We start from the raw sequence: 57,671 nt of genomic DNA, 5'->3' as shown, positions 1-57,671 counted from the left end.
GCATGCTCTTAGTCTTGCCCATGTGCTGGGTACAGGGCAACCTTGCGTGCCAAGTTGAGGTTGCTGTGCTCGGCGCTGGTGGGGTCATCGAAAAGCGCAAGTGCGGCGTGTACCTGCATCTCTATTGCCTCTAGGCGTGCGCGAGCAGGATCCCCGAGTGCAACAAGCGCGCGGATTAAGCTGCGCTGGGTCTCCGTATCTCCGCGGCCTAGCTCTTGGATGAGTTCTGTGACCAAGGTATTTACTTCCGTCTCGGGCACTGCGGCAACAGCCGCCCGCCATGCGGTGGTGCGGATGGCAACATCGGCATCGTGAAGCATCTCTGTGCGCAACACCGACCAGGTATCGGGGTGGTTTATTTTGCTCAACGTGTGCAGCACCTGCGCGCATGCGTGTGGATCATCTAAGGCTGCGACTAACAGCGGAAAGCTCTCATCGTGGGGATGGCGAGTAATAGCCCAGGTGAGCATATCGCGGACGAAAAAGTCCGGCTCTTTCCCCAGCTGTTGAATTAGTACTGGTAAATCGCCGGACTGTGGGTTTGAGCCCATCATCAGTGCACGGCGCAGGCGTGTAGAAGAATTCATATCTTCATCTCACAGCCTGACACCGTGTCAAGGTCAATAAAGAACCTTAGTTTTTAGCCACCTTCGCGGTAACACTGGAGAGCACCTCATGGGTCTCACCCTCGAGATCATCAGTGGTGACCTCAAAGGAGGTTGCCAAAGTCTCTGCTGCGATGTGGTCTGCGTGACGGGTTGCCCATTCCTTCTTATCTGCTGGGACAGAAAGGACCACGCTGATGCGGTCGGAAACCTCAAAGCCAGATGCCTTACGTGCATCCTGCAGGCCACGGATAACATCCGCTGCCCAACCTTCTGCCTCAAGTTCCTCGGTGACCTCGGTGTTGAGAACAACTAGGCCATCAAGACCATCGATGCGTGCAGTGGACTTTGGATCCGCTGCCTGCAAGCGCTCGGTGTATTCCTCAGGGCTTAAGGTGATATCACCATCAACAACAACGTTTTCGCCCTCGCGGGTGTAGTTGCCGGCCTTGAGGTTCTTGATCGCGCGCTGTACATCCTTGCCCAAACGAGGACCTGCCACCTTAGCGTTGCAGACAACTTCGAAGGTGCCGACGGAGTCGACGTCGTCGGTCAAGATAACTTCCTTGACGTTGACCTCATCGCGGATGATGTCCTTGAAGCCTTCAAGCTGGCCAGAATCTGCCACGGCAACAGTCAGAGCTGGAAGTGGCAGACGGTTACGCAGCTTGTTGGACTTGCGCACAGAGCTTGCAGCAGATGCCACCGCGCGGGTGGTATCCATTGCTTCAACCAGTGCGGCATTCGCTGGGTAGTCTTCTGCCTTCGGGAACGCCGTCAAGTGCACGGAGCGCTCGCCGGTCAGACCCCGGTAGATGACCTCCGAGATGTGCGGCAACAGTGGTGCGACTGCGCGAGACACAGTGTGCAGCACGGTGTAGAGGGTGTTGAATGCCTCTGGGTGTGCTTCCTGGCCTTCCCAGAAACGACCACGGGAACGACGTACGTACCAGTTGGTCAACGCATCAGCGAACTGGCGTACCTCATTGGTTGCGGTGGAAATATCCGTGTTTGCCAGGGCCTCATCAACGTTCTTGACCAGGTCATGAGTCTTTGCCAGGATGTAGCGATCCAGCACATTCTCAGAGCTAGTATCGAACTTCGCATCCTCGGAGGCGTACAGGTTCAAGAAGGTGTACGCATTCCAGATTGGCAGCAGTGCCTGGCGCACGCCGTCACGAATGCCCTGCTCGGTGACGATCAGGTTGCCGCCGCGCAGAATTGGTGAAGACATCAGGAACCAACGCATGGCATCGGAGCCATCGCGGTCAAAGACCTCATTGACGTTCGGGTAGTTGCCCTTAGACTTGGACATCTTCAGGCCATCATCACCAAGCACGATGCCGTGGGCGACAACCTTCTTAAATGCTGGGCGGTCAAAGAGAGCGGTGGACAAAACGTGCAGCAGGTAGAACCAGCCACGGGTCTGACCGATGTACTCCACGATGAAGTCTGATGGCGAGTGGGTATCGAACCATTCTTTGTTCTCGAATGGGTAATGCACCTGCGCAAATGGCATGGAACCAGAGTCGAACCATACGTCCAGAACGTCTGGGACACGGCGCATCATGGACTTACCGGTTGGGTCATCTGGGTTTGGACGCACTAGCTCGTCGATGTGTGGACGGTGCAAAGACTTTGGACGCTGGCCGAAGTCGCGCTCCAGCTCATCCAAGGAACCGTAAACATCGATGCGTGGGTACTTGTCATCATCAGACATCCACACTGGGATTGGGGAACCCCAGAAACGCGAACGGGAGATGTTCCAGTCACGCGCGCCTTCGAGCCACTTACCGAACTGGCCATCGCGCACGTGCTCTGGCATCCACTCAATCTCATTGTGGTTGAGCTCCACCATGCGGTCGCGGAAAGCAGAAACCTTCACGAACCATGCTGGCATGGCCTTGTAGATCAAAGGCTCGCCGGAACGCCAGGAGTGTGGGTAGGAGTGCTCAATGGTGACGTGGCGGATGACGCGGCCCTTGGCCTTCAGGTCACGGATGATGTCCTTGTTGGCATCGAATACCAACTGGCCTTCGTACTCAGGGGTCAGCGAGGTGAACTTGCCGTCATCATCGACTGGCATGACCAGCTCAATGCCGTACTTCGCGGTGGTTGCCATATCGTCTTCACCAAAGCCCGGTGCCTGGTGAACAATACCGGTGCCGTCTTCGGTGGTGACGTAATCAGCCAACAGGATCTTGAAGGAATTTGCGTGATCCTTGAAGTAATCAAAGATTGGCTCATAAGTAATACCTTCGAGTTCCGCACCCTTGAAGGTCTTGAGCACCTCATGGCCTTCACCCAGCTCCTTAGCGTAGGAACCAACCAGAGCCTCTGCCAAAACAAACTTCTGGCCAGTAAACTCGGAGTCTCCGCCCACGCGCACCAGCGCGTAGTCAACCTCTGGGTGGACAGCCAAGGCCAGGTTAGAAGGCAAGGTCCATGGCGTGGTCGTCCAGGCCAGGAATGCGGCATCGGCAAGCTCTTCTGGCGCATTACCAGTAACCGGGAAAGTCACCGTCAGGGTTGGGTCCTGGCGCATCTTGTAGGAGTCATCCAGACGGGTTTCCTGATTCGACAATGGAGTGTGCTCAGCCCAGGAATATGGCAGGACGCGGAAGCCCTGGTAGATAAGACCCTTGTCATAAAGGGTCTTAAACGCCCAGATGACAGATTCCATGTAGTTCGGATCCATCGTCTTGTATCCGTTTTCGAAATCGACCCAACGAGCCTGGCGGGTAACGTATTCTTCCCACTCATCGGTGTAGCGCAGAACAGAAGAAGCACAGTACTCATTGAACTTCTCCAGACCCATATCGTGGATCTGCGCCTTATCGGTAATGCCCAGCTGCTTTTCTGCTTCTAGCTCTGCTGGCAGACCGTGGCAGTCCCATCCGAAGACGCGTGGCACGTGGTTGCCTGCCATGGTGCGGTAACGCGGAACGATGTCCTTGACGTAACCAGTCAGCAAGTGACCATAGTGTGGCAAACCGTTCGCGAAAGGAGGGCCGTCATAAAAGACATACTCTGGGTTGCCTTTGCTTTGTTCTAATGAAGCCTGGAAGGTGTCATCTTCTTTCCAGAACTTCTGGACCTCGGTTTCCATTTCTGGAAACTTCGACGATCCACCGGTCATATCAACCTTGGGATAAACGTGTCCTACGTCCATTAATTAATCCTTCACTTCGTCAATGTGTTTATTCAACAGGGACGCACTGTGCGTGCGCGGTACCACCCTGCTTGGGCATTTAATGCCCCACTTCATTGGTAGTGAAGGATATTTCGGTCCCACCCGTCCGGTTCTAATCAGCACGCAAGCTGTGCTTTTCTTCCGAAATACTCCCCGGTGATAGCCGGATCAATGCATACGCTGCTTAGTTTACACCTAACGTCAAATTCTTCGATGCTAACGCTTGGACTTTTTATACCAATCCAGGAAAAAGAGCACCAACCCCGCACCGGCAGCCACAAAGACTACGATCAGCGACCACGTTGCCGCGGACAGGATGTAGTTTACAAACGCTATGAACGCGATGAGCGCTAAAACCAATGCTGCAATGAGCACATTAATCTCCTATTAACGAAAACACCCCCGGTGCCACAGCATTTAAACTGCAGCGCCGGGGGCGTCATTGAGCCTTTTAGTTAGCGTCCTTGGAAACGTCACCGTTTGGTGCCGCAGAGCCGCGGGACTCAAGCTCTTCCAGCTGGGACTGCAACAGCGTCTTCAGACGAGTGCGGTATTCGCGCTCGTAGGTACGCAGTTCCGCAATGCGGTTTTCAAGAGCAGTCTGCTGGGTCTTGATCGTGGTCATGACCTCGTTGTGTTTCTTGGTTGCCTCTGCCTCGAGTGCAGCGGCCTTGTCCTCAGCCTGACGGATCTGAGCCTCAGCGCGGGAGTTCGCTTCAGACTCAGTCTGCTTTGCCTTAGCCTCAGCATCAGCAACCAGCTTCTTAGAACGAGCCTCTGCCTCAGACAGCTGGGTGGAGGAACGAGACTCAGCTTCAGCCAACTGCTTCTCAGCAGCTTCGCGTGCCTCAGTCAGCATGGAATCAGATTCCGCACGTGCCTCGTTGGAGAGACGGTCCGCCATGTCCTGAGCCATGCCCAAGATGCGGGCTGCCTGCATGTGGGTCTCTGGCGTCGCTGCACCGGTGGTGCCAGCGGCAGCGCCGGTTGCGGCAGCAGCTGCTGGTGCAGCAGCGGAGGAAGACTTCGACGCCTTCAGCGTGGAGTTTTCCTTCTTCGCAGCTTCCAGTTCCTTCTTAGCTGCTTCCAGCTCCTGACGAACCTTAGCGGTCTCATCCTGAGCTGCCTTAACCTCAGCAGTGTTATCAGCTGCAGCTGGAGCAGCAGCTGCTGCAGGCTTGGCGGACTTAGCCTTTTCAGCTTCAGCCTTTGCCTTGGACGCTTCATCCTTGGCCTTGTTAGCTTCTGCCTTAGCGTCAGCCAGTTTCTTTTCGTATTCTGCGCGAAGTTCGGACTCTACGGACTTGCGTACAGCAGCTTCATCTACAGCAGGTGCGGCAGCAGCGGCCTTAGTAGAACCAGAACCGTCTTCGAGCTGCTTTTGCAGTTCGTAGTTCTCATCCTGGAGCTGGGCTAAAGCATCCTCAACGAGATCGAGGAACTGATCAACCTCGTCTTCGTTGTAGCCACGCTTGCCAATCGGCGGCTTGCTGAATGCGACATTGTGTACGTCAGCGGGTGACAGTGGCATGGACTTCTCTTCCCCTTCAAGTCGGTCGAACTCCGGTGACCCGAAGTACTTCGTTCTCTTTCACCTTAATGGACATTATCCCTTAGGACATTGTCATCACGGCCAAAAAGTTCAATTAATGTACGTTTTCTCTAAATCTAAACTACTAGGTTACCTAAATCTAGTTAAAACATCTGTGTTTCTACGCATTTCTTCAGGTTTAGGGCACCAATTGTGCCACTACCCGATGAAAACACCGCGCACAATAAGTTGCAAAACCTGCAAAATAATAAACAAAACTAACACAGATAAGTCGAGTGCGACACCACCCATCTGCATGGGAGGCACAATCCTTCGTAACGCCTTGACCGGCGGATCTGTTATCACAAAGAGTGGTTCTGCAATAACCATAAACCAGCGCGGTGGATTAAATTGGCGCGAGAAGGACTGGATCATCTCGATAATGATGCGGACGATCAGCACTAAGGTATAAAGCCTTAGTAGCGCGAGCAGAATAATTCCGAATGCAGTCACGCATTAACCCTATCAGCAGTAGTTAAAACCCACACAACCCCACCTTTTGGGGTGGGGTTGGCATCTCTATCAAGGTCTTAGTTCGGTTTTAGCGAAGACCAGCGACGTCTTCGAGCTCTACCGTCGGGATAACTGCGCCCTCAGGAACAATCGCGAACACGCGACGGTCAGTATCCATATCGCGGGTTAGATTCAGCATCTTGCCACGCAGACCAAAGCACAGGCCAGCTGCGAAGTCGATGAAGCGCTTCGCTACATCGAAGTCAGCGTCAGTTACTTCAAAGACAACTGCGTCGCCATCGCGGAATGGTTCACCAATCTTCTGTGCCTGGTTGAAGGCAACAACGGTGACAGCAACGATGGTTGGTTCGTACTCAGGCTCAGCAATGGTGTGAGCATATGCCGATGGACGAGGTGCGTATGCAGCAGAACCCTGGGTTTCGTAGCGTGGCTCATCGACGTAGTAAGCGTCGTCTACGCCAGCCTCAGGCTCAGCGAGGCCAAAAAATTCTTTGGTCTTTACCAGAAAAGACATTCATTACTCCCTTTGAGATGCCGGGTATTTATCGTTGCCATTTAACCTAATGGCCGTGCCCCCATTATTCCGGTTCCGACACGCACGATATCTGTACCGGATGCAATTGCATCGGCTAAATCCGCGCTCATTCCCGCGGATAGTAACAATGGGCGTTTAAGCTGCTCACCCAGCTTGTCGGTGAGCTCACGGACCGAGGTAAATACTTGCTTAGCATCCGATTCTAGCGGCGGAACGACCATCAATCCACGAAGTTCTAAGTTTGGCAAATCTTCAATGATTTGCGCTAATTCCTCTACCCCTTCAGGGGCTACTCCCCCACGTGCGGTATCGCCGTCATGAGAGACCTGGATAAAAACCGGGAGGATATCGCGCTGCGCGTTGTCTACCCCACGGTTGAGAGCCACTGCAAGCTTTTCTGTATCTACAGAGTGTACGGAGTGAGCCCAGCGGGCCACGTGGTTCGCCTTTTTCGTCTGTACCTGGCCAATCATGTGGAAGCGTATATCGGAAAGCTCTTCTGCCTTCGCGCGTGCTTCCTGCTCACGGTTTTCTGCAACGTCCGTGATCCCTAATTCGGCGAGCAATGCAATATCTGCCGCTGGGTGAAACTTCGTCACCGGGAGCAATTCCGGTACATCACTGCGTCCAGCCTCGTGGGCCAGTTTTTCAATCAGCGCGCGGGTCTCTTTCAAACCTGCGGCTAGCTCTTCACGGCGGTTATCAGCATTGTGCACGTCGCTGGAGCTGGTGGTCATTTATTTTTCCTCCTCGAGCCAGATTAGGCCCGCTTGTCGCCCGGTTTTTCCTTCGCGGCGGTATGAAAAGAAGTCTTTGTCTTCAATGGTGCACCGGGGATCCGCTTCAATTGCGGTAACGCCTTTGCTCATCAGTTGGCGAATCAGGCCTGCGCGGACGTCTACTCCCCAGGTTCCTTTGGTAGTACGGGTCTTTGAACCCGGTAGATGGGCTTCTACATCATTAGCCATATCCTCTGGAACTTCATAATTACGTCCCGAGGCTGCAGGTCCCAAAAGGACCTGGATATTTGCAGGGGTAGCACCAAGTTCCACCATTGCATCAATCGTATTGGCGATAATCCCATTGCGGGCACCCATGCGACCTGCGTGCGCTGCTGCAACTACTTTGGCTTTGGAATCAGCAAGAAGTACCGGGACACAGTCTGCAACGAGCACTCCGAGTCCGAGTCGTGGTGTCGTAGTCACTATGGCATCAGTGGCCTCGACGGGGACCGGGGTATCTTTATCCACCACTGTCACCGTGTTGGTGTGGAGCTGTTCCATCCACACGATGTCATCAACTCCGGTGACGGTGGCTAAGCGCTGACGGTTTGCGGCTACGGCTTCGGGGTCATCACCAACATGATCGCCTAGGTTAAAAGACTGATATGGCGATGCCGAAGCCCCGCCGGCACGGGTGGTAAACACCATGCGGACGGGGCGGAAGATTTCCTCATTAACTGGCATGTAACCAGACTAGCGCGTTCTTAGCGCATGAAGTCAGGCACATCCAGATCATCGCCACCAGCGCGACGACGATCACGTTCTGGCTCACGCTCGCGACCGTAGTCACGGTCACGGCCGCGCTCATCCTCGCGGCTGGTGAACAGACCAGAACCAGATGGGCGGGAGTGGCGTGGTTCGTAGCGTGGCTCCTCGCGCACAGGCTCAGCCTGTGGCTCTGGGATATCGCGATTATCGAACAAAGAGCCCGGACGAGATTCCAGCTTTGGCTCTTCCTTTTCCTGAACAGCGGCCTTCTTGTTATTTACGCCCTGCAGGTTCGCCTCAGCGTCGAAGCCCGTAGCAATGATGGTCACGCGGACTTCATCGCCCAAGTTGTCGTCGATGATGGTACCGAAGATGAGGTTGACGTCTTCGTCAGCCTTTTCTTGGACCATGATCGCTGCCTGGTTAACTTCCTGCAGACCCAAGTCGGAACCGCCAGCAACAGAAAGCAGAACGCCCTTGGCGCCTTCCATGCTGGATTCCAGCAGTGGAGAATTAATAGCTTGTTCTGCAGACTGCATCACGCGGTCATCACCACGTGCCGAGCCCACGCCCATCAATGCAGAACCCGCATCGGACATAACCGAGCGCACGTCGGCAAAGTCGACGTTGATCATGCCTGGGATAAGAATCAAGTCGGAAATACCCTGGACACCATTGTGCAGCACCTCATCGGCGGCACGGAAGGCTTCCATCATCGACAAGTTTTCATCACCAAGCTGCAGCAGGCGATCATTAGGAATAACAATGAGGGTGTCACATACCTCACGCAAAGCCTCGATACCCTCGAGTGCCTGGCGGGTACGGCGGTTACCTTCAAAGCGGAAAGGCTTGGTAACAACACCGACGGTCAAAGAGCCCTGCTTCTTGGCAATCGATGCAACTACCGGAGCCGCACCAGTACCGGTGCCGCCGCCCTCACCCGCGGTAACGAAGACGAGGTCTGCGCCGGCGAGTGCATCTTCGATTTCGGACTTGTGATCTTCAGCAGAGGTACGACCGACCTCTGGGTTTGCTCCTGCGCCTAGGCCGCGGGTCAGCTCGCGTCCAATGTCGAGCTTTACATCAGCATCAGAAAAGAGCAGAGCCTGGGAGTCAGTGTTGATAGCAATGAACTGAACGCCCTTCAGGCCCTCTTCAATCATGCGGTTAACGGCGTTTACTCCGCCACCACCGACACCGACAACCTTGATGTCCGCGAGATTATTACTTGGAGTGGTCATTAGAGGCGCTAGCACCTTTCGTTCGTGGAATTTCTGGTCCGTCAATGAGGAAATCGACGCGTTGTTTCCATCATTGACGAGACCGCTGTAATTTTCGGGTTCATTTCGCCGCGTGTCGCTACCCTCAACCTTGGGTTTAGAGTTGTTGACATGCGGTTTTGCTCGCCTCCTAGCATACGGGGATATCAGGGTCGGCTGACAAGTGAGGGGTTAGTAATATTCCAATTATCGCCCTCCATCTGCAAAACCGTAGCTAGTGCGCGTGCCTTATTTTCATTGTCTTCGTTCGCGCCCCAGGTAATCGTTCGTCCATCATCCATGTGCACCCGCATCACATAAGGTTCAACGACATCTAAACGTTCAATTTGAGTACGCAGTTCCGTGGGGATTGCCGCAAGAACTTCGACCGGGTCCGACAAAGTTTCAGAGTCCCATTCGCCGGTGATCTCTACTGCTTCTGCCGGTGGCTGGTCGATGATAAATTCGCGACCTTTGGTATCGATGAGATGCGGACCATCATCAGCATTGACATAGGCTGCAACGACTCGCTCTTCTACTTCGACGACCAAAGTATTGGGCAGACTGCGACCCACGGTAGCTTTATCTACCCACGGCAAGTCCGAGACTTTCAAAGCTGTGTCGTGTGCATTCACGCGCAGCAAATTAGCCCCGTCGGGTACACCTGCAGCTTCTTCAATCTGCTCTACGGTCGAGTGCTCATTACCAGTTATCTCAACATTGGTGACACGAAAGATCGGCAGAAAATACACCGCCAGTCCGATAACAACGCTAAGTGCAACTAGACCGCCGATGATGGCGGCAATGAGCTTGGAGGAAATTTTCATCTAACCCTGGATCTCCTCCAAGATTTCGGCTGCGAGCAAGGTTACTGATCCAGCACCCATGGTCAGCACAAGGTCATTGCTATTGGTCATCTCTGCCACAGTATGGCGGGCAGATGAGAAATCTGGCTCATAAGTGACGTCGACATCATCGGCCATTTCATCGCTAATGATTCGCGAGGAAATCCCTTCGACCGGCTTTTCTCGGGCACCGAAGATATCCAACAACACCACTGCATCGGCAAGCGAAAGTGCTTGGCCAAACTCTTTAGCGAACTCAATCGTGCGGGAGTAAAGATGTGGCTGGAAGCACACTACAACCTTGCCGCCTAGGCCCTCTGCTGAAACCTTATCGCGCGCTGCCTTGAGCACTGCTGCCACCTCAGTCGGATGGTGCGCATAATCGTCATAGACGCGGATATTGTCACCACCGGTGCCACGGTACTCAAAGCGCCGGCGCACACCCGTGAAATCGCTTAAGCCCTCGGCCAAAAGCTGCACCTCAGCTCCTGCGATCTCGCCCGCAACTAAAGCGGCAGCGGAATTGAGCACCATGTGGTGTCCAGGAATCTGTAATTCATAGGTCACCTGGGCTTCGGAAGAGTTCTTAAACGGAAGTTTGACGGTAACCGTCGTTGCCTTTTGCCCTACTTCTTCAGCCAAAATTTCCGCACCAACGGGAATCTTGGCATACTTCTGCACCGCTGCCGAGCCACCGTAGCCTAAGACGCGTACGCCGCGCTCAAGAGCACGAAGGCCCAATTCCGCTGCATGATCATCTTCAAGGCACACAATAAGAGTGCCCGTATCCGTAATGCGTCCAACGAAATCATCGAAGACCTGGAAATAGGCCTCTGCGGAGCCAAAGTAGTCCAAGTGATCCGGTTCAATATTGGTAATGACCGCGATATCTGGGGAATAGCGCAACAGCGAAGCATCAGATTCATCCGCTTCAGCCACGAAGATGGCATCTTTACCGTGATGCGCATTCGTACCCGCGCGGTTGAGCTGACCACCAATGGCAAAGGAAGCATCCTTGCCCGCCGCCTGCAATGCTGAAACCACCATCGAGGTAGTCGATGTCTTACCGTGGGTACCGGCAAGGAGTACCTGGGTGCGCTCCTGCATCAATTCTGCGAGCAAGTCCGAACGGCGAATCACTGGAATCTGTGCTTCGTGTGCTGCGACCAGCTCTGGATTGTCCTTCGGAATCGCAGCAAATGATGTCACCACGACAGTCGGCTTTTCCGCCAGCTGTGAAAGATTTTCTCTCTTGTGCCCAATGGCAATCTTGGCGCCCATGGTGCGCAGTACTTCCACCGGGGTGGAGTCTTTGACATCGGAACCAGAAACTTCCATGCCGCGGGAGAGCAAAATACGAGCAAGCCCAGACATGCCGGAGCCGCCGATGCCGACCATGTGAACACGTGAGAGATCAATTGGGGTAGTCACCTAGTTGGATTCCTTTTCTTGTTCTTTTCTAACATCAGCAGCAATACGATCCGCAAGCATTTTGGATACATCTCCGGCGCCACTGTCTTGTGCAGCAGCGACCATCTCCTCGCGCCGTTGAGGGTTATCTGCGATAGCTGCTACTTCTTCAACCAACCTTTGCCCGGTCAGATCAGAATCTTTAATCATAACGGCGCCGCCTGCTTCAACCACATGTTGGGAGTTAAGCGCCTGTTCCCCATTGCCGTGCGGCAGCGGAACATAGATTGCGGGTAATCCGGCAGCGGTAATCTCCGCTACCGTCATCGCACCGGAGCGGCACACAGTCAAGTCAGCAACAGCTAAGGCCGCAGCCATATCGTCGATATACGGAACCGGCACATAGCCATCTTGGGCTTGTGGTGCTTCATTGCGGGGGCCATAAGCGTGGAGAACCTGAACATGCTCAACAAGTTTGGGCAATGCTTCTTTCACCGCTGCGTTAATTGAAGCAGCACCCTGGGAGCCACCGGTAATCAGCAGCACTGGTTTGGAGTCATCAAAACCCCACTGTTGCCGGCCGCGGGCGGCGGCTGCACCGTCTGGGTCTTTTCCGATTTCGGCGCGAATAGGAACGCCGACGACATCACCCGGCATGCCGGAATTAGCCGCAGCGTTAAAACCAACGCCACCTAGTTTGACGCCTAATTTATTTGCCATGCCTGCTAGTGCATTGGTTTCGTGGATATAGAATGGCAATCCCTTGGTCTTTGCCGCGATATAAGCAGGCGCTGCAACGTAACCACCAGTGCCAAATACTGCTTGCGCGTTGACATCTTTTAACACCGCGCGGGTTTGCAGCACGGCTTTGATAAGACGATATGGCAGTTTTACTAAGTCCACGCTGGGCTTGCGTGGAATTGGCACTGGCAAGATCATGCGCAGATCAACACCACGGGCGGGGACGATCTCCCCTTCTAGCCCCTTCTTAGTTCCCAGAGCAGTAATTCGTGCACCATGGTAGGTCTTTAATGCTTCGCCTACTGCAAGGGCTGGTTCAATGTGGCCAGCAGTGCCCCCACCTGCAATAACGACCGATAAGTCAGCGTTGTTCATAGGTTTAGCCTACCTTTTCTCACGTGGGCGGCGGTTATCGGTCACTGCTTGTCCAAAGCGCTTTTCCCGCTCAGCATCACGTGCCCTGCGGGTATCTCCACGTCGGCCCTCCGTGTAGCGAACACTATCGCGATTGTATCCGGCGCGTCGGCCATCTACCCGACGCTGCTCGGTGCCACCGGCTGCTGCTCGGCGGTTGTGGCTACGTTGTAGAACTTCGCGTTCGGTGTTGCGTCCTGCCCCAGTTTCACTGGCGCGCTCTGCTGTTAATTGCGCCGTGGTTCGGCTCGCCGCGCGACGGCTTGCAGCACCGTGGCGTCCTGGCTTTGCGGCCCCATCAATGGGATCCGGTTCAGGGATATTAAAGATGCGGTCAAAAAGTGGCCGGCCATAGTTTTGCATCGCCGAGATTTGCATCGGCTCATGCCTAGCCACATTTGCCAACAGGCCCATCGATGCAATGGTGATGATCGCTGAGGTACCACCTGCAGAAATCATCGGCAGCTGCACACCGGTCATCGGCAGTAGCCCAACAACATAGCCAATATTAAAGAAGGCTTGGCCAACAACACCTGCCGTCAGCGTTGCGGCCATGAGTGCCTGGAATTGGCTCTGTGCTCGTAGTGCCGTCCGAATTCCGAAGAAGCCCAGCAAAGCGAAAAGCAAGATGACTAACGCGCCACCCAACAGGCCGAGCTCTTCGCCCACGATGGCGAAGATGTAGTCATTTTTAGCTTCGGGAAGGTAGAACCATTTCGCACGCGATTGGCCAATACCGACGCCTGTTAAGCCACCGTCTGCCAAGGAGAGATAACCCTGGTAGGACTGAAAACCGGTGCCTTGGGTGTCAAGAAAGTTTCCGCGTAGGGCATCAAAGTATGTGTGGAAACGGTGCGAGCGGAAGCCGCCACCAACAAATAGTGCAATGGTGGCTACAACGCCAAGAGCACCAATTAAAGCGATGGCGATCCAGTTAACGCCGGCGAAAAAGAGCGTGAAAATAACCACGACGGCAAATGATGCTGCCATACCGACGTCACCTTGGGCCATGATGAGACCCATCATGGCCGCTGCGATCAGCGAGTACATGGTGAAAGGGTCTTTAAGGCCAAAGCCTTTATGCACCTTATCGGCCAAAGCTGTCGCGCCGTAAAGGCCAATAGCTACGCGGGCAAGCTCTGAAGGCTGGATACTAGCTGGACCAATGATGATCCAGGACTGCGAACCGACTTCTTCACGTCCGGTACCAATGCCAGGAATCAGCACGGCAATGAGCAAGATTAAGGATAAGAGCAATACCCACGGCACCAGCTTGCGCACCAACGATGGGCGCAGGCGCAGTGCAAGCCAAAACATGAACAGACCCAGGCACACCATCAAAGTTTGGCGGATTGCATCAGCCCACACGCCTGTGGACTGGACATAAGAGGTCGCCATCGAGGAAGAAAATACCATGATGACGCCGATGCCAATGAGCAGGAAGATGATGATGCGCAGCATCAAATAATCTAAGCCCGCGCGCGAGTCAAGATACTCTTTAATGCCAGCTATCCAGCCCTGTTTCGCTTTCGGCCGCGGGGCATTTCCCATGGGTGCAACTGGCTTGGTGGCCGTCATGGTTAAAGCTCCTCGCCTTGAGAAAGGATTTTTGCAAAGTGGGCAAAAAGGTCGCCACGTTCGCTCATTCCGGAATACATATCCAACGATGCCGCAGCTGGTGCCAAAAGCACGGTATCTCCGGCCCCGGCGTGTTGGATAGCAGCTGCCACAACCTGGCGCATGGCTTCTTCGCCATCGGTAGCTTCAATGACCTCAACGGCAATTTCTGGCGCGTGTTCTTTCAAAGCGCGGGCTAGGATGTCGCGGTCTTGGCCAAGCAGCACCACGGCTTTCATTTGCTTATGATGCGCGGTGATAAGCTCATCAACTTCAGCGCCTTTAAGTTGCCCGCCGGCTACCCAAATGACATTGGCTAGCCCTGCTAAAGCTGCATCGGCAGCATGCGGGTTGGTGGCTTTGGAATTATCAATAAACTTAATGCCAGCTGCTTCGTGCACTACTTCCCCGCGGTGGGCATCCACGCGATAAGAAGCTAGGCCAGCGCTAATCGCCTGCGCACTAGCGCCAGCTGCATGGGCAACTGCCGCAGCCGCACACGCGTCTAAGACACCAGCGATACCCGCCGGTTCAATTCCTTCCGCGCTAGCTAAAACCTGTGGTGGGTTGCCCACCACGATTTCGGAGTTGATTACTCCTACCCCGCCATCTTGCGGTGTACCTGCACTAAAGCTGGTGACTACCCCACTCGGGCGAATATTGATTGCAGAGACCACCACGCGCGGATCATCCTTGCCGACAACGGCAACCTTGCCCAGTAATGCCTTGGCCTTGTCTTGGGCATAAGCTTCGAAACTGCCGTGCCAATCAATGTGGTCTTCCGCCAGGTTCAACACGGTACCCACATCAGGGCGCAAAGTATTAGACCAGTGCAGCTGGAAAGAAGATAGCTCGACGCACAAAATATCTACCCGCGGTTGCGCCGCCAGCGCAGTAAATAGGGATACGCCAATATTGCCGGCAGCTGCAGCACGTAGACCGGACTCTGCTTCATTGGCCTGCATCATCGCAGCCAACATGCCAGTAGTAGTGGTCTTGCCATTAGTGCCAGTAACTACCAACCACTTGCGTGGCGGACCAAATACTTCAGCGCGGTCAAGGCGCCAAGCTAGTTCGACATCACCAATAACCTCAATGTGTGCCGCGGCTGCTTGTTGCAGAAGCGGCGAATCAGGACGCCAGCCAGGAGAAGTAACCACCATGTCATAATCTGATGCGGAAAAGTCCACATCAGCTGGATCAATGGTCTTGACCTCGAGTGTGGAAGCAAGTTCCTCACGGGTGTGTGCATTGCCATCAGCTACGGTCACATCTGTGCCGAGTTCACGCAGGATAGCGGCACATCCGCGCCCAGATACCCCACCACCGGCGACCAGGACCACTCGTGGCAGCTTCAGTGTGGAAGTCATAAGCTAATAGCCTTTCTTAAAGGATGCTTGCACCAGTTGTCAGGAGCCATTCACCGTAGAAAATTCCTACGCCGGTGATAGCGGCCATGCCAGCGAGCAACCAGAAACGGATAACCACTGCGGTTTCTGGCCAGCCGCCATTTTCGAAGTGGTGGTGAATTGGCGCCATGCGGAAGAAGCGCTTTCCGGTGGTCTTGAAGACAAAAACTTGGATAACAACCGAGGCTGCTTCAACAACGAAGAGTGCGCCAATGATAATCATCAGCAGTTCGGTGCGGGTAGCAACGGATAGACCCGCAACCAGGCCACCGAGTGCCAAGGAACCGGTATCGCCCATGAAGATTTTTGCCGGTGCAGCATTCCACCACAAAAAGCCCAGGGAACCACCGAGACCGGCAGCCGCCAAAATGGCCAAGTCCAAAGGATCGCGCACCTGGTAGCAGCCGGCAACGAAGCCGACTTCACAGGAGTTACGGAACTGCCAGAAAGTAATGATGGAGTACGCACCCATCACAAAGGCAGTAGAACCCGCAGCCAGGCCATCAAGACCATCGGTCAGGTTGACGGCGTTCGACCACGCGGCGATCAGAATAAACATGAACACCAAGAAGATAATGATGCCAATGATGGTTGGGCCGACAGCGATATTAAAGGTCGGAATATCGCGCACGAAAGACATGTGAGTCGTCGCAGGTGTTAGGCCATTGCTATCTTCAAATTGCAGCACCAAAAGACCAAAGGCCAAAGCTAGTGCGAGCTGGCCAACAATCTTTGCGGTCTTATTCAACCCGAGGTTGCGGGCTTTGAACAGTTTGATGAAGTCATCAGCAAAGCCCAAGGCACCGAGGCCTAAAGTCAAGCCTAGAACCAAGATTCCTGAGACCGTGAAGCCACCGGTTCCGGTGATGGAGCCATAGGTATTTACCGCTAAGTAAGCAATAACAATGCCGGCCAAAATGGCCAGACCACCCATCGTCGGCGTACCGCGCTTGCGCAGGTGCGACTTCGGTCCATCCTCACGGATCTCTTGGCCTTTACCGGCGTTGGAGAAATAGCGGATCAGCCATGGCGTAAAGAAGATCGCCACAAGGAAGCTGATGACGCCGGAGGCCATTATCTGAATCATTATTTCAACACTATCCTTTAATCTTCGCCGTTAAGTAGGCGTTCAGAAACCAGCCACAAACGTTGCGCATTAGAAGCTTTGACCAGGACTACGTCTTTCAACTCGCGTGAAGACCAGTCTTCGACTCCAGCGGGTGGAGTTTGAAGGACTTCTTCGATATGCCAAATGGCGTCATCGATATCCCGGCTAACCATAGTATTTATACCGCGCTCGGATGCGGCTTTAGCCATTGCCTCACCATAAACGCTCTCGCCCACCACGATGAGGGTATGGACATCGTATTTCGCTAACTCCGCACCGAGTTGGTAGTGCTCTTCGATAGCGTCATCGCCCAGCTCGCCCATCTCACCGAGTACGGCGATAGAGCGCGCATCGGGCCGTCCAGAGGTGGTGTAGCCCAATGCGGCAATTGCCGCGCGCATTGAATCCGGGTTCGCGTTGTAGGAGTCATTAATAATGGTGACTCCATCAGCGCGGGTGTGCACATCCATGCGGTGAGCAGACGCGTTTCGATGCCCACTTAAAGAATCCGCTACAGATTGCACAGACAAGCCCGCCTCGATGGCTGCTGCGGCAGCCGCCAGCGAATTAGATACCTGGTGAACACCAAAGACCTGCAGGGTCACTGATACCGGTGCATTTCCTGGTGCATGCAGGGTAAACGATGGGCGCGCAACTTTATCTAAGGTGATGTCGGTGGCGTAGTAATCTGCGCCTGCTGCTGGAGGGTTCGCCGAAGAATAGGTCACAACCTTGGCGCTGGTGCGCGAAGCCATTGCTGCAACGAATGAATCATCAGCGTTTAACACCGCGATGCCGCCTTCGGCAGCCGAAGGCAGTGCCTCAACTAATTCGCCTTTGGCTTGTGCGATGTTTTCACGCGAGCCAAATTCTCCCAGGTGCGCGGTACCCACGTTGAGCACCACGCCGATTCGCGGGGTTGCGATATCAGTGAGGTGTTTGATGTGGCCGATGCCGCGAGCTGATAGTTCAGCCACGAGATATTTCGTGTCTGCATCGCAGCGCAGCGCGGTATATGGATGACCGATTTCATTATTGAATGAGCCCGGAGGAGCTACGGTTTCTCCATCTTGGCGCAAAATAGTTGCGATCAGATCCTTCGTGGAAGTCTTACCCGCAGAACCAGTTACGCCGATGATGCTCAGACCATCGTCCCTAGTGAGCTTGCCGGTGACAAAGTGCGCGAGGTCTGAAAGTGCCCGCACTACTGCTGCAGCTGAGCCATCTAAGTCGTTGGCATAGATATCTGCATTCGCGCCATCGCCTTCCAGCCGACCAGTTGGTTCCACTACGATTGCTGGAACGCCCACGGGCCGAGCAGCTAATACAGCCACCGCACCTTGCTCTACCGCCTTGGCAGCAAAGTCATGACCGTCAACCTTAGCGCCTGGAAAACACAGGAATAATCCACCAGGAGCTACTTTGCGCGAATCAAATTCGACAAAGCCGGTAACCAGTGCATCGGGGTTTTCGACACTGTCGAGGCGACCGCCGACAATCTCGGCGATCTCTTTCACAGTCAGGTCAATCATTATTGCCTCTCATCGGAGTCTTCGGCAGTATCTCGAGCTTCTGGGGTAAAGGAAGTATTAAGGTGCGCTGTCCGCTTTGATTGTAACGCCCGCGCAAGTTCTTCACGGTCATCGAAGTGATGCATGGTCTCGCCAATGAGCTGACCTACTTCGTGGCCTTTGCCAACCACGATGACAGCATCGCCGGAAGTTGCCCAGTTGACTACTTCATCAATGGCTTCAGCGCGCGATGCAATTTCGCGGATTTCTACATCACGCCCAGCCTTCTCAGCGGCCTCTCTAGCTCCAGCCATGACTGCCTGGCGGATCGGAGCTGGGTCTTCGGTACGTGGATTATCATCAGTGACCACCACGAAATCGGCACGATTCGCGGCAGCAGCCCCCATCAATCCGCGCTTCGAGGAGTCACGGTCTCCTCCGGCGCCGACGACCACGCCAATACGTCCGGCGCCGATGCGTTCCGCATCGTTACGTCCCGCTCCGTTGCCTTCTCGGGACGGAGTAGGCGCGGAATCCAGCTGCGAGCGCAAGGTGTCCAATACCGCTTCGATAGCCGCTGGCTTGTGTGCGTAGTCAACAACGGCTACAAAGTCCTGTCCTTCATCGATACGCTGCATACGCCCTGGCACTGCCACCTGGGTCAAAGCCGCGATGAAAGTATCCAAGTCAATACCTGCAGCGCTCGCCATTCCTACAGCAAGGCCTGCATTGGCGATGTTGAAATCGCCCGGCAGTGGCAACTGGAAATCAAAAGAGCGCGCTACTTGCGCCTGGATAATCTCACTGTTTTCCGGTGGATTAATCTCCAGCGCTACTTGCTGCTCCCCTGTTGCTTGAACGGATTGCTGCCACGCCACCACGGTGCCTGGCACCAATAGTTCCCGAGTGCGCTCACGCAGCATCGCATCGGCTTGCGCCACTGCACCTTCTTCACCGGTATGCGCAATCACCCCCGTGGTGGAGACCACGGTTAAAGGTCGATTATCTTCATCAACTAAATCAGCAAGACGCTCGCCCCACTCATCATTAATGCACACCACCGCATTGCGGGCTGCCTCTTCGCCTAAGAAAAGCTTCGATTTCGCCGCAAAGTACTCTTCCATCGTGGGGTGGAAATCCAGGTGGTCTTGAGACAGGTTAGTAAACCCGCCCACTGCAAAGTCCACGCCCTGTACGCGTCCTAGCTCCAGCGCATGTGAGGACACTTCCATCACCACGTGGGTGACGTTTTCTGCAACCATGCGGGCAAATAGTTCCTGCAGCGTTGGTGCTTCCGGGGTGGTGAGCTGCGTTTCAACTGGCTTGCGATTAATCCGGGTTCCGGTCGTACCAATCAAACCGGTGGAATAGCCTGCGGCTAAAAGACCAGTTTCTAAAAGATAGGTGGTCGTGGTCTTTCCCGAGGTACCAGTAACACCGAAAATGGTCAGCTTCTTCGTCGGGTGACCATAAACCTCGGCTGAGATTTCTCCAAGCACCGCGCGGATATCGTCGACCACGATAATGGGACGGTCGAAAGAACCTTCCGCTGATTCACCGTGCAGGATTTCTACCCCGGCGGCATCGGTAAGCACTGCTTTTGCCGATGTTGCTGCTGCGAATGTTGCACCATGGCTACGGGTGCCCGGAACGGCCGCGAACAGGTATTCCGCTTCTGCTCGGCGCGAATCTAACGTGATGGCTTCTACGGTTGTCTCACCATCACCAATGATTTCACCGCCTGCGATCTCCGCTAGCTTGAAAAGCGTGGTAGTCATGTCGCTCGCGTCCTTGTCCTCGTAGTTTTCGTGGGGTTATTTATCTAGAAAAGTATATATAATACGTGCTGTATCCGCCGTGATTAGTACTGCGTCATGACCCAACGCTTTCCTTCTGGTGACGTCGGGATGTTGTCGCGGTTGAGCAACCACGCGGCAATGTCGCTAAAGAGCGGCGCTGCAGATTGTCCGCCTGAGCCATCGGCATTGGTGCCGGTTTCGGGCTCATCTAACATGATGGCAACGACAAACCGGGGGTCATCGGCAGGCGCAATGCCTGCGAAAGTAATCCAATACGCACTTTGCGAATATGCACCCGTATCTGGGTCTACCTTTTGCGCGGTACCGGTCTTGCCGGAAAGCTGATAGCCCTCGATCTCATTGCCCATAGCCGTACCATTTTGCACATAGGCTGGGTCATCCTGGAAAGTCGAGCGGAACATATCCACCACGGTCTTCGCAGTTTCCGGCGATACCACCTGCGTGGTACCCGGATCATCCTGCGGGACTTCCTTGCCATCGGCATCAGTAATCGAGTCGATGATACGTGGCTGAATGAGCTCACCATCATTCGCCAAAGCCTGGTAGACACTCGCCATCTGCAAGGTCGTCCACGACATGCCCTGGCCAATCGGAAGGTTGGCAAAGGTACCACCGGACCACTGCTCTAATGCTGGCAAAAGACCGGATGATTCATTCGGCAATTCAATATCAGTGGTTTTACCCAACCCGAATTTCTCCAGGTACTCAGCGAATTTCTCCTCGCCCAGGCGCTGTGCAATCTGCAGCGTACCCACGTTGGACGACTTACCGAAGATACCCGCGGTGGTGTACGGCTCTACCCCGTGCTGCCAAGCATCGGCAACATTAACGCCTGCGATATCGATGGAGCCTGGAACCTGGTGGACTTCCTCCGGCGTGGTCACGCCTTCTTCAATTGCGGCCGCGGCAGTAACAACCTTCGCTACAGAGCCTGGCTCATAAGGGTGCGAAATGGAACGGTTTTCAAAGTCCTTGCCTTCTTCAAGCTGGGCTTCAATATCCTTATTCGGATCGATGGTTCCGGTATTAGCCATCGATAACACTTCACCCGTAACCGCATCTAGTACGACTGCTTCACCCATTTTGGCGCGGGAATTGTCCACAGCTTGCTCTAGCTTTTGCTGAACATAAGTCTGCAAGTCTAGATCCAATGTCAGTTTCACATCGGAGCCATCGATAGCTTCGACTTCATCGCGCACCGTACCTGGAATCAGCTGTCCGTCGGTAGAGACATCTTCGGTGGAACGGCCATCAATACCGGTCAGCAGCGAATCGCCAGAAGCTTCAAAGCCGAACTGGCCTTGACCATCCATGGACACCTTGCCCACGATATTTTCTGCGATCGCACCATTGGGGTATTGACGGATATCTTGGTGGTCAGCAGCCACGCCATGGTAGGTATTGGCGATTTCTACAGCGATATCTGGATCGACATTGCGCACCAGCACCTCATATTGCGTATCCGCGCGCAATTTATCCATGATCTGGTCGGAGTCAACATCAGAGGTTGACGCGCCTGCTTCTTCAATAGCCTTCGGGATGCCCTCAGCCATTTCTTCTAAGCGCGTGGTAACCCGGTCGTCGAGAAATTCATTAGTTTCCTCTTCGCTCTTTTCCGCCAGCTCACCTTCATTACGAGCTTCAATCTCTTCTTGCTCGCGCAATTCATCACGCAAACGCGTCGGAGATACCGTCAACGAGCGCGCAGCCATGGTGTACGCAATGCGCTGACCATCACGGTCGACTACTTCTCCCCTGCGTGCGGGTTCAACATAAACGCGGGTGCGCTGTGCTTCCGCACGGGCAGACAAGTCTGGCCCCCAGACAATTTGCACCCATGCCAAACGCCCTACCAACACCACGGTCACAATAACCAAGATGGTGATAACTAAGTTCAGACGCTTAGTCATCATCGGCTGCTGCGCGAGAATCTTCTTCTTAACTGCCTGCGGCGCCGGCACTGGGCGTGCTTTTTGCGCCCTTTGGGCTGGCCCATGTGCTTGACCGGTGTGGGTCGCACCCGCACGTGCTTCTCCAGCGCGGATTCGTTCCCGTTCGCTGGCGCTGCGGGCACGTGGTGGTTGCGTTGCGTAATTATCCCGCTCATTAGTCGACCAGTCCCGTGAGGCATGCGAAGATGCCCTGCGGCTTTTTCCACTGCGACCTTCTTGGCGCCCCTCATTACGGGAGCTGTCTTTGCCCCCATTTCGGCTACGGCGACGTGGGTCACCCGAGTGTGGTGGAGTCACAGTGGTGTGTCACCTGCCTTCATGATGCTCAAAGTTAAGGAATACCCAAGGTGCAATATTGCCCTTTGCTGAATTGAATTCTCGTATGACTGTAGCCGGATCAATCCTTAAGGTGTGGGAGGCTTATCCCTTATTCACCAGACTGATATGGAGAATCCAGGTTTTCCCCAACTGGCAAAGGCGCATTGGCAGATTCTTCTTCAGTAGTTGGACGAGATTCAACCGCATCATCTGCATCAACGTCGCCAACACGCTGCTGTTGGTTGCGCGGAACCGCGTTGAGTTCATCCGACACCCCCTCAGTATCGCGTGGATCACTGGTGGCTCGTCCGGTGCGTACTGGTTCCCCGTTGACATCGATAATCGCTTCGGTGCCTTCGGTGGCAGGACGACGCTCTTCCACTGAGCCATCTTCTGCAACTTCTACGATGCCTGGCTGGGAAGGAATCCCCATCTTGGCATCTGCACCGCGGCGAGCAACATCTGCTGAAGAACGTACCTGTTCAAGGTCACGGTTTAGCGTTTCCAACTGGTTGTTCAGTTGCGATTCCTGGTAGGTCAGCTGCTGGATGCGGAAAGTCTGGGAGGTTGAGACGCCTGAGAGCCACACCGCTAAAACCACACCACCGATGAGAAGAGCAATCGCTACAGCGGACAAGCGCGAAAATAGCGTGACCTGTTTAATCGGCGTAACACGACGCCCGCGCTCAGTAACGACCTGGCGTGAGCCCAGCCGAGACTTGCGCGGCGTGGGCGTAATCTGCGGAACCTCACGACGGGTAGTACGCGTCGGCGACACCGTTCGTGTCGCGGTGCTTTGCACTCCACGATTGGTGCGCGTCTGAGTTGAGGTACGGGTTTTTACTGCGCCCGTCACGGAAGTTTCACGACTGGCGGTGCGTGTGCGGGCAGGTCGGTCCATGACATCAGTCGCTGAACCCTGTGCGCGCTTGGTGCGTGTTCCCATGGTGGTTCTCTTTGTCCTGGTTGTGGTCGAATCTGCCATTTTCTTTAAGCCCCTATCCCAGTTCCAGGTGGAAGAAATGAATGCTCGCCTGCTAATCGTTCAAAAGCACGCACGCGCACTGACGCGGCACGTGAATTCTCAGCAATCTCCGCCTCGGTTGCCTTTTCCGAGCCACGGGTAATGGCCTTGAAGGAAGCAGCCGTGCCAGGTAAGTCCATTGGGAGACCCGCTGGCGTCGACGAAGTGGTCAGCTCCTTGAACATGGACTTGACCAGTTTGTCTTCCAAAGACTGATAGCTCATGAAGACAACCCGACCACCGATTTTCAAACCAGAGGTAATAACTGGAATGACCTGTTCGATGGCTTCTAGCTCGCGGTTGACCTCCACGCGCAGTGCCTGGAAAGTCCGCTTAGCTGGGTGGCCACCCGTACGACGGGTAGCTGCAGGAATAGTGTTATACAGCAGCTCGACCAAGCGAGCTGAGGTTTCAAAGGGGTGGCTTTCGCGTTCTTTCAAAATTGCCGAAGCAATTTTTCCAGCAAAGCGTTCATCGCCATAGAACTTCAAGATGCGCGCAAGCTCACCATGGGAATAGGTATTGAGCACATCCGCGGCAGTAATGCCGGTGGAAGGGTCCATGCGCATATCAAGAGGGGCATCAACTTTGTAGGCAAAACCGCGCTCAGACTGGTCTAGCTGCATCGACGACACTCCCAGATCGAAGAGTGCACCAGCGATGCCATTGTCGCGCGCGATGTCAAAGACCTCGCCTTCGCCATCATTAATTGCGCGGCCGATTTCATCGAAGCGTTCGTTGACGCCCACAAAGCGGTCACCAAAAGGGGCCAGGCGCTGGGTAGCTTGCTCCAAAGATGCGGCATCACGATCAACACCGATGACTCGCGCTTGTGGAAAAGCCCGCAGGAAGAATTCGGTGTGCCCACCAGCACCAAGAGTGCCGTCAACGATGACGGCACCATCACCAGCTGCCTCCACAGCAGGTGCGATGAGCTCCGCCATACGTGAGCGCATCACGGGGACGTGACCGTGGTTGTCTTCAATATCGAAATTTACATCTGTATTACTCACGGGCATATCCCCCTTTCCTGCTGACAGGGGCTCCTTTAGGAACCCCTGAGATGAATCGAGTGCGTATAGGGCCCTGTCCGAGGGACGCTCTGATATCGGGGAAGTACACCAGAACATCAACCTCAGACAGAGTCCTTACACGCACTCTCTCTCTAGTTTTCATTCGCCTAGAGCAAGCCGCCGAGAACATCGTCCGCGTCAGCTGCCGAGTAGGCATCTTCAGTTTGCGACTGGTATTCAGCCCAAGCGGCTGCGTCCCAAATCTCAAGGAAATCAACTGAGCCAATAACTACGCATTCCTTAGAAAGGTTCGCGTACTTACGGTGTGCTGCTGACAGTGTGATTCGACCGCTTCCATCAGGCCTTTGCTCATCCGCACTGGCAGCCAGGTTACGAATAAACGCACGCGCTTCTGGATTCGTTCGAGACACGGCCGCTGCTTTGCGTGCTCTTTCCGCGAATTCCTCACGGGGATACACAGCCAAAGAGTGGTCTTGCCCCTTTGTCACCATCAGCCCTCCAGCTAGCTCATCACGAAACTTAGCCGGAAGTGTTAGTCGACCTTTGTCATCAAGCTTCGGAGTGTAGGTTCCGAGAAACATCCCGGTCCACCTTCCTTGCTTAACAACACCGGTTTCCTCTTCACGAATATGAAGCGGTGTGAATGCTAGATTCTCACCACTTCTAACCCGCTGCGCCCCACTCTACCCCACTTTCCCCCACCTTCAACAGTTTTACACGCAAGCTATCTCTAATTTTAAACATAACCACAGTTCAAAGGCTATAAATTTGGTGGGGAGATTTCCCCAAAACGCGTCTAACCACACCCAAAATGCACAACTACTACCCCACCATTAACAATTGCACCAATAACAAATGTGTTTGCTTATTCCACATTCTCCCCGATTCACTCACGCGAACAGGCATTTTGGCACACAAAAGAAGATCCCCTCTAACCCACTCGCCGTGCAAACAACTCTAGAAACCCGCCCGGGCACAAGGTGGGTGAAAGTGGGGATTTGAGGTGGGCGAAAGTGGGAGATTATAAAAAGGGCAAAACAAAACGAGGTGCGCCCCGGCCGCATCTACGGCCGAGGCGCACCTCGTTAAGGCTATGAGTGCTACGTGTGTCTAGCGCTCTTCAAATCGACGACGGAAGTTTTCTTCTAACTTGCTCGCTGCGCCGCTGTCTTTCGCAGAACCTGCTCCACCAGACTTGGATTTCTTCCTAGAAGAACGCGCGGAACCGTCTCCAGAACCGCGAAGCATCCAAACACCTGCACCGAACATGACTAGGAATCCAGCAATGGAAAGCAGCACGAACCACAAGCTTGTCTGCGCCAATGCAACGCCACCCACCAGCATCACCAAACCGACAACCACAAGCGCTACACCGCGCAGGGTTACGGCACCGCCGGAGCCACCAAACGAAGAGGCACTGGACACGGAGGCACCGAAGTTGGGATCCTCAGCAAGCAGGGACTTCTCAATTTCGCGAAGTGCGCGCTGCTCTTGCTCTGAAAGAGACACTGTTCCTCCAATAAGTCCGGGCTAATAAGTTACGTATCAACTATCTCAGCAAATCGTCACCCTAGGTTTACCTTCAGTATAACCGAGCCATCGCTGTAGCCGATCATCAATTCGGTGACAATATTTCCTGTTCTACCCAATACAACGCACACAATAACCAGTTAGTTCCCGCGGTTGCAGTTTCCTGCGTCACCTTTTCAAACGATTATCGCCACACTTCGGTAACGACTAGACCTACGCCGCTTGACCACCGACTCCATCAAAGTCGTGAGTGCCGGTCTCAGCCATCTCCAAAAAGCGAGCCGCCAAGTCCATCAGGTCGAATACAACCTGGTCCGCGACATCACGGTCAATGCCGGACGCTAGGCGCGAGCGTGTCCGAGAGTAAGCACGGAAAGAATCTGCCCATTCTTTTTCCCCTGCCCCCACCAGGCTCAATTGATCCCACGCGGAAGTCGGCAAGCGGCGACGCTTGGAAACAGTTGCGGAAGCTGCCACACAGGCGCCAGCAGTGCGCAGCCCAGCCTGGTATGCCTTTTCCAAGGCCTGATCCATCCGACCATTCGCCGCATCCGCACGGGCATCAGCAAGCAAAAGCGCGGCCTGGGTCAGAAAACGCTGACGCCTGGAGCCTTGGCCACCTTGTCGCTGAACCCGTCGAGCTGTTGCAGAAATTACCTGTCCCATCGCTTTGCCTCCTTCACGCTATTGCTTGCGATATAACCCGTGTGTTTATGTGCCTTACTTTAGAACCCGCTTCGTACATCCATGCCCCCAGTATAGCTCACCTGTTCGATACCGGAAAGGTTTTTACTGCACACAGCGCTGTAAGATTTCGAACACGGCAGCGGTTTCATGTTCGATTAAGACGCAACTGCCCCAACTCTTTTCCCTTCAACAGGGGCAATCCCACCCATTACAAGTAAAAGTTTTGTTAGATAGAGACTGTGTCTTTAACAATCCGCCGCCTCTCACCACAGGAGTTCGCGCTCAACGCTGACTCCTTGGTGGATATCTACATCAGTGCCATGGGCTATCACCCCGCCATTCGTGAAGGCCGTATATTTTCCTGGCGGCGTGAGGTCGTTCGACCCGGTTTTACCTCGCTGATCGCGGAGGACGCGACTGGAGTCATCGGCGTTGCCTACGGTTTTATTGGCACTCCGGATTCGTGGTGGGACCGCCAACTACGCCTCGCGCTGCGCAAGAAAGGCGAATTATCCGCAGAAGAAGGCGAGATACTTCGCAGCTACTTCGAGGTCGCTGAGGTCCATGTGCTTCCCCGGATGCAGGGCCATGGCTTGGGCAGACAGCTCCTCACTGAATTGTTGTGGAATGCGCCGGGCAAATGGGCTTTGCTTTCCACGCCTGAAGTGCCCAATGAATCTAACCGTGCTTTTAGTCTGTATCGGTCAATGGGTTTTACAGACGTCATCCGCCAGTACCGCTACCCCGGTGATGAACGCCCCTTTGCCATCTTGAAATTGCCGCTACCGCTTTCTTAAAGTCGGGAATGCTAAAGGTAGGCTAAAGGCCATGAATAATTCTGAGGATTTCTCCCAACTTCCTATAGCCGAGATTCCCAAGCACGTTCGTGCTGAACTCTCCTCTTTTTTGAAAGCTCGGGAGCCTCAGCTCGCACAAATTGGAAAACCTGTCACCGAAGCTATTGAGCATCTAGAGCGCTTCGTGCTCGACGGTGGCAAGCGCATCCGCCCTCTCTATGCATGGGCAGGCTTCGTGGCCGCTGATGGGTTGTTAGGTTCAGAAGATCCCCAAGCGGTCCTGCGCGCTGCTTCTTCTTTGGAATTCATTCAGTCGTGTGCACTGATCCACGATGACATCGTGGATGCCTCCGATACCCGCCGCGGCAATCCCACGGTGCACCGCGCGGTAGAAGCACAGCATCGTGCGCTGGGCTGGACGGGCAATTCTGCTGATTTCGGCCGCTCAGCTGCAATTTTGATTGGTGACATGTCTTTGGTCTGGGCTGAAGATATGTTCTTAGACTCTGGTATTTCGCAGGCCGCCATCCAGCGGGCCCGTGAGCCATGGCGCGCCATGCGCACGGAGGTCATCGGCGGGCAGCTCTTGGACGTGTCACTAGAGGCCGCAGCCATTGAATCGGTGGAGCTGTCTGATTCGGTTAACCGTTTCAAAACCGCTGCGTACACTATCGAACGCCCGTTGCATTTGGGTGCCGCTATCGCGGGAGCATCAGACAAGCTTATCGATGCCTTTAGGGGCTACGGTCGCGATATCGGCATCGCCTTCCAGCTTCGTGATGACCAGCTGGGTGTCTTTGGAGACCCCCAGGTTACTGGCAAGCCAGCTGGTGATGATCTGCGCGAGGGCAAGCGAACGGTGCTCATGGCAATTGCTTTGCAGCGCGCCGATGAACAAGACCCAGCCGCCGCAAAGTTCTTGCGCGAAAATCTTGGGGCGACAGATGATCCAAGCGTGTTGTCCAAGATGTCGCAGATGATTGAAGATTCTGGGGCGCCTGAAGAAATTGAGCAGCGCATTGATGCTCTTACCCAATCTGGCCTGGAGTATCTTGCTGCCGCGAATGTAAATTCCGAGGTAACGGAGCTCCTGCGTTCTTTGGCTATCAAGTCCACCGCTCGAGCAAAATAGGATCTTTACATGGTCAAGCAAGCAATGACTATCAAGCTGCCTAGTGCCCTTGCCCTGGGTGTTGTGGGCACAATTGTGCTGACCCTTGCGTCATATGCAGGTGGTGCAACACGCAATCGCGGCGGTATTTTAGAAGCCCTCAATATCAGCGTGGTCTCTGCCGGTCATGGTCGTAATATCGGCATGACTTTGTTCTGGGTGGGCATGTTTGTGCTCATTGCAGCATGGATTTTGGCCGGCAAGTTTCTCATCAGCGCGAGCGTGCGGCGCAACACCGGCGGGGTTGATACTTCCTCGACGCCGCCAAAATTTTCTTTAGCAGCCCGCCCCGTCCCCTCCGCGCAGGTGGATGAAACAGCTTTTGCGAAAATGCGCACAACAATGTGGACATGGATTGCCCCGTTGCTCTTGGCTGCGCCACTGTCCTCCCGGGACGTATATTCCTACCTCATGCAAGGCGCGATGGTGCGCGATGGCTTTGATCCTTATACGGAAGGTCCCGCGGTAAACCCTGGCCCTTTCTTGTTGGAGGTTTCCCAGGACTGGCGCAATACCACTACCCCTTATGGCCCGCTGCACTTGTGGCTGGGCGAGGGTGTTACGCGTCTGGTCGGCGATAACGTCACCATCGGAGTTTTTGTCTACAAGCTGATTTCTGTTCTAAGTTTCGCGGCAATCGCATGGTCGATTCCTTTGATTGCCCGCAAGCTTGGTGGCGATCCCACTTTGGCGCTGTGGCTCGGTGTGGCTAACCCGGTAATGATTTTGCACCTTATTGGTGGCATGCACAATGAGTCCACCATGGTCGCATTGGTCTCCGTCGGGCTTTTGCTGTGCCTGCACAATCGTTATATCGCCGGCATTGCGCTGATTGCAGTCTCTGTGTCGCTCAAAGCAACCGCTTTCATCGCGATTCCTTTCGTGGTGTGGCTGATGATGCACCACTATGGTCAACGCATTAATAAAGTGCTGGCTTTCCTAGCCTCCGGGCTCGTCGCCGTCGCAGAGACCATTATCGTGGTGGCTGCTGTTACCTGGGTATCTGGTACCTCATGGGGTTGGTTAACGGAGATTACCGGCAACTCTAAGGTAATTAATCCCCTAGCCGGTCCTACTGTTGCAACCGATACTCTGGCGCCTTTGATTACCACGCTGAATGAGGACATTACTTATAACGAAATATTAAGCATCATGCGTTCAGGAGCCAGCGTCTTGATGTTGCTGGGACTGGCAGTGATGTGGTGGCTGTTTAGAGCGAATCGCCGTGCAGCCATGCTGGGTATCCCCGCTGCTTACCAGGTAGCTTTCATGTTTAATACGGTGACGCTGCCCTGGTATTTCGCCTCAGTCATCTCGCTTCTAGGCGTGGCCCGTCCCCCACGCTGGCTCATTCAACTGTCCGCCGGTGCCTCAATCTTTGTGGCTTTGGCATTTTCCGGCGACGGCAACCACCAGCTTTATACCTGGTGGTGGGTGCTTGGCTCACTGCTGTTGTCGTGGTGGGGCGCCTATTGGATGTTCAACCCCAGCGCCAAGCCGACGCCGACGGTGTCGAATCTCAAGGTATCGACACCGCAATAGACGACTACAGCTGGTGGTTCTACAGTCCCATCGCCTGCGCGCGACGAATAACCTCCCGCGCTAAGTGTCCTTGCAGCCCATCTACTGGGCGGCCAGGCAGCGAGGCATCTTCAGTAAACAAATACTCCAAGATTTCCTCGTCGCTAAAACCACCATCGGCCAAAACCGTAATGGCGCCAGAGACATATTTGTTTATGGCGCCTTTGTCATTGATAAACAAGGCCGGAACGTAGCGTTGCCCATCTTGGATGTGGGCAACCATCTTCTTCGCGTGCAGCAAGTCATGAACACGCGTAACCGCAATGCCAAGCTCCTCTGCAACTTCTGGCATGGTCAGTAGTTCATCGCCTTGCAGCAAAGCGTTTAAGTCTTTATTTTCTTCCATCACGTCCCCTACTTTAGATCACAGTTGGGTATAAGCGGTCACGTTGGTTGGCTAAATAGCTAATTTATCGTACATACTAGATGCCATGACACAGTTGGAAGTAGGAGACGTCCTCGAGCACCGGTATCGAATTGATCGACCAATTGCTCGCGGCGGCATGTCCACTGTGTACCGCTGTGTGGATTTGCGCTTGGGCCGTGCGCTCGCCGCGAAGGTCATGCATGACCAGTACAGCCAAGACGCGGTCTTTATTCACCGTTTCCGCCGCGAGGCACGCGCTATGGCGCAGCTGACGCATCCGAATTTGGTGAATGTCTATGACTTCTCCGCTGAAGGCGATCCGGTGTACCTCATCATGGAGTTAATCACTGGTGGTACGTTGCGTGAGCTTACTGCAGAGCGCGGCCCCATGCCCCCGCACGCGGCGGTAGCGGTGATGCGTTCCGTACTTACGGGCTTAAGTGCCGTGCACGATAAGGGCCTGGTGCACCGCGATATTAAGCCGGATAATGTGCTGATCAATGGCGATCACACGGTCAAACTCGCCGATTTCGGTTTGGTACGCGCGACAAGCTCGCAGACGGTCACGTCCAATCAGATCGTGGGCACGGTGTCCTATCTTTCGCCAGAGCAGGTCACGGGTGAGCACATCACGCCGGCATCGGATGTTTATTCAGCCGGCATCGTATTATTCGAGCTGCTCACCGGCACGGTGCCATTTTCTGGCGATACTCCTTTGGTCCATGCGATGAACCGGTTGGAAAATGATGTTCCGAAGCCTTCATCACGGATTGCTGGGGTGCCTTCGCTTATCGATGCCATCGTTGCCACCGCTACTTCTTCCGATGTCAATGAGCGCTTTGCCGATGCCCGGGAGTTTCTCGCGGCCTTGGACGATGTCGCTGAAGAGCTAAACCTTCCGACTTATTTAGTTCCTGTTCCGCATAATTCAGCGGCAGCGCGCACTGCAGCGGCACCGACGAATATGCAAGGAATTGACGCGGCTAATGTCTTTGAGCCCACGGGCTTTATTGACACTTCCGAATCCGCGACGGAAGTATTTGGTAGCGACATAGCCCAGGACGCGACCTCCGTTTTCCCTTCTGAGCCGGAGCCGCTTGCAGAGCCTGATATCTCCGAACGTGACTTTCCGCGGGAGCGAGAACCTTTAAGCTTTGAAACCCGCTACGACGGACCTCCACCAGTTGGCAATACACCAGCTGCCGATGCGCCAGTTCGTCCGAGCCCGCAGGGTATTCCTGGCATGCCTCCGGTTACTCCCGGTACAGCTAGCGCTGCAGGGGCAGCCGGTATAGCTGGCGCGGGTGCCGCCGGCGCGGGAGCTACTGGCGCTGCAGCAAGCAGCAACTATCCCGAGACGCGTTTGACGCCTCAACCTAACTTGGTTCACGCGCAGGCACCACAGGCCCCAGCGCGCGAAGAAAGCCGCGCTGCTACCCCGGCTACAGCTGAAAGTGAGCCAACGGTTAAGCCGCTATCGAATCGCTCGCCGGTGGGATTTATTGTGTGGTTGGTTATCGTCGGCATCATCATCGCAGGCGTAGGTATCGCCGGCTGGTGGTTCGGCTCAGGCTATTACGGCGGCACGCCGATCTTTCTCCGCTAATACCCACTAACTACGGCCAACCAAACAGAGAGTGGAGGGCACCACGCATGTGCGTGGTGCCCTCCACTCTTTCGAACCTTCCGCTAATTCGAAACCTTCTGCTGAAGCGACCTGCTTCGAATCCTCATGCTAAAGCGACCCTGGGAGCTTTAGCATGGAGCTTTAGCCGCGCTGGTTGCGCAGCATCTCTGCGACCAGGAAGGACAGCTCCAAGGACTGGCGGGTGTTCAAGCGTGGGTCACACGCTGATTCATAACGACCCGGCAGATCAATATCGGAGATGTCATCTGCACCGCCGAGGCACTCGGTGACGTCTTCACCGGTGAATTCGAGGTGGATGCCGCCTGGGTGGGTACCCAGTTCACGGTGCACCTCGAAGAAGCCCTGCACCTCATCCAAGACCTTGTCGAAGTGACGAGTCTTGTAACCATTCGACGAGGTGAAAGTATTACCGTGCATTGGGTCAGACTGCCACACAACTTTGTGTCCGGAGTCTTCTACAGCACGAACAATGTCCGGCAAGACGGTGCGGATGCGGTCGTGGCCCATACGGGTAACCATCGTCAAGCGGCCTGGCACGCGGTCCGGATCGAGCTTCTCAGCGTATGCAACAGCTTCATCTGGGGTAACGCCTGGGCCAATCTTCAAACCAATCGGGTTTCCGATAAGTGCTGCGAAGTTCACGTGGAAATCTTCCAAGCCGCGGGTGCGCTCACCAATCCACACCTGGTGTGCAGACAGGTCATAAAGCTTGGTCTCACCGCGGCTGTCCTTGGCCAGACGCAGCATCGAACGCTCGTAGTCCTTGAGCAGTGCTTCATGCGAGCAGTAAATAGTTGCAGCACGCAGGGTCTCATCAGAAACACCACATGCGTTCATGAAGTGCAGGCCGTTTTCGATCTCACGAGCCAAAGCCTCATAACGAGCACCTGCGCGCGAGGTCTGCACGAACTCACGGTTCCACTCATGCAGGCGGTAAAGGTCCGCGGTGCCTGAGCTTGTCAGTGCACGCACGAGATTCATCGCTGCTGAAGAGTTAGCGTACGCACGAATCATGCGTGCCGGGTCGTGGCGGCGTGCTTCCTCAGTTGGTTCTACACCGTTGACGATGTCACCGCGGTAGCTCAGCAAGCCGTGTTCATCGACGTTGGAAGAACGCGGCTTCGCGTACTGACCTGCAATACGCGCAAGCTTGACCACTGGAGTGGATGCGCCATAAGTCAGCACTACTGCCATCTGCAGCAAAGTCTTGATGTTGCCGCGAATGTGCGGTTCGGTATTAGCCTCAAAAGTCTCCGCGCAGTCACCGCCTTGCAGCAAAAATGCTTTGCCGTTGGCGACATCGGCAAGCTTGTTTTTTAGCTCCTCTACTTCCGGCGCCACCACGATCGGTGGAACCGATTCTAGAATCTTGCGAACGTTATCAGCTTGGGCTTGATCCCAGTTGGGCTGCTGCTTAGCGTCTCGCTTGATGGCATCCTGAAACTTCTCCTCGATGCCTTCTGGCAATGGCGGAAGATCAGGGAGTACTTCTTTAGGGATATCTACTGTCCAGCTCACAACTAGTATTTAATCATGGATGCACAGCGAATGTGACATCCATAGCTTAGTAATATCCGTTTAAGACACATCCCACCAGGCGGGACGCGCAGGGAGCGAACGCTAGCGCTTACTCCCCAGTACTATTTCAGAGCCCGATTGCCTGATGATAAAGGCAGGACTTCAGCACAAATCTTGAACTTAGCAAGGTTATGACGCGCATCTACTAAAGCATCATGGTTGCTATCCGGAATAGCAGGAAGCTGCGGACGGCCGGCGAATTCCCAGTACTGGCGTAGCTCGCGGGTAAAGCGCGGGATAGTGCGCGGTAATCCTGCCATATCGCCCCAGAGTTGAGCTAGCACCACGTGGTCATAAGCTCCCACCCACGCCCACAGTTGAACTGGGGTCTTATCCTGGGTGAGAAATTCTAAGACTTCGCGGCGGATAGTGTCTTTGGACTTCCACACCGAATCGCGAGGGCTGGGAAGTTTATCCAGCACATTCTCACGCACCCAGGCATTTGCCTTCGACGGGTCAAAATCAGTGGATACCGCGTAATATTCGCGACCATCTTCTGCGACAACGCCGATCGAGACAAGCTCGATGGTTCGGCCGTCTTCAATAAATTCAGTGTCGTAGAAATAGCGCACGGTTTAACAGCTTAGTCCCTGCCTGGTGCCTGGCGAAGCACCGGGGCGTGCATAACCATCGTGTGCAGCTGGCGCAGACTTGGCGGGTAGACACTCCAGCCCACAACGGGCAGCTTGGAAACCGACCACAGCATCAATCCTCCGGCGGCACTTAGACCGATGCACACAATCGTCCAGAACCAGGTGTTGTGCAGCAGGCCCTCGCCAGCCATCGAGATCTCCCACTTGCCCACGATTTGAACGTAGTGATAGCCCACCGTCAACGCGATTGGATGGCCAAGGTAGATCGGCAAAGTATTGCGGCCGATAAACGCGAAGAAGGAAGAAATAAAAGGAATATAAGAAATCGCGACTGCCATGACCAAAGCCATTGGCAGCTGGAAAGTCTGCTCCACAAAGCGCACGAGCAACAAGATTTCTTCGCGTCCCATGTAATCCATGCCCGGCAGGTACCACGGTAGCGCTACTTCCCCGGTGAATTGATTCCACATATCGCGGGAGAAATAACCAACGGCATAAGTCATCGCTGCAAAAGACAGGGCCGCCACGTTAAGCCGGCAGATAGCTTCAACAAAGACTGTGATTGCCCGGCGTAGGTACACGCCCATGAAAAATAGCGGCAGGTACATCAGCGCCTTGCCGATGAAGTAAATGTGCTCATTCAACGGCAGCAAAAGCACGGGGGTAAAGCTAATGAGCATCGCTACTGCTGGATGCAGTTTGCGCACGGCAACCAAAACCAGGTTGAAGATAATCAGCGCGTGCAAGAACCAACCCATGTTGTGTCCCAGCAGCAGGTTCAGGCCAAGCTCGCTAAAGCTTAATGGCTCATTGCCAAATACCCACTGCCACTCCAGGTTTTTCGTCCACAGTTCGATACTTACCCACAAAAAATAAGGTACGAAGAAAAACCACACGCGTTTGATCAACACATCGCGCAGGGTGTACTTCAAAATCTTGGTAGAGAAATACCCGGAAACCACGAAAAACAGTGGCATCCGCAGCGGATCGAGCCAGGTATTTATCTGATAAAGCCAGGTGGATTCGCCTTCCGGCACTCCAATACCAATATGCAACAAGACGACGCCAAGGATTGAGATGCCCTTGGCGACGTCTGGCCAGATGAGACGTTTCTGTGCACTCACTTTGTTGGTTCAGCACCCTTCGGATAACCGAGGCCCTTCTTCAAGGATTCTTTGACCTCGGAGGCATAAACATCAACGTACGGTTGCTCAGCTAATTGAGCAAGCTCGAGCATGAAGTAGTCGGTGAATTTCCGGGCGGTTTCATGATCTTCTACGTCCAAGCCTTGTTCTTTTGCCCAGGCATGAGGATCGATGGGCTGGCCCACGCGGGTTCCCACGCGTACGGGACGTGGAATCCAAGTGCCAATCGGATTGGCTTTGCGGGAATTGAACATTGCAATAGGAATAACCTGGGCACCAGTGTCCATAGCCACACGCGCCATGCCGGTGCGTCCGCGGTAGATACGCCCGTCGGGTGAACGGGTACCTTCTGGGTAAATACCGAACAGGTCACCGTCATTTAAGATTTCCCGAGCCGAGTTCAACATGCCTTCCGAAGAAGACTTCGCTGTGCGGTCAATGGGTACCTGTCCAACGGAGGAAAAGAACCACTTTTGCATGCGGCCAACAAAGCCCGGGGTGTTGAAGTACTCCGCCTTGGCGATGAACTTAATCTGCCGTGGGCATTTCAGCGGGAAGTAGAAAGAGTCCATGACCGATTGATGGCTCGAGGCCACGATCGCTGGCCCAGAGGCTGGGATATTTTCTACTCCCTCGATCCATGGCCGATTCCATAGTTTAAGCGCAGGGCCGAAAAGGATGTGCTTGAAAGCCCAGTACCACCGGTTGTTCATAGCCATGGCTCTTTGTCCTTTTCTTGCTCTTTGCTTTGTTGTTTACTGTGTAGAATCTGTAGATCTACCTACTTTTACAATACGCAAGCACTCGCGCGCGCCAAATCAGCCGCGCCAATCATTCCGGCTTGAGATCCTAAAACTGCGACTTTCAACTCAGCAACATCGCGGAAACCTGCGCCCACAATGTTGTCTTGCATGTGTTTGCGCGCAAGATGCAAAAATAGGTCAGATTCGCGGGAGACTCCCCCACCTAGGACAATGAGCTCTGGGTCCAAAACATCGACGACCATGGCAAGACCTAGGCCCAGCCAGCGTGCGAAATCTTCCATCACGGCGATAGCCAGCGGGTCACCAGCGCGTGCCGCCGCCACGATGTCTTCGCTGCTGGCATCTTCTGCCAGCGTGGTTTCATAGCTTCCACGCAGTTCCGCTGCCGTATCTGGCAGTGCGGTGCCAGAAGCATAACGCTCTAAGCAGCCACGTTTGCCACACGAACAAGGTCGGCCATTAGGCACGACCGTGAGGTGACCGAATTCTGGGGCGGTGCCAAATGCGCCACGGTAGATTTCCCCACCGCTCATCAGTGTTGCCCCAATGCCGGTGCCGATAGCGAAAAATACCCAGTCTTTAGCCTTGCGGCCAGCTCCAAAGCGCGCCTCACCCCAAGCGGCAGAGTTCGCATCGTGTTCTAAGCGCACTGGCATGCCTATGCGTTCTTCAAGATTCTTCCGAACCGTGGCATTGCGCCATGGCAAGTGCGGAGCAAAGCGCACGATGGTGCAAGTAGGGTCAATAAAACCAGCCACGGCCAGCCCAACGCCGGAAATGTTGTTGCCAGGGCTCAGCTCCGCTACCAGCTTTTCGATGCTTTCTTCCAAGTCAGCTGCATTATCAGCCGTTGGCATGGTGCGGGTAGCAAGAACCTCACCGGCATCATTGACTAAACCGGCGCGTACATTGGTGCCCCCGATATCAAAACCAATCGCAAGCTGCTGGGAAGCATTATTCATGGGTAATAGGATATACGGCCGGAAAGATTTGAGATAATCGAATCCTCGTGGCGCGCTAGCCGGCGCCCCTAAGAATCGGGTTCTAGGGCTGTGCGCAGCTGCTGGCCTATGACATCCCAGGTCCAATTGCACTCCACATGCCGGCGACCGGCCTGCCCCATGGCGGCCGCAGAGTGTGGATCCTGCAGCATCTTTACTAGCGCTTCTGCTAGCTCGGAAATACTATTTCCATCGACGACGACACCTGTTTCCTCTGTAATCGTCTCTGGCGCACCGCCGGAATTTCCCGCAATCACCGGCAAGCTTGCCGCTTGGGCTTCGAGGTAGACAATGCCTAAGCCTTCAACATCTAACCCTCCCCCGCGGGTACGCACGGGCATGGCGAAAACATCTCCGGCGCTAAAAGCTAATGCCAGCTCTTCACTATCTTTAGCTTCTTGAATAACCGCGGTGGGGTTATAGATTCTGGCCAACACGTCAAGCGTTTCCCGGTATCGGCCGCGTCCGATAATGAGAAGCTGGGCCTCTGGTACTTCTTTGCGCACCACAGCCATAGCGCGCAACAACTGGTCTTGTCCCTTGCGCGGGACCAGCCGCGAGACGCAGAGAATTACTGGGGCGCTGGGGGCATCGACAAGCCCAAAATGCTTTTTTGCCAAGGCCGAAGATTCCGGCGTGCGCGTAAACTGCTCAAACGATACCGCTGAGGGCATATGCACCCACTGTGGATGCGGGCCAAAAGCTTTAGCAAAGCGCCGCAAGGTGTACTCGGAGATATAAGTGATGCAATCTGCGTAATTGCCGATCAACCGCAAAGCCTGGCGCGCGCCCGGAAGCATCGACCAGCCCACCTCATGACCATGGGTTGTGGCAACAACCTTCTTTGCCCCTGCCTGCTTAGCTGCCTTGCCCATCAACGCCAAGGGCGCGGCGGCCCCGAACCAAACAGTCTCTATATCGTGCGCGCGAATCAATTCCTGCATACGGCGAGCAGTAGCAGCCGTTGGCAACATGACCTTCCGCGGCCACCGCACCACGGTGTAATCAACCTGGCTATCAAACTCCTGCGCGGCTTTGGCATCTTGAGTCGAAGCAAAGACCACAACCTCTGTGGGGTCTAAAAGACTAATGAAATCTCGAAGATAAGACTGAATCCCGCCGATAGTTGGCGGGAAATCATTGGTCACAAGAAGCGTACGCGGCATACAAATACACTACCGCGTGAGTTAATAACGCGATGCACCGGAAATCGGCATGGAATCTACCGGCACTACCTGCACCGGAACGCCGTAAGTTGAAGCATGGACGATCTGGCCATTGCCGATATACATCCCGACGTGGGTCACGCCTGGGAAATATCCGACGATATCGCCTGGCTGCAACTCATCAATAGAAACGGACTGGCCGCCGGCAATCTGTGCCTGGGAAGTACGCGGAATGGACTTGCCCTGCTGCTGATAAGCCCAGTACATCAAACCTGAGCAGTCAAAAGAATTCGGGCCTGTTGCACCCCAGTCATAAGGTGAGCCCTGCTTGGACAGTGCTGCAGCAACCGCGCCAGTGGCATTTGCGCCTAGTTCAGCCAGGTCAATGCCGCTGAGCGGATTATTCTGGTTCTCCCATGCTTCACGCAGCTCAGGGCTGAGCGCGTCCACGCGCGCTTCGATATCTTGCTGACGTTGTTTCAGATCATCGCGATCGGCGATGACGATGTCACGTTCTTTTTCGAGCTCGGCCTTGATTTTCTCGGCGCTAGCTACAGCCTCCGCTGCTTGCGCACGGGCTGACTCTGCCGCCTGCGAGTACTCAGTAATGGAATTCAACGAGCGCTGTGCGCCACGGGAAATAGCGCCCAGATAGCCCAAGCGTTCTACCGCGGCGGTTGGGTCTTGGGCATTGAGCGTTGCGATAAACGGATCTAGCGTATCGCCGCGGTAGCGCGACTGCGCAATGCTATCGACATTTGATTGTGAGGCCTGAAGCAATTTCTCGGCTTCATCTGCCGCACGCGTAGACTCATCGACTTTCGCCTCCAAGCCCACGAGCTCTTCTTCTTTCGCCGCAAGCTTGTCCTCTAGGCTTTTCACTTCTTCGTTCTTCGCCGAGACCTCGCGCGCAACCTTACTGACCTCTTCAATAAGGCCTGAAACGTCATCTGCATCTTGGGTTTGGTTGTTCTCTATTTCTTGCGCCTGGATATCCGGTGCAAAAGCGGTATGTGCGCCAAGTGCTGCGCACAATGCGAATGCCGAGACTGTGGACACAAAACGGCCACGCGAAGAACCAAACACAACTGCCACGATGAGACTTTCTGACTACCAAAGCTATTAATACCCAAGTAACTATAATATCCGCACCGCGATATAGCTAGCCTAAATCGCCGCTTTGACCAACGTCATAATATTCGCCTTGAGCTGGGAAAACGCTGGTCAATTCTACAGCCATCTTTAATGAATACTTTTAGGCAAAACATACCGAGTACCTGCAAATTAGCTGCCAGCACCCCAGCTAACACTCAGGTAACATCCCAGATACACCAAATCCCCGCTGCTTCCTCAATTGGAAGTAGCGGGGATTTGATTTCACTAGGCAGTTTTAGAACCGAACCGCAGAGTGGATTGGCATGTAGTTCAGCGGACGCTCGGAAACTGGGGTGCCCGAGTTCAACGCGTCAACAATCTTGCCGTTACCGACGTAGATACCTACGTGGGATGCACCGCCGTAGTAAGCAACGATGTCACCTGGCTGCAGGTCAGAAATAGCGACTGGGGTGCCGCCAGATGCCTGCGCCTGGGAGGTGCGAGGAATCTGCTTGCCAGCCTGAGCGTATGCCCAGGAGGTCAGACCAGAGCAGTCGAAGGAGCTTGGGCCGGTAGCACCCCAAGCGTAAGGTGCACCAATCTTGGAGTAGACAGCGTCTACAACCTTTTGACCGGTGGAGCTAGCTGCTGGCTTAGCTGGTGCCGAAGCAGAGTAGTTAGCCTTAGCAGCGGTGGTGGTGGAAGCGGAACCCTGGTTGGACAAGGATGGAACAAACTTGTCGATGTTTGGGACCTGCTTGATGTTCGGAACGTTCTCCAGTCCCTGAACATTGAAGGAGTAGTTAGTGTTTGGAACTACTACCTCTGCTGCGTTTGCAGCTGCTGGACCCGCCAGGGTTGCAACTGCTGCGATAGCGGTGGTGCCTGCGATGCGACGAACGGTCTTAACGTTCTGACGACGGTGCTGTGCCACGAAATAAACTCCAAATCATTCTGCGCGCCTACTACCAACACAAGTTGCTGAGCAGCTAAAGAAAAAATTCACAGCAGCACTTGCTGTACCAAATTGAAGTGAACTCAATCTATTGTGTTCGTAGCTCTGGCCCTAAGGTGCGGGCCTAACGTTCTTTGGAAGTTCTCTATTAAGAGACCATCCTCCGCTCGGCCCCACCGTTCTTCAGACGGGACCAGATACGACGCTTTAAGTTGTTGTTTTCTTAATTGGCTACCGGGCGGTAACGCAATGTCTCAAACAGGTTACGAAACAATCACAAAGTTTGTCGAGTTTTGAAGTCCGTGTCTCGCCGTTATCTTCTCGTTATCTTATTGATATCCAAATTTTCCCAAAAGCAATTTCAAATTGAAACAATTTCATTGCCAACACAAAGCCCGAAAAAACCGCGCACTTACTGGGGCAAAGCCAGCGCCAAACAATGTTCTCAACCAAAAGCAAAAATCAAACGTTTGCGGATACGCCATACCAAATCCCAAACGTGGCATTTCTCACAAAGCATAAAACTTTGCCGAAAAATGGGCGCAAACCCCAATAAAAGGTGACGTATGAACAACCTCAGCCGCACCCCAGCACCGCCAGAATTTTGCGCGGCAATCCATCACTCATTAAAACAGACCATTCACTAGCCGCATACTTCTCCCCCCCCCCGTTCCCTATATATAGTTAGAGAAAGTGAACTAGCAAGAGTCCAGATGCAGGTACCCGCGAAGAAGTCTTTGTTTATCCTCTGAGCTTCTCCCAGCTGCCCACACGAACTCATTGGCTTAAAACGCCCCACAACGCCCTACAGCAGCACGTTGAATACTGCTACAGTTCAGACCCTGCCAGAGCTTGGGGAAACCCTCATTACCGCGGAATCAGCCGCCTTTGTATTAGCCACTCAGATTCCGGCGTCCCTGCGAACCCTTCTCCTTATATAGGAGAAGAGTACAAACACATCTGCACCCCAAAAAGGCCAGTCAACGCCCGCAGGGTCCCGCCATACACGCGCAGCGCTAGTGCAACCGGACTCAACGCCGTCGTGGACGCCGACAAGAAACGAGAACGATGGCAAGGACTGCACGCACTTACCTATCGACTTGGGGCGGCTTTAGAGAGGAATCTGGCAGCCACTCGAACTCCATACGCCCTCGCCAGCTCTGCGTCTTCAAACAAACTTCAGCGTGACAAACCTATTCCAGGTGCCACACCCCAGCTCGTGGACCGCCGAGCCTGTCCAAGCGCAGAGGGAATTCCAAGCATCTGCTCAAGATGGTTTGGCAACTAGGAAGCCCGATGAGCAATGACGTATCCATGCTCCCCTTCAGGCCGAAGCCACCGACCATCGGATAAACAATTCGGCACTTGAATCTGCCAATGGCCATAGATATAGCGAAACCCGCTGTGCTACTTCAAAGGAAGTAACTCAGCGGGTTGTGAGCGCTTTGGTTTCTAACCGAAGGGTTAGAGGTTAGTTGAGACCGTTTTCCTCGTCTTCGCGACGGTTAGCCTCGTTCAGGCGACGCAGCATCTCTGCTTCTTCTGCTGCGTTGTCAGCGTGGTGCTCGTGAACGCGGCGCATCAAGTCAGGATCATCTGGGGAGAAGGTGCCCTGTACCTCAGAGTCAGCCAGACCAAGCTGGTTGAGCTGCTTCGGAACGTAGGAACCGGAGTACTCCAGTGGAACCGCGTGGCCGTGCTCATCAACAGGACCCAGTGGCTGGTGAACTTCAATGAACGCACCGTTTGGTAGCTGCTTGATGACACCAGTTTCGATACCGTGCTCCAAGACCTCGCGATCGGAACGCTGCAAACCAACACAGACTGCGTAGGTAATCCAGTAAGCAATCGGAGGAAGAACAACCAGACCGATACGGCCAACCCAGGTCATCGCGTTCAGCGAAATCTGGAAGAAGTGCGCAACGTGGTCGTTACCACCGGACATGGTTACCAACAGGAAGAAGGTAATAGCCATAGCGCCGATAGCGGAACGAACTGGGACGTCACGTGGACGCTGCAACAGGTTGTGGTGAGCGTCGTCGCCGGTCATCTTCTTCTCAATGAATGGGTACGCAATCAAGAGTACAACCATCAGACCACACAGAAGTGCGACCCAGAAAGCAGATGGAATGGTGTAGTTGCCCAAGTAGAGCTCCCACGCTGGCATGACACGAGCAACACCGTCAGTCCAGAGCATGTAGATATCTGGCTGCGAACCTGCAGAAACCTGTGATGGGTTGTATGGACCAAGGTTCCAAATTGCGTTAATGGTCAGCAGACCGGACATCAGTGCAAGAACACCAGCGGTCATCAGACCCATACCGATAGCCTTCGTAGCGAAGACTGGCAGGATTCGGACACCAACAACGTTGTTCTCAGCGCGACCTGGTCCAGGGAACTGGGTGTGCTTCTGGAACCAAACCAGCAGAACGTGAGCTGCAATCAGGCCAAGAATAATGCCCGGCAGAATCAGAACGTGGAGGATGTAGAAGCGGTCAAGCATCAAGTCAGATGGGAAGTCGCCACCGAAAATGCCCCAGTGCAACCAGGTACCGATGATCGGCATACCCAAGATGATGGCGGACATAATACGAAGACCAACGCCAGACAGCAGGTCATCTGGAAGGGAGTAGCCCATGAAGCCCTCGATCATGCCGAGGAGAATCAAGGAGCAACCGATAATCCAGTTTGCTTCACGTGGGCGACGGAACGCACCGGTGAAGAAGATACGCCCCATGTGGGCGACCATAGCCATCATGAACATCAGTGCAGCCCAGTGGTGCATCTGACGGACAAAGAGGCCACCACGAACTTCAAAGGAAATGTCCAGCGCGGTTGCGTATGCGCGAGACATCTCAACGCCATTCAACGGGGTGTACGCACCGTCGTAGATGACCTTGGTGATCGATGGATCGAAGAACAGAGCAAGGTATACACCAGTCAGCAACAGGATAATGAAGCTGTACAGTGCAATTTCACCAAGCATGAATGACCAGTGCGTTGGGAAGACCTTGTTGATCTGGGTTCGCACGACACCTGCGGCTGGAAGCCTGGAGTCGAGGTTATTACCAATATTTCCGAGTTTATTGCTCATTATGACTTACGCTCCCAGAATGCCGGGCCAACTGGCTCGATGAAGTTGCCCTGCGCCACGAGGTAGCCCTCTTCGTCCACGGTAATCGGCAGCTGTGGCAGTGCACGTGCAGCTGGTCCGAAGACTGGCTTACCGTAGTGCAATGCGTCGAACTGCGACTGGTGGCATGGACACAGGATTCGGTTGGTCTGAGCCTCATAAAGCGAGGTTGGGCAACCGATGTGAGTACAAATCTTAGAGTACGCGTAGTAATCGCCGTAGTGGAAGTCTTCTTGACCTTCACGTTCGATTGCCTTCTGCGCATCTTGGTGGCGCAGACGAATCAACATAACGGCGTTGCGGTTACCGTGAATAGAGTGCATGTGGTTCTCGTATACGTCCTTTTGAGGATCGTATAGGTCACCATCGTTGACGTCAGAAGCTGCCAATGGGAAGACAGTCTCCATGCCGCCAGCTGCGAGGTCTTCTGGACGAACACGAACAAGACGGGAAACGCCTTGGGTCGTGTAGTGGCTGCCAGACTCACCTTCGTGGAACTCAGCAATAGTACCGGTGTCACGAGCCAAGTAGAGCTTTACGCCCTTCTCGTGCAAGGTCCAGCCAGAGGTCCACAGGGTGCCGTCACCCATGTAGTTGAGGTCATGACGCTTGCGCCATGGATCCTGGATCATGCCGCCCAACGGAGCAACAACAACCAAACCGAAAAGAACTGCTGCACCACCAAGAAGGCCCTGCATGGTCTTACGACGACCAAGAGTAGAAGTCTTCCAGGAGTCATTAAGCAGTGCGGTCAAGGTACGACGGTCAACCTCATCGGATGGACCATCGTGGCGACGCTGTACCGAAATCTCTTCCGGCATGAGCTTCTTAACAAACTGAACAACCGCGATACCGAGGCCGGTAATCGCAATACCTGCGGTTAGACCGAGCAACGGAGTGTAAAGGTTGTGCCAGATAAGGCCTTCTTCACCAAGGACCTTAAATTCCCATGGCCAGAAGATGTAGATGCCCAAGAATGCCAGTGCACTGATTACGGAAATAACCAACCAAATGTTGATACCACGCGCGGCACGCTTTTCAGCGGGGTCACCAGCAATCGGGAAACGCTCCTTGCGGAACGCAACGGTGACGTCATCCAACTCAGTACCGAGGGTTGCGAGCTCTTCATTGCTCATACCCTTGAGTTCGTCATCGGTGTATTTCTTGTTTACATTGCTCATGAACGCGATCCCATCCACATTGCAGCAGCACACAGAGCGGTGATGCCGATAATCCACATAGCCAGACCTTCAGCTACTGGGCCAAGACCACCAAGGTCCCAACCTGCTGGAGAAGGAGTCTCGCTTGCAGACTTGATATAAGCAATGAGGTCCTTCTTCTCATCAGCAGAAAGCTGACGGTCGGAGAACTTAGGCATGTTTTGTGGGCCAGTCAGCATCGCCTGGTAGATTTCCTGCTCGTTTGCAGGAGCCAGAGGCGGTGCGTACTTACCGGAAGACAGCGCACCGCCTTGTCCGGTGAAGTTGTGGCAAGACGCACAGTTCATGCGGAAGAGTTCGCCACCACGGGCAACGTCTTCAGGCTGAATCCGGCCGTTGTAGTTAGCACCACGAAGCTCTTCCATCGCGATGGAGCCGTCTTCGTTGTACACGATGTCTGGGCCACCACCGTTGGCTGCAACATAAGCTGCCAACGCCAGGGTCTGCTGCTCGGTGTAGCGAGGAGTCTTGCGCTCCGCCTGAGCATCGTTAGACATCATCGGCATACGGCCAGAGTGAACCTGGAAGTAAACCGAACCTGCACCCACGCCAATCAGGGAAGGACCGCGGTCCTCAACACCCTGAAGGTTTGCACCGTGGCAAGTGATACACGCTACGTCGTAGATGTCATTACCCTCTTGGATGAGAGCCTGATCATCACGCTGCGCGGTAGCAACCTGTGCGTCTGGGGTTAACGCGGTTGCTAATACACCTGCGCCAGTTAGTCCGACGGTAAGCGCAAACGCACCAGCGAGGGTGCGCTTAACCTTGCGGTTGCGCCGCGTCTTCTTTGCCTCCGCAGCTGGGGACTTCTGCCCTGGCTGCTCGGGAACTGGAGTGGAATTCGTATCCATCATTTTCCTTATTTATGTTCGTTTCGCGAAAAGTGATTAGCTTTCGGCCGTCACTTAAGTTTTGAAACCCTTGACGGGGCCTACTGAACTAGGTAGATAACGACAAACACGCCAATCCAAATTACGTCCACGAAGTGCCAGTAGTAAGAAACTGCCATAGCGGCGGTTGCTTGTGCTGGCGTGAACTTGGATTTCGCGGTACGCAGCATAATGACCAAGAAGGCCACAATGCCCGCAGACACGTGAATTGCGTGGAAGCCAGTCAAAATGTAGAAGACTGAGCCAAATACGCTGGCCTGGATGGTCACACCGTGGTGGATCATCTCGTACCACTCGTAACCAACAATGAGTACAAAGATGAGACCCAGAACGATGGTTACCGCGTACCAGACGCGAAGCTTATAAACGTCACCCCTTTCAGCTGCGAAGACGCCCAACTGAGATGTAACGGAGGAAAGGATCAAGATCGTGGTGATCAAGAAACCCATCGGCACATTGAGGTGAGCGGTTTGCTCAGCCCAGTCGCCGCCCTGGCCGTTAGCGCGCGATGTGAACCACATCGCGAACAGTCCGGCGAAGAACATCAATTCCTGAGACAGGAACACGATGGTGCCTACGCTGACCATATTGGGTCGGTTCAACGTAGCAACACGTGGTGCTGCCATACCTTGGTTTGAAACTGCGCTCGTCACGCCTACTAGTATGTCTGGTTTTAACCCCCAAGTCATCTCAGACCCCCCGATCTCTTCAAGCGTTTTCTAGCCCAGATTCAGCTTTTATTCAGGAACCTTTGGAACCTTTACAAAACCTCGCTGAAGCCTCTCATCTTCGCACGAAGTTAACTTCGCGTTCATGCAGGTCAATGGTTCATAACTCCAGAACCTAAAATGGGGATTGGTTAGCTCAAAGAATCTGGTACAGCCCTTCCCAAACATTGCAAGCAACTACCGCAGCGTGCCATGTTAGAAAGATCACACCCCAGCCATGCCCCCAATGCCTGGTTTGCAACTTTCGGTTGACCCCCGGCGCAAAATCCCTTTAACGTGCACGTTTACCGAAATCGTGAAGCAAGTTCAGTGTCTGCAATTAAGTTCACCGCCCCCGTGGAATGCCAATTCGTCGGGGTTTTGAAAATTTATTGAACCCGCCGGAACTATTTTGGAAATCATCCGACGCACATCAAAGCCCCCACCTACACAAGGTAGATGGGGGCTTGAGAAGTTTGACGCGAAGTTACGTACTTAGCAAACGATTAGTGCTTTTCCTTTGGCAGGCCGTACTGCAGGGACAGCATGGTTGCAGACCAAGCCAACATAACCAATCCGAGGACAATCATCCACAGGAAGTAGAATGCCAGGCCGTAGCCAAGAATGCCGATTGCACAAGTCATCGCGAATGGCCAAATGGAACCTGGGGAGAAGAAACCGTAGATGCCCGCGGCATCCTCGACTTCTGCCTCTTCCCAGTCCTCTGGAAGTACGTCGGTTCCACGCTCCGTGATGTGCAGGTAACCACCAAGCATCAGACACAGCAACAGAGACATCGTCAACGCCACGATACCGACGTACTCAGCGCCACCCATGGAAGCATCATTGTCCATGTAGGCCGTGCCGAATGCGTACAACAGCAGCGCGATAAAGATATAAGCGCCGATTGAGTAGAAAGTTTTCGCACTAGGTTTCATGTCTAGTTACTCCTTTTACCTTTATGCCTTTGCGCTGGCGTCAACGAAGTTGTCGCCATCGCGGGTGCCCTCACGGGAGCTGTTGAACGGCGAAGTACTGGTTGCGTATGGCTCTTCACCAATGGAAGCCAGTGCCTCAGAGTTAGGAGCATCTGGGTTGTCCATGCGGAACTGCATGTACTCTTCGAATGCTTCTGGACTTACAGTACGAACCTCGAAGTTCATCATTGCGTGGTAAGTACCGCACATTTCCGCACAGCGGCCTACGAAAGCGCCTTCTTCAGTGATTTCGGAAATCTGGAAGCTACGCTCCTGCTGGTTAGCTTCTGGGTGAGCGTAGGTATCGCGCTTGAACAAGAATTCCGGCACCCAGAAGGAGTGGGATACGTCGCCGGAAGCCAAACGGAACTCAATTGGAGTGTTGGTTGGCAGAACCAAGACTGGAACCTCTTCAGTGGAGCCCAAGGTTTCAATCTCGTTGTAGTTCAGGTAAGAAAGGTCACCCATCGAACGGCCGTGGATTGGGTTCGCGTTCTTCATGTCTTCCGGGTCTACTGAAGCAGCTTCCGCTGCCTGGTGACGATCTTCGTCGCGGCCTTCGTATACAGAGCCGGTTGGAGAAATCTCAGCACCCAAGTTGGCGTAACCGAACTTCCAGTTCCACTGGAATGCAGTGACGTCAACGGTAACCTCTGGATCCTTGTCCAGCGCGACAACCTTCTGCTGCGTCTGAACATTGAAGAAGAAGAGAGCCATAATAATAATGACCGGGATAACCGTTAAGGCGAGTTCTAACGGAACGTTGTACTGCAGGGCCTTAGGGAATTCTCCGAAGCCCTTCTTCTTTGCACGCTTTGCAGACCAACGGAAGATCGCCACGAGGAAGAATCCCCACATGATGATACCGATGATCCAGGCAACTACCCAGACCCAGATCCAGTAGTTGTGCATGGCGTGAGCTTCTGGGGTAATACCGTCTGGCCAACCGAAGCCGAGAATGTTACTCATTGCCTGTGGTGGAGCAACTTCACAACCTGCCAAAGCGGCGCCGCCTAGCGCCAAAGCGCCAGCTAGCCCAGCCTTGCGGGTAATGGTGCGCTCTTTACGCTGTCCCACGTGTGTTCTACCTTTCTGTCCACACAAACTTCCCAAATGCGTCTGCTTGCACACAGAGCATTCCTATCCATCGAGGATAGTGCATTCAAGCAGGTTCTTATGCTTTCTCACATACAGCGAAGCGAACATAAGAACTGCCTGAGAGTGGCATTCAAAAAGTATGTTACCGCCCGACCTGCTAAATGGCCCATCAGCACCCCCACCCGGTTTCCATCTACTGTAATTCAATTCACATAGATTCATTTGGGGTATCATCCTAAAGTTTGCACCTTAAAGGGTAAAGCTGTTTTAACCCGCGCCCTGTTGAGTGTTTTGCCCTATTTGGCCGTAAAGTTATTGGGCAAGTAATAGACCGCAATTATTAAGGAGTACTAGTCACCTATGTGTGGACTCTTAAGCATGCTCACCGCAAAGGGCACCGCTGCACAGTTTGTGAATGCAGTTGAAGGAAGCCTGGAATGCATGTACCACCGCGGGCCAGATGCCGCAGGCACGTGGAACGACGATGATGCGGTCTTTGGCTTTAACCGCTTGTCGATTATCGACTTGGAGCACTCCCACCAGCCTCTTCGCTGGGGCCCAGAAGATAATCCTGAGCGCTACGCGATGACCTTCAACGGTGAGATCTACAACTACATTGAGTTGCGCGAAGAGCTCAAGGGCTACGGCTATACCTTCAACACTGAAGGTGACGGGGAACCTATCGTGGTTGGCTACCACCACTGGGGCAAAGATGTTGTGAATCATCTTCGCGGCATGTTCGGCATCGTCATCTGGGATACCGAGAATAAGGTCATGTTCGCAGCCCGTGACCAGTTCGGCATCAAGCCTTTGTACTACGCGACCACCGAGGCGGGCACCGTCTTTGCGTCCGAGATGAAGTCCATCCTTGACATGGCTGACGCTCTGAATCTAGACCTGAGCCTAGACAAGCGCGCTATCGAGCACTATGTCGATCTTCAGTATGTGCCAGAGCCAGAGTCCCTGCACGCCAATATTCAGCGTGTGGAATCGGGTTGCACGGTTACCTTGTCCCCTGGCGGCAAGGTTGTATCCGACCGCTACTTCAAGCCTGAGTTCCGGACTGAGAAAGTCGAAGACGAGCAGAAGCTTTACGACCGCATCGCCGAAGCTTTGGAAGACAGCGTGGCTAAGCACATGCGCGCAGACGTCACCGTCGGCTCTTTCCTCTCTGGCGGTATTGACTCCACTGCTATTGCCGCTTTGGCCAAGCGCCATAACCCAGACTTGTTGACCTTTACTACTGGTTTTGAACGCGAGGGCTACTCCGAGGTAGATGTCGCAGCTGAATCTGCTGCAGCTATCGGTGCTGAGCACATTGTTAAGGTCGTTTCCCCTGAAGAATATGCCGACGCGATTCCGAAGATCATGTGGTACCTGGATAATCCAGTAGCTGACCCATCACTGGTTCCGCTATATTTCGTCGCCGCGGAAGCCCGTAAGCACGTCAAGGTAGTGCTCTCCGGCGAAGGTGCGGACGAACTCTTTGGTGGCTACACCATTTATAAGGAGCCACTTTCCTTGGCTCCTTTTGAGAAGATCCCTTCCCCACTGCGTCAGGGCCTGGGCAAGCTATCCCGAATCTTGCCTGACGGCATGAAGGGCAAGTCCTTGCTGGAGCGTGGCTCCATGACCATGGAACAGCGCTACTACGGCAATGCTCGCTCCTTTAACTATGAGCAACTTAAGCGCGTGATTCCTTGGGCACGTCCAGAGTGGAACCATGAAGAGGTCACCGCGCCCATCTACGCACAGTCTGAGCACATGGATCCAGTCGCTCGCATGCAGCACCTAGATTTGTTTACCTGGATGCGCGGCGACATCCTAGTCAAGGCTGACAAGATGAATATGGCCAACTCTTTGGAACTGCGCGTGCCATTTTTGGATAAGGAAGTATTCAAGGTAGCGGAGACCATCCCGCACGAATACAAGATTGCGCATGGCACCACCAAGTACGCATTGCGCAAGGCTCTCGAGCAGATCGTTCCCCCACATGTTCTCCACCGCAAGAAGTTGGGCTTCCCAGTTCCAATGCGCCACTGGCTCGCTGGTGACGAACTCTTCGGTTGGGCACAAGATACGATTAACCAATCGCAAACTGATGACATCTTCGATCGCGCGGCCGTTCTTGAAATGCTCAAGGAACACCGTGACGGCATCTCTGATCACTCACGCCGTTTGTGGACCGTGCTGTCCTTTATGATCTGGCACGGCATTTTCGTCGAAAAGCGCATCGACCCGAATATCGAGCGCCAAGATTACCCAGTCAAGCTCTAGGTAACGCGCTCCTAGCGTCGCGCGTTAGGTAAATGCGTGTTATCCCGCGTCGCGCGCTACGTAAATGCGTACTACCTAGCGGTGTTCGCTGGGTAGTGACGATAGAGAAAAGCTCAGCGGCCTCCACACTTTGAAGAAAGTAGTGAAGGCCGCTGAGCTTTATTTATTTTTAGGTTGCCTTAGTTAAAGGAGTCACCACAGGCGCAGGAACCGCCAGCGTTAGGGTTATCGATGGTAAAGCCCTGCTGCTCGATGGTGTCTGCAAAGTCAATCTTTGCGCCCATCAGGTAAGGAACGCTCATCTTGTCAACAACCAGGTTAACGCCACCGATGGTCTCAACCTTGTCACCATCCAAGGTGCGGTCATCGAAGTAAAGCTGGTAGCGCAAGCCAGCGCAGCCACCCGGCTGTACCGCGATACGCAAGGAGAGGTCATCGCGACCTTCCTGATCAAGCAAAGACTTTGCCTTAGAAGCAGCAGCCTCGGTCAAAATTACACCAGTTGCAGATGCTGGAGCAGTCATGTTTCTCCCCTAACTTAAACGAGAGTGTCGAATTGTGTGATACATCGTCTGTGACCATCATAGAGAGTCCGGAAAATCCGTACTTTCTATCCAGTCTGATAATCCTCTACCCTACTCTGATTTAAATTTTCGCAAAAGAACGTCGATAAATTTTTACCCGAGTATGGCAATGGCTATATTGCACAACGCTAAAGATACGACAACTATTCCCGGAATAGTCCTGGATTATTCCCCGTATACACCCGAGGCTATTGTCACCTTTGGGGCAAAGCCTTGTAACCTAAGCACTGTGAAGTTACCGTGGCAAAAAGATTCTAAGTCAGATGGCTCCTCCGTTTTTGAGAATAAAAACTCTCAAACCAACGAAGTAGATGCCTCCTCCCTCGAGTCCAGTGAAACCGAAGGCAATCTCCCTAAGGGCTATACCCCTCCAAAGGGACGTCCTACCCCGAAGCGTGATGAGCAGGAAATCGCACGTGGCGTTAAGCGTGATCCGCGTGGAGTCTCCTCGGCGCAAATGGCGCAAAACCGCAAGAAGCTTAAGGCATCCATGTCTAAGGAAGAGTGGAAGCAGTACAAGCAGCAAGAGCGCGAGCAGCGACGCGAGCAAAACCGCGTCACCCAAGAACGTATGGCAGCTGGCGATGAGCGCTACTTGATGCCGCGCGATAAGGGCGAAGTGCGTGCGTTTGTCCGTGACTGGGTAGACTCACGTCGCTTTATCAACGAATGGGCAATGCCGGCAGCATTGGTCATGCTGCTGATCATGTTCTTAGGTACCGTTGCTCCTTCCTTTGCCAATATCTCTTCCATCGTGGCCATGGTCTTCATCGTGGTCTTGTTGGTAGAAGGTATCTACCTGGGACGTTCTTCCAACAAGGCAGTACGCAAGGCCTTCCCAGGCACTACCGAAGCTGGTGTTTCCCTGGGCTTTTACGCGTACTCGCGTGCAACCCAGCCATACAAGTGGCGTACTCCTCGTCCACGCGTGAAGCGCTAAAATTTATCCATGCTTGATTTTCCCGCTGTTCCTGCACCCGATGCACAAGCCCGCGCCGCAGTTGCTACTGCACTACATGCCACGCCGCGGGGGCTGAGCTTAGGGAAATTTGCGGATCCTGCGCTGTGGTTAGCTAGTTGCCAAGCGCAAGTTCCACCACTTGCGCTACAGCGTGTTCGCGTTATTGTTTTTGCCAGTGAAAATGGCATCGCCCAGCGCACTTTCCAAGGACACGGTCTTTCGGCGTATGCCCCTGAAGCCACCGGTGAGCAGGTTGCGGAAGTCGAGGCGAGTATCGGCCCGGTGCATCGACTAGCAATTGCTGCCGATGCCAGCGTCGAATTGCTCAAGACGGATATCACCTCTGGAGCGATTGACGTGGAAAATGGTCTGTCACCTGAGCAGCTACAATCGGCCATGGAACTGGGCATGAACACCGCCGATCGCGAAATCGATGCAGGTACAGACCTGCTTATCCCTGCCGATCTGGCGGTGGCTAATTCCACAGTCGCTGCCGCGGTGATGGGTGTGCTGTCGCGCACCGAACCGGTAGCCATCGTAGGCCCGGGTTCGGGCACTACTGATGCCATGTGGAAGACCAAGGTTGCGGTAATACGCGATGCCATGTTTAGGGCTCGTAATTTTGCCACCAGCCCGCAAGAGCTATTGCAAATCATTGGTAACGCGGATTTAGCTGCCGAGGCCGCATTGATTGCGCAGGCAGCCACGCGACGAACCCCCGTGCTGATTTCGGGCATGTTCACTGCTGTGGCTGCAACGCTGGCAGAGCGCATGGCTCCTGGAACTGCATCTTGGTGCTTTGCCGCCGATGTCACCGCTGAGCCTGCCCATGTCCTAGCGCTGCAAGACTTAGAGCTGACTCCCCTACTTAACCTCGATATGTCTGCAGGTCAGGGCCTCGGTGCACTCGCTGCGTTGCCTTTGATTCGCTCAAGCATCGAGCTGGTTGGCGATGAAGTTGTGAGCGTCTCCAATGCCTTGAACCAGGATTGAATCCAATCGCTTTGATTCAGTGCCGTTCGGCCCTGGTAAAAGTTAGTCCCGTTAGAAGTATTCTTCTAACGGGACTTTCGCTTAAACGTTAAGACTTAAAGTATTTCTACTTCACCAAGGTGTGCAACCAGCCGTGGGTGTCTTCAACCGCGCCGTGCTGGATACCGGTGAGGCGCTCACGCAAAGCCATGGTGATTTCGCCGGCCTCATTGTTGTTGACCTGGAAATCGACGTCATTGCCCAAGACCTTGCCAACAGGGGTAATAACCGCAGCGGTACCAGCGGCGAAGGCTTCGGTCATCGCGCCAGATTCAGCATCGTCGCGCCATTCTTGCGCAGTGATGCGGCGCTCTTCGACTTTCAGGCCCATATCTTCAGCGACCTGCAGCAAAGACTCACGGGTAATACCCGCGAGCAAAGAACCTGACAGGGCTGGGGTGACAACGGTGGCATCATCGCCGGAGCCGTAAACGAAGAACAGGTTCATGCCGCCCATTTCCTCGATGTACTTGCGCTCAATACCATCGAGCCAGACAACCTGGTCGCAGCCCTTTTCTTCCGCTTGGGCCTGCGCCAGTAAGGAACCTGCGTAGTTGCCAGCAAATTTCGCGGCGCCAGTGCCACCTGGTGCTGCGCGAACGTAGTCAGTCGACAGCCACACCGAAACCGGCTTGATGCCGCCCTTGAAGTAAGCGCCAGCAGGCGAGGCGATAACAAAGTAACGGTAGGTATTCGCTGGAGCAACGCCCAAGGAAACCTCAGTCGAGATCATAAATGGACGCAGGTACAACGCTGCTTCCCCACCGGCCGCAGGAACCCAGGCCTGGTCAATCTCGACGAGCTGGTGAAGGGACTCCACGAAGTCATCGACAGGCAACTGCGGCATCGCCAGACGCTCTGCCGAGCGCATCAGGCGCTCACCGTTGCGCTCTGGGCGGAAGGTGGCAACGGAACCATCTGCCTGACGGTAAGCCTTGATGCCTTCGAAAATCGCCTGTCCGTAATGCAACACGGTGGTTGCTGGGTCCATCGGAAGGGCTTCATAAGGGCGCACCTGCGCATCATGCCAGCCCTTCTCCTCGTTCCAATCGATGGTGACCATGTGATCGGTGAAGTGCTGGCCAAAACCAGGATTGGCCAAAATTTCGGCCAAACGTTCTTCCGAAGTGGGATTAGGGGACGGATTTACGGAATATGTAAGCGAAGTCATGGCCTCTAACATACTCCTTTGCATTCTTGGTTAAGCTTGGAGGTTAGATAATTTTCTAAAATCCCTTCAAGGAGGACATACACGTGACTGTCGTGGCATCAGCTTTGCCCACCGTAAAGCTAGAGAAGAAGACTCCATCCAAGGCGAATATCCTGGTTATCGCCGCTTTCCAAGGCGAAGAGGGCCTGGAGCTACCAGGAACTGCATTGCTGGGAAGCTCTGAGCTCAAAGCAACCTTGCAGGCTCTTTCTTCCGTAGGCGCAAAGGGCAAGCCGGGTGAAATCACGCGTATCCCAGCGCCTAAGGGTGTTAACGCGGAGTCGGTTGTCGCGGTTGGTTTGGGTAACCCAGAAAAGCTTGACGATGAAGCCCTGCGCCGCGCCGCCGGTAGCGTTGCGCGTGCTTTGGTTGGCCAAAAGCATGTTGCCACCACGATTTCAGACTTTGGTCTTGCAGCCGCAGTTGAAGGTCTAATCTTGGGCGGCTACTCCACCCGTGGAATTCGCTCGACTGAGGCAGATGCCGATGAGGCACCAGTGAAGATCACCGTGGTCTCTAAAGAAGACAAAGAAGTCTTCGAGGCCGCTGTTATCGGCGCGGAAGCAGTCGCTTTTGCCCGCACCTTAACCAATACCCCATCGAATGAGCTCTACCCTGCGTCTTATGCAAAGTACCTCAAGGAGCAAGGGACCAAGGCAGGCCTAGAGGTTGAGGTCTTAGACGAAAAGGAACTAAAGAAGCAGGGCTTCGGCGGCATCTTGTCCGTTGGTCAGGGCTCTGCACGTGCACCTCGCCTGGTGCGTTTGAGCTGGAGTCCAAAGAAGGCCAAGAAGTCAGTCGCTTTGGTGGGCAAGGGAATTACCTTTGATACCGGTGGTATTTCCATTAAGCCAGGTGCTGGCATGTGGGACATGATTTCGGATATGGGTGGTTCCGCTGCCGTCGCGGGTGCAACGATTGCCGCTGCGAAGCTGGAGATCCCGGTTAAGGTCACCGCTTTCCTGCCGTTGGCAGAGAATATGCCTTCGGGCGATGCAACGCGCCCTGGCGATGTCATCACTCACTACGGCGGCTTGACCTCAGAAGTTCTTAACACCGATGCCGAGGGACGCTTGGTGCTTGCCGATGCCATCGCGCGTGCCTGCGAAGACAACCCGGATTACTTGATTGAAACCGCAACTTTGACCGGCGCGCAGATGGTGGCTTTAGGCTCCCGCACCGCTGGTGTCATGGGCTCTGAGGACTTCCGCGACCGCGTCGCTGAGATTGGCCGCGCAGTTGGTGAGAATGCTTGGGCTGTGCCGCTGCTTGAAGAACACGATGAGGAAATCAAGTCTAAGGCTGCTGATATCCGCAATATCAACGCCAAACGTGAAGGCGGCATGCAATTCGCCGGTACCTACCTGTCACAGTTCGTCACCGATGATGTGCAGTGGGCACACATTGACGTAGCTGGCCCATCCTGGAATGGCGGCGCTGCTCGTGGCTACACCACTCCGCGCGCAACCGGTGTTCCTGCGCGCACTATCATCGCGGCACTGCAAGATATCGCTGCGGAAAAAGATAGCTAAGACGACTACAACGTTGTCCTAGCGAGACCCCCGTAAAAATGTCCGTGCCACGTCTTGTGTGGCACGGACATTTTTACGAGCCCTCGTTTTCTTGGGCCTCTTGCGCTTTGCGGCGCGCTTCCCGCGCTTCGAAGTCCTTACGGCGTTGGCGTTGTTCTTCGCGCCTGCGCAAAATCCGCTCCCGCTCTAAGCGCTCGCGCATCCGTTGCGGATAGCCAGTTTCTTCAACATCATAGACGGGACAGCCTAAAAGCTTAGCTACGGCATCAATGCCTTTGGGCCCACCGATGGGACGGCGAATGAATTGTCCCGATTCGTCGACCAGCACAACCGACATTTCGTTGACCACCGTTTCTGGTTCCACGAAGGCTTCGACAAATGCTCGGCCCGCAGCCCACGCGCGAAGCTCCTGGGCATCGTGCTGACGAATAGTATCGCCGGGGGCACGTGGCGGCTTCAAGGTCGACTTCGACCTATTTCTGCGAAAAGGGTTAAACACAATCGTCCATTCTAGTCATTGCGTCTTCTCGCTGCTGCCATATGTCGCGAGCCCTGTGTGCGACTAGCTACCCCCAAGAAACAGACGATGTATCAAACTTTTGTATGCCCAAAGAAATTCACCATTGCAAACATTTAAAATCAAAACGGCATACAATAAGCTGTTGAAAGCAACCCATATCCGTTTACGCGGGGTTAAAATCGGGGCTAGCCGGAACCCTCCTCAAAGGTTTAAGGGGACTCCTGCGGGCAACGTAATAGCCTACGCGGTAGTCTGGGCTAAAAGCTTCCATAAATTCTTACAATGTTCAAGGAGTCTTATTACTCATGGCGTACTCCGTTGAGATGCCCGAGCTGGGCGAGTCCGTAACAGAGGGCACTATTACCCAGTGGCTGAAGTCCGTCGGCGACACCGTCGAAGCAGACGAACCGTTGCTCGAGGTTTCCACCGACAAGGTTGATACTGAGATTCCTTCTCCAGTATCCGGTACCTTGCTGGAAATTAAGGCAGAAGAAGACGACACCATTGACGTCGGCGCTGTCATCGCAATCATTGGTGAGGAGGGTGAGTCCACCGGTTCTTCCGACACTCCTGCGAAGGAGGAAGCTCCAGCTGAAGAGCCGGCTGCAGAAGAGGAAGAGTCCGCTTCTGAGGAGTCTGCACCAGCTGCATCTGGCGACGCTACCGATGTGGAGATGCCAGAACTCGGTGAGTCTGTCACTGAAGGCACCATCACCCAGTGGCTGAAGTCCGTCGGCGACACCGTCGAAGTAGATGAGCCACTGCTTGAGGTCTCCACCGACAAGGTCGATACCGAGATCCCATCCCCAGTCGCAGGCACCCTGGTAGAAATCCTCGCTGACGAAGATGACACCATCGACGTCGGAGCAGTCATCGCACGCATCGGCGACGGCAACGCCAAGCCAGCTGCTTCCGAAAAGAAGGAAGAGCCAAAGGCTGAACCTAAGGAAGAAGCACCAGCTAAGAAAGAGCCAGCTGCAGAAGAGGAAGAGTCCGCTTCTGAGGAGTCTGCACCAGCAGCTTCTGGCGACGCTACCGATGTGGAGATGCCAGAACTCGGTGAGTCTGTCACTGAAGGCACCATCACCCAGTGGCTGAA

At 54.2% G+C, this 57,671-nt stretch carries 51 protein-coding genes (1 of these 51 running past the window's edge); 9 read left to right on the top strand and 42 right to left on the bottom strand.

The annotated features are described in order from the left end of the window. The 24 genes from C5Y44_RS06005 to C5Y44_RS05895 form a co-directional block, all read right to left on the bottom strand. Nucleotides 1-4, bottom strand: partial view of a MerR family transcriptional regulator gene (locus C5Y44_RS06005; RefSeq protein ID WP_105324344.1) — the beginning only. It extends 1,037 nt beyond the left edge of the window; only the first 4 of its 1,041 coding nucleotides appear in the window; the start codon lies at nucleotides 2-4; its stop codon lies off the left edge, out of view. Between the two features lie 4 nt (nucleotides 5-8). Then, entirely contained in the window at nucleotides 9-587 is a 579-nt protein-coding gene (locus tag C5Y44_RS06000; protein ID WP_105324129.1) for a HEAT repeat domain-containing protein, read from the bottom strand. Nucleotides 588-633: 46 nt separating this feature from the next. Further along, nucleotides 634-3,777: an isoleucine--tRNA ligase gene (gene ileS, locus C5Y44_RS05995; RefSeq protein ID WP_105324128.1), complete on the bottom strand. Its 3,144-nt coding sequence runs from the start codon at nucleotides 3,775-3,777 to the stop codon at nucleotides 634-636. 237 nt (nucleotides 3,778-4,014) lie between these two features. Beyond that, complete coding sequence (locus C5Y44_RS13355; RefSeq protein WP_199185994.1) at nucleotides 4,015-4,173, bottom strand: hypothetical protein; 159 nt, start codon at nucleotides 4,171-4,173, stop codon at nucleotides 4,015-4,017. A 76-nt stretch (nucleotides 4,174-4,249) separates the two neighbouring features. After that, on the bottom strand, nucleotides 4,250-5,329 hold the full coding sequence (locus C5Y44_RS05990; RefSeq protein ID WP_105324127.1) for a DivIVA domain-containing protein: 1,080 nt from the start codon (nucleotides 5,327-5,329) through the stop codon (nucleotides 4,250-4,252). Nucleotides 5,330-5,548: 219 nt separating this feature from the next. After that, a complete protein-coding gene (locus tag C5Y44_RS05985) occupies nucleotides 5,549-5,842 on the bottom strand; it encodes a YggT family protein (protein ID WP_105324126.1) in 294 nt (97 codons plus the stop codon). A gap of 88 nt (nucleotides 5,843-5,930) precedes the next feature. Beyond that, nucleotides 5,931-6,377, bottom strand: coding sequence for a cell division protein SepF (locus C5Y44_RS05980; RefSeq protein ID WP_066793166.1), 447 nt, complete (start codon nucleotides 6,375-6,377; stop codon nucleotides 5,931-5,933). A gap of 41 nt (nucleotides 6,378-6,418) precedes the next feature. Continuing rightward, entirely contained in the window at nucleotides 6,419-7,135 is a 717-nt protein-coding gene (locus C5Y44_RS05975; protein WP_105324125.1) for a YggS family pyridoxal phosphate-dependent enzyme, read from the bottom strand. Further along, on the bottom strand, nucleotides 7,136-7,864 hold the full coding sequence (gene pgeF / locus C5Y44_RS05970) for a peptidoglycan editing factor PgeF (RefSeq protein ID WP_105324124.1): 729 nt from the start codon (nucleotides 7,862-7,864) through the stop codon (nucleotides 7,136-7,138). It lies immediately after the preceding gene. Nucleotides 7,865-7,884: 20 nt separating this feature from the next. Further along, complete coding sequence (gene ftsZ, locus C5Y44_RS05965; protein WP_066840768.1) at nucleotides 7,885-9,129, bottom strand: cell division protein FtsZ; 1,245 nt, start codon at nucleotides 9,127-9,129, stop codon at nucleotides 7,885-7,887. Between the two features lie 185 nt (nucleotides 9,130-9,314). Continuing rightward, nucleotides 9,315-9,974, bottom strand: coding sequence for a cell division protein FtsQ/DivIB (locus C5Y44_RS05960; protein ID WP_105324123.1), 660 nt, complete (start codon nucleotides 9,972-9,974; stop codon nucleotides 9,315-9,317). Further along, nucleotides 9,975-11,390, bottom strand: coding sequence for a UDP-N-acetylmuramate--L-alanine ligase (gene murC, locus C5Y44_RS05955; RefSeq protein WP_233189904.1), 1,416 nt, complete (start codon nucleotides 11,388-11,390; stop codon nucleotides 9,975-9,977). Between the two features lie 33 nt (nucleotides 11,391-11,423). Further along, on the bottom strand, nucleotides 11,424-12,518 hold the full coding sequence (gene murG, locus C5Y44_RS05950; RefSeq protein WP_105324121.1) for an undecaprenyldiphospho-muramoylpentapeptide beta-N-acetylglucosaminyltransferase: 1,095 nt from the start codon (nucleotides 12,516-12,518) through the stop codon (nucleotides 11,424-11,426). Nucleotides 12,519-12,527: 9 nt separating this feature from the next. Next, the gene (locus tag C5Y44_RS05945; protein ID WP_369831075.1) at nucleotides 12,528-14,135 is read right to left on the bottom strand and encodes an FtsW/RodA/SpoVE family cell cycle protein; all 1,608 of its coding nucleotides are present in this window, start codon (nucleotides 14,133-14,135) and stop codon (nucleotides 12,528-12,530) included. A gap of 2 nt (nucleotides 14,136-14,137) precedes the next feature. After that, nucleotides 14,138-15,544, bottom strand: a complete 1,407-nt coding sequence (murD, locus tag C5Y44_RS05940; RefSeq protein ID WP_105324120.1) for a UDP-N-acetylmuramoyl-L-alanine--D-glutamate ligase — start codon at nucleotides 15,542-15,544, stop codon at nucleotides 14,138-14,140. Nucleotides 15,545-15,560: 16 nt separating this feature from the next. Further along, entirely contained in the window at nucleotides 15,561-16,670 is a 1,110-nt protein-coding gene (gene mraY, locus C5Y44_RS05935; RefSeq protein ID WP_105324119.1) for a phospho-N-acetylmuramoyl-pentapeptide-transferase, read from the bottom strand. Between the two features lie 17 nt (nucleotides 16,671-16,687). Beyond that, nucleotides 16,688-18,223, bottom strand: coding sequence for a UDP-N-acetylmuramoyl-tripeptide--D-alanyl-D-alanine ligase (murF, locus tag C5Y44_RS05930; protein WP_105324118.1), 1,536 nt, complete (start codon nucleotides 18,221-18,223; stop codon nucleotides 16,688-16,690). Continuing rightward, nucleotides 18,223-19,980 carry a Mur ligase family protein gene (locus C5Y44_RS05925; RefSeq protein WP_105324117.1) on the bottom strand — a complete coding sequence of 586 codons (1,758 nt, stop codon included), beginning with the start codon at nucleotides 19,978-19,980 and terminating at the stop codon, nucleotides 18,223-18,225. The genes murF and C5Y44_RS05925 overlap by 1 nt, the downstream gene beginning before the upstream one ends. Nucleotides 19,981-20,063: 83 nt before the next feature. After that, nucleotides 20,064-22,271 carry a peptidoglycan D,D-transpeptidase FtsI family protein gene (locus tag C5Y44_RS05920; protein WP_369831074.1) on the bottom strand — a complete coding sequence of 736 codons (2,208 nt, stop codon included), beginning with the start codon at nucleotides 22,269-22,271 and terminating at the stop codon, nucleotides 20,064-20,066. Nucleotides 22,272-22,401: 130 nt separating this feature from the next. Beyond that, nucleotides 22,402-23,238, bottom strand: coding sequence for a hypothetical protein (locus C5Y44_RS13450; RefSeq protein ID WP_233189861.1), 837 nt, complete (start codon nucleotides 23,236-23,238; stop codon nucleotides 22,402-22,404). A 44-nt stretch (nucleotides 23,239-23,282) separates the two neighbouring features. Beyond that, complete coding sequence (gene rsmH / locus C5Y44_RS05910) at nucleotides 23,283-24,335, bottom strand: 16S rRNA (cytosine(1402)-N(4))-methyltransferase RsmH (protein ID WP_105324116.1); 1,053 nt, start codon at nucleotides 24,333-24,335, stop codon at nucleotides 23,283-23,285. 161 nt (nucleotides 24,336-24,496) lie between these two features. Beyond that, the gene (gene mraZ, locus C5Y44_RS05905; protein WP_003845214.1) at nucleotides 24,497-24,931 is read right to left on the bottom strand and encodes a division/cell wall cluster transcriptional repressor MraZ; all 435 of its coding nucleotides are present in this window, start codon (nucleotides 24,929-24,931) and stop codon (nucleotides 24,497-24,499) included. A 529-nt stretch (nucleotides 24,932-25,460) separates the two neighbouring features. After that, the gene (locus tag C5Y44_RS05900) at nucleotides 25,461-25,859 is read right to left on the bottom strand and encodes a DUF3040 domain-containing protein (protein ID WP_105324115.1); all 399 of its coding nucleotides are present in this window, start codon (nucleotides 25,857-25,859) and stop codon (nucleotides 25,461-25,463) included. Between the two features lie 234 nt (nucleotides 25,860-26,093). Continuing rightward, nucleotides 26,094-26,546 (bottom strand): SAV_6107 family HEPN domain-containing protein, encoded by a 453-nt coding sequence (locus C5Y44_RS05895; RefSeq protein WP_105324114.1) that lies wholly within the window; start codon nucleotides 26,544-26,546, stop codon nucleotides 26,094-26,096. 260 nt (nucleotides 26,547-26,806) lie between these two features. On the opposite strand from C5Y44_RS05895, the gene C5Y44_RS05890 reads away from it, so the two are divergent. Genes C5Y44_RS05890 through C5Y44_RS05880 form a run of 3 tightly spaced genes read left to right on the top strand, consistent with a single transcriptional unit; the run spans nucleotide 26,807 to nucleotide 30,077 of the window. Continuing rightward, nucleotides 26,807-27,364 (top strand): GNAT family N-acetyltransferase, encoded by a 558-nt coding sequence (locus C5Y44_RS05890; protein WP_105324113.1) that lies wholly within the window; start codon nucleotides 26,807-26,809, stop codon nucleotides 27,362-27,364. A 31-nt stretch (nucleotides 27,365-27,395) separates the two neighbouring features. After that, the gene (locus tag C5Y44_RS05885) at nucleotides 27,396-28,496 is read left to right on the top strand and encodes a polyprenyl synthetase family protein (protein ID WP_105324112.1); all 1,101 of its coding nucleotides are present in this window, start codon (nucleotides 27,396-27,398) and stop codon (nucleotides 28,494-28,496) included. Between the two features lie 9 nt (nucleotides 28,497-28,505). After that, nucleotides 28,506-30,077 carry an alpha-(1->6)-mannopyranosyltransferase A gene (locus tag C5Y44_RS05880; protein WP_105324111.1) on the top strand — a complete coding sequence of 524 codons (1,572 nt, stop codon included), beginning with the start codon at nucleotides 28,506-28,508 and terminating at the stop codon, nucleotides 30,075-30,077. Between the two features lie 19 nt (nucleotides 30,078-30,096). Here the strand turns inward: C5Y44_RS05880 and C5Y44_RS05875 are convergent, their stop codons facing one another. Then, nucleotides 30,097-30,462: an Rv2175c family DNA-binding protein gene (locus C5Y44_RS05875; RefSeq protein ID WP_066793131.1), complete on the bottom strand. Its 366-nt coding sequence runs from the start codon at nucleotides 30,460-30,462 to the stop codon at nucleotides 30,097-30,099. A gap of 85 nt (nucleotides 30,463-30,547) precedes the next feature. Here C5Y44_RS05875 and C5Y44_RS05870 point away from each other — a divergent pair, with 85 nt between their 5' ends. Continuing rightward, nucleotides 30,548-32,089, top strand: a complete 1,542-nt coding sequence (locus tag C5Y44_RS05870; RefSeq protein WP_105324110.1) for a protein kinase — start codon at nucleotides 30,548-30,550, stop codon at nucleotides 32,087-32,089. Nucleotides 32,090-32,251: 162 nt separating this feature from the next. Here the strand turns inward: C5Y44_RS05870 and C5Y44_RS05865 are convergent, their stop codons facing one another. The 14 genes from C5Y44_RS05865 to C5Y44_RS05800 all read right to left on the bottom strand — a co-directional run bounded on the left by C5Y44_RS05865 (nucleotide 32,252) and on the right by C5Y44_RS05800 (nucleotide 48,435). After that, nucleotides 32,252-33,649: a class II 3-deoxy-7-phosphoheptulonate synthase gene (locus tag C5Y44_RS05865; RefSeq protein ID WP_105324109.1), complete on the bottom strand. Its 1,398-nt coding sequence runs from the start codon at nucleotides 33,647-33,649 to the stop codon at nucleotides 32,252-32,254. 122 nt (nucleotides 33,650-33,771) lie between these two features. After that, a complete protein-coding gene (locus C5Y44_RS05860) occupies nucleotides 33,772-34,281 on the bottom strand; it encodes a polyadenylate-specific 3'-exoribonuclease AS (protein WP_105324108.1) in 510 nt (169 codons plus the stop codon). An 11-nt stretch (nucleotides 34,282-34,292) separates the two neighbouring features. Beyond that, nucleotides 34,293-35,426: an acyltransferase family protein gene (locus tag C5Y44_RS05855; RefSeq protein WP_105324107.1), complete on the bottom strand. Its 1,134-nt coding sequence runs from the start codon at nucleotides 35,424-35,426 to the stop codon at nucleotides 34,293-34,295. Beyond that, nucleotides 35,423-36,160 carry a 1-acyl-sn-glycerol-3-phosphate acyltransferase gene (locus C5Y44_RS05850; protein WP_105324340.1) on the bottom strand — a complete coding sequence of 246 codons (738 nt, stop codon included), beginning with the start codon at nucleotides 36,158-36,160 and terminating at the stop codon, nucleotides 35,423-35,425. Before C5Y44_RS05850 ends, C5Y44_RS05855 begins: the two co-directional genes overlap by 4 nt. Before the next feature lie 74 nt (nucleotides 36,161-36,234). Continuing rightward, a complete protein-coding gene (locus C5Y44_RS05845) occupies nucleotides 36,235-37,173 on the bottom strand; it encodes an ROK family protein (protein WP_105324106.1) in 939 nt (312 codons plus the stop codon). Nucleotides 37,174-37,241: 68 nt separating this feature from the next. After that, a complete protein-coding gene (locus C5Y44_RS05840; protein ID WP_105324105.1) occupies nucleotides 37,242-38,378 on the bottom strand; it encodes a glycosyltransferase family 4 protein in 1,137 nt (378 codons plus the stop codon). Nucleotides 38,379-38,399: 21 nt separating this feature from the next. Further along, complete coding sequence (locus C5Y44_RS05835) at nucleotides 38,400-39,473, bottom strand: NlpC/P60 family protein (RefSeq protein ID WP_105324104.1); 1,074 nt, start codon at nucleotides 39,471-39,473, stop codon at nucleotides 38,400-38,402. Nucleotides 39,474-39,768: 295 nt separating this feature from the next. Continuing rightward, nucleotides 39,769-40,407 (bottom strand): C40 family peptidase, encoded by a 639-nt coding sequence (locus tag C5Y44_RS05830; protein WP_105324103.1) that lies wholly within the window; start codon nucleotides 40,405-40,407, stop codon nucleotides 39,769-39,771. Nucleotides 40,408-41,899: 1,492 nt separating this feature from the next. After that, nucleotides 41,900-43,522 carry a cytochrome bc complex cytochrome b subunit gene (locus tag C5Y44_RS05825; protein WP_105324102.1) on the bottom strand — a complete coding sequence of 541 codons (1,623 nt, stop codon included), beginning with the start codon at nucleotides 43,520-43,522 and terminating at the stop codon, nucleotides 41,900-41,902. Next, on the bottom strand, nucleotides 43,522-44,742 hold the full coding sequence (locus C5Y44_RS05820) for a ubiquinol-cytochrome c reductase iron-sulfur subunit (RefSeq protein ID WP_105324101.1): 1,221 nt from the start codon (nucleotides 44,740-44,742) through the stop codon (nucleotides 43,522-43,524). Before C5Y44_RS05820 ends, C5Y44_RS05825 begins: the two co-directional genes overlap by 1 nt. Then, on the bottom strand, nucleotides 44,739-45,638 hold the full coding sequence (locus C5Y44_RS05815; protein ID WP_369831073.1) for a c-type cytochrome: 900 nt from the start codon (nucleotides 45,636-45,638) through the stop codon (nucleotides 44,739-44,741). The genes C5Y44_RS05820 and C5Y44_RS05815 overlap by 4 nt, the downstream gene beginning before the upstream one ends. Before the next feature lie 77 nt (nucleotides 45,639-45,715). Continuing rightward, nucleotides 45,716-46,300, bottom strand: a complete 585-nt coding sequence (locus C5Y44_RS05810; protein WP_191373472.1) for a heme-copper oxidase subunit III — start codon at nucleotides 46,298-46,300, stop codon at nucleotides 45,716-45,718. 587 nt (nucleotides 46,301-46,887) lie between these two features. Continuing rightward, the gene (locus C5Y44_RS05805) at nucleotides 46,888-47,319 is read right to left on the bottom strand and encodes a cytochrome c oxidase subunit 4 (protein ID WP_066793113.1); all 432 of its coding nucleotides are present in this window, start codon (nucleotides 47,317-47,319) and stop codon (nucleotides 46,888-46,890) included. A 21-nt stretch (nucleotides 47,320-47,340) separates the two neighbouring features. Beyond that, nucleotides 47,341-48,435 carry a cytochrome c oxidase subunit II gene (locus C5Y44_RS05800; RefSeq protein WP_105324099.1) on the bottom strand — a complete coding sequence of 365 codons (1,095 nt, stop codon included), beginning with the start codon at nucleotides 48,433-48,435 and terminating at the stop codon, nucleotides 47,341-47,343. 381 nt (nucleotides 48,436-48,816) lie between these two features. On the opposite strand from C5Y44_RS05800, the gene asnB reads away from it, so the two are divergent. After that, on the top strand, nucleotides 48,817-50,733 hold the full coding sequence (asnB, locus tag C5Y44_RS05795; protein ID WP_105324098.1) for an asparagine synthase (glutamine-hydrolyzing): 1,917 nt from the start codon (nucleotides 48,817-48,819) through the stop codon (nucleotides 50,731-50,733). A gap of 179 nt (nucleotides 50,734-50,912) precedes the next feature. Here asnB and C5Y44_RS05790 read toward each other — a convergent pair whose 3' ends face one another. Further along, nucleotides 50,913-51,257, bottom strand: a complete 345-nt coding sequence (locus tag C5Y44_RS05790; protein ID WP_066793105.1) for an iron-sulfur cluster assembly accessory protein — start codon at nucleotides 51,255-51,257, stop codon at nucleotides 50,913-50,915. Between the two features lie 289 nt (nucleotides 51,258-51,546). Here C5Y44_RS05790 and C5Y44_RS05785 point away from each other — a divergent pair, with 289 nt between their 5' ends. Both C5Y44_RS05785 and C5Y44_RS05780 read left to right on the top strand, forming a co-directional pair. After that, nucleotides 51,547-52,257: a DUF3043 domain-containing protein gene (locus C5Y44_RS05785; RefSeq protein ID WP_105324097.1), complete on the top strand. Its 711-nt coding sequence runs from the start codon at nucleotides 51,547-51,549 to the stop codon at nucleotides 52,255-52,257. 9 nt (nucleotides 52,258-52,266) lie between these two features. After that, nucleotides 52,267-53,271 (top strand): nicotinate-nucleotide--dimethylbenzimidazole phosphoribosyltransferase, encoded by a 1,005-nt coding sequence (locus tag C5Y44_RS05780; RefSeq protein ID WP_105324096.1) that lies wholly within the window; start codon nucleotides 52,267-52,269, stop codon nucleotides 53,269-53,271. A gap of 106 nt (nucleotides 53,272-53,377) precedes the next feature. Here C5Y44_RS05780 and C5Y44_RS05775 read toward each other — a convergent pair whose 3' ends face one another. Beyond that, nucleotides 53,378-54,481: a branched-chain amino acid aminotransferase gene (locus C5Y44_RS05775; protein WP_105324339.1), complete on the bottom strand. Its 1,104-nt coding sequence runs from the start codon at nucleotides 54,479-54,481 to the stop codon at nucleotides 53,378-53,380. Nucleotides 54,482-54,564: 83 nt separating this feature from the next. On the opposite strand from C5Y44_RS05775, the gene C5Y44_RS05770 reads away from it, so the two are divergent. After that, a complete protein-coding gene (locus C5Y44_RS05770) occupies nucleotides 54,565-56,052 on the top strand; it encodes a leucyl aminopeptidase (protein ID WP_105324095.1) in 1,488 nt (495 codons plus the stop codon). A 73-nt stretch (nucleotides 56,053-56,125) separates the two neighbouring features. Here C5Y44_RS05770 and C5Y44_RS05765 read toward each other — a convergent pair whose 3' ends face one another. Next, on the bottom strand, nucleotides 56,126-56,551 hold the full coding sequence (locus C5Y44_RS05765) for an oxidoreductase (protein ID WP_105324094.1): 426 nt from the start codon (nucleotides 56,549-56,551) through the stop codon (nucleotides 56,126-56,128). Nucleotides 56,552-56,877: 326 nt separating this feature from the next. Between C5Y44_RS05765 and C5Y44_RS05760 the strand changes: the two genes are divergently transcribed. Continuing rightward, nucleotides 56,878-57,671 (top strand): biotin/lipoyl-containing protein (locus tag C5Y44_RS05760; protein ID WP_304481682.1); only part of this gene is annotated, 794 nt, incomplete at its 3' end.

This window comes from Corynebacterium sp. J010B-136, from assembly GCF_002967075.1.
GTDB lineage: Bacteria > Actinomycetota > Actinomycetes > Mycobacteriales > Mycobacteriaceae > Corynebacterium.
The sequence above is the reverse complement of the archived record's forward strand: the minus strand, read 5'-3'. Positions and strand labels throughout refer to the sequence as shown.

Bases quoted from the DNA above. Each gene is read 5' to 3' on its own strand.
- C5Y44_RS05790 (WP_066793105.1), bottom strand. From the start codon at position 51,257: ATGACTGCTCCAGCATCTGCAACTGGTGTAATTTTGACCGAGGCTGCT.
- C5Y44_RS05845 (WP_105324106.1), bottom strand. From the start codon at position 37,173: ATGAATAATGCTTCCCAGCAGCTTGCGATTGGTTTTGATATCGGGGGC.
- murF (WP_105324118.1), bottom strand. From the start codon at position 18,223: ATGATTGACCTGACTGTGAAAGAGATCGCCGAGATTGTCGGCGGTCGC.
- C5Y44_RS05775 (WP_105324339.1), bottom strand. From the start codon at position 54,481: ATGACTTCGCTTACATATTCCGTAAATCCGTCCCCTAATCCCACTTCG.
- C5Y44_RS05875 (WP_066793131.1), bottom strand. From the start codon at position 30,462: ATGGAAGAAAATAAAGACTTAAACGCTTTGCTGCAAGGCGATGAACTA.
- C5Y44_RS05925 (WP_105324117.1), bottom strand. From the start codon at position 19,980: ATGACTACCACGCTTTTCAAGCTAGCGGAGATCGCAGGCGGTGAAATC.
- C5Y44_RS06000 (WP_105324129.1), bottom strand. From the start codon at position 587: ATGAATTCTTCTACACGCCTGCGCCGTGCACTGATGATGGGCTCAAAC.
- C5Y44_RS05815 (WP_369831073.1), bottom strand. From the start codon at position 45,638: ATGATGGATACGAATTCCACTCCAGTTCCCGAGCAGCCAGGGCAGAAG.
- pgeF (WP_105324124.1), bottom strand. From the start codon at position 7,864: ATGCCAGTTAATGAGGAAATCTTCCGCCCCGTCCGCATGGTGTTTACC.
- C5Y44_RS05825 (WP_105324102.1), bottom strand. From the start codon at position 43,522: ATGAGCAATAAACTCGGAAATATTGGTAATAACCTCGACTCCAGGCTT.
- C5Y44_RS05820 (WP_105324101.1), bottom strand. From the start codon at position 44,742: ATGAGCAATGTAAACAAGAAATACACCGATGACGAACTCAAGGGTATG.
- rsmH (WP_105324116.1), bottom strand. From the start codon at position 24,335: ATGCCCGTGAGTAATACAGATGTAAATTTCGATATTGAAGACAACCAC.
- murG (WP_105324121.1), bottom strand. From the start codon at position 12,518: ATGAACAACGCTGACTTATCGGTCGTTATTGCAGGTGGGGGCACTGCT.
- C5Y44_RS05780 (WP_105324096.1), top strand. From the start codon at position 52,267: ATGCTTGATTTTCCCGCTGTTCCTGCACCCGATGCACAAGCCCGCGCC.
- C5Y44_RS05895 (WP_105324114.1), bottom strand. From the start codon at position 26,546: ATGGGACAGGTAATTTCTGCAACAGCTCGACGGGTTCAGCGACAAGGT.
- C5Y44_RS05960 (WP_105324123.1), bottom strand. From the start codon at position 9,974: ATGAAAATTTCCTCCAAGCTCATTGCCGCCATCATCGGCGGTCTAGTT.
- C5Y44_RS05980 (WP_066793166.1), bottom strand. From the start codon at position 6,377: ATGTCTTTTCTGGTAAAGACCAAAGAATTTTTTGGCCTCGCTGAGCCT.
- C5Y44_RS05975 (WP_105324125.1), bottom strand. From the start codon at position 7,135: ATGACCACCAGCTCCAGCGACGTGCACAATGCTGATAACCGCCGTGAA.
- murC (WP_233189904.1), bottom strand. From the start codon at position 11,390: ATGGTCGGCATCGGCGGCTCCGGCATGTCTGGGCTTGCTCGTATTTTG.
- C5Y44_RS05840 (WP_105324105.1), bottom strand. From the start codon at position 38,378: ATGCCGCGTACGCTTCTTGTGACCAATGATTTCCCGCCAACTATCGGC.
- mraY (WP_105324119.1), bottom strand. From the start codon at position 16,670: ATGATTCAGATAATGGCCTCCGGCGTCATCAGCTTCCTTGTGGCGATC.
- ileS (WP_105324128.1), bottom strand. From the start codon at position 3,777: ATGGACGTAGGACACGTTTATCCCAAGGTTGATATGACCGGTGGATCG.
- murD (WP_105324120.1), bottom strand. From the start codon at position 15,544: ATGACTTCCACACTGAAGCTGCCACGAGTGGTCCTGGTCGCCGGTGGT.
- asnB (WP_105324098.1), top strand. From the start codon at position 48,817: ATGTGTGGACTCTTAAGCATGCTCACCGCAAAGGGCACCGCTGCACAG.
- C5Y44_RS05880 (WP_105324111.1), top strand. From the start codon at position 28,506: ATGGTCAAGCAAGCAATGACTATCAAGCTGCCTAGTGCCCTTGCCCTG.
- C5Y44_RS05870 (WP_105324110.1), top strand. From the start codon at position 30,548: ATGACACAGTTGGAAGTAGGAGACGTCCTCGAGCACCGGTATCGAATT.
- C5Y44_RS05945 (WP_369831075.1), bottom strand. From the start codon at position 14,135: ATGACGGCCACCAAGCCAGTTGCACCCATGGGAAATGCCCCGCGGCCG.
- C5Y44_RS05885 (WP_105324112.1), top strand. From the start codon at position 27,396: ATGAATAATTCTGAGGATTTCTCCCAACTTCCTATAGCCGAGATTCCC.
- C5Y44_RS13450 (WP_233189861.1), bottom strand. From the start codon at position 23,238: ATGGGAACACGCACCAAGCGCGCACAGGGTTCAGCGACTGATGTCATG.
- C5Y44_RS05990 (WP_105324127.1), bottom strand. From the start codon at position 5,329: ATGCCACTGTCACCCGCTGACGTACACAATGTCGCATTCAGCAAGCCG.
- C5Y44_RS05805 (WP_066793113.1), bottom strand. From the start codon at position 47,319: ATGAAACCTAGTGCGAAAACTTTCTACTCAATCGGCGCTTATATCTTT.
- C5Y44_RS05850 (WP_105324340.1), bottom strand. From the start codon at position 36,160: ATGAACAACCGGTGGTACTGGGCTTTCAAGCACATCCTTTTCGGCCCT.
- mraZ (WP_003845214.1), bottom strand. From the start codon at position 24,931: ATGTTTCTCGGAACCTACACTCCGAAGCTTGATGACAAAGGTCGACTA.
- ftsZ (WP_066840768.1), bottom strand. From the start codon at position 9,129: ATGACCACTCCAAGTAATAATCTCGCGGACATCAAGGTTGTCGGTGTC.
- C5Y44_RS05810 (WP_191373472.1), bottom strand. From the start codon at position 46,300: ATGGCAGCACCACGTGTTGCTACGTTGAACCGACCCAATATGGTCAGC.